Annotated in this window: 47 protein-coding genes, 2 tRNA genes, 2 pseudogenes and 1 riboswitch (2 of these 52 only partly in view); of the genes and pseudogenes, 33 read left to right on the forward strand and 18 right to left on the reverse strand. The window is 71.8% G+C overall.

Annotated features, from left to right (window positions below; translation table 11 throughout):
* The 4 genes from FB563_RS17900 to FB563_RS17915 form a co-directional block, all read right to left on the reverse strand.
* Positions 1–128: the start of a ribose-phosphate diphosphokinase gene (locus FB563_RS17900; RefSeq protein ID WP_055704852.1), read on the reverse strand. 853 nt of this gene lie to the left of the window's left edge; only the first 128 of its 981 coding nucleotides appear in the window; its start codon is at positions 126–128; the stop codon falls past the left edge of the window.
* A gap of 156 nt (positions 129–284) precedes the next feature.
* A complete protein-coding gene (glmU, locus tag FB563_RS17905; RefSeq protein WP_079048613.1) occupies positions 285–1,733 on the reverse strand; it encodes a bifunctional UDP-N-acetylglucosamine diphosphorylase/glucosamine-1-phosphate N-acetyltransferase GlmU in 1,449 nt (482 codons plus the stop codon).
* A gap of 133 nt (positions 1,734–1,866) precedes the next feature.
* Positions 1,867–1,942: transfer RNA gene (locus FB563_RS17910), tRNA-Gln, on the reverse strand.
* A gap of 15 nt (positions 1,943–1,957) precedes the next feature.
* Positions 1,958–2,818: a helix-turn-helix domain-containing protein gene (locus FB563_RS17915; RefSeq protein WP_055704850.1), complete on the reverse strand. Its 861-nt coding sequence runs from the start codon at positions 2,816–2,818 to the stop codon at positions 1,958–1,960.
* Between the two features lie 166 nt (positions 2,819–2,984).
* Here FB563_RS17915 and FB563_RS17920 point away from each other — a divergent pair, with 166 nt between their 5' ends.
* The gene (locus tag FB563_RS17920) at positions 2,985–4,298 is read left to right on the forward strand and encodes a sensor histidine kinase (protein WP_142218783.1); all 1,314 of its coding nucleotides are present in this window, start codon (positions 2,985–2,987) and stop codon (positions 4,296–4,298) included.
* Positions 4,299–4,485: 187 nt separating this feature from the next.
* Here FB563_RS17920 and FB563_RS17925 read toward each other — a convergent pair whose 3' ends face one another.
* Together FB563_RS17925 and FB563_RS17930 are read right to left on the reverse strand one after the other, a co-directional pair.
* On the reverse strand, positions 4,486–5,016 hold the full coding sequence (locus tag FB563_RS17925) for an SUKH-3 domain-containing protein (protein ID WP_142218784.1): 531 nt from the start codon (positions 5,014–5,016) through the stop codon (positions 4,486–4,488).
* A 52-nt stretch (positions 5,017–5,068) separates the two neighbouring features.
* Positions 5,069–5,581, reverse strand: coding sequence for a YwqJ-related putative deaminase (locus FB563_RS17930; protein WP_142218785.1), 513 nt, complete (start codon positions 5,579–5,581; stop codon positions 5,069–5,071).
* 320 nt (positions 5,582–5,901) lie between these two features.
* On the opposite strand from FB563_RS17930, the gene FB563_RS17935 reads away from it, so the two are divergent.
* From FB563_RS17935 to FB563_RS17955, 5 genes and pseudogenes are all read left to right on the forward strand, one after another.
* On the forward strand, positions 5,902–6,897 hold the full coding sequence (locus FB563_RS17935; protein ID WP_055708169.1) for an SMI1/KNR4 family protein: 996 nt from the start codon (positions 5,902–5,904) through the stop codon (positions 6,895–6,897).
* A gap of 10 nt (positions 6,898–6,907) precedes the next feature.
* Positions 6,908–9,865 (forward strand): SUKH-4 family immunity protein, encoded by a 2,958-nt coding sequence (locus tag FB563_RS17940; protein WP_055708168.1) that lies wholly within the window; start codon positions 6,908–6,910, stop codon positions 9,863–9,865.
* 63 nt (positions 9,866–9,928) lie between these two features.
* Positions 9,929–10,540, forward strand: a pseudogene (locus FB563_RS17945) (RNA polymerase subunit sigma-70); the annotation flags it as partial.
* A gap of 87 nt (positions 10,541–10,627) precedes the next feature.
* Positions 10,628–10,945, forward strand: coding sequence for an EthD family reductase (locus tag FB563_RS17950; protein ID WP_079048945.1), 318 nt, complete (start codon positions 10,628–10,630; stop codon positions 10,943–10,945).
* A gap of 150 nt (positions 10,946–11,095) precedes the next feature.
* Positions 11,096–11,983 (forward strand): hypothetical protein, encoded by an 888-nt coding sequence (locus FB563_RS17955; RefSeq protein WP_055708167.1) that lies wholly within the window; start codon positions 11,096–11,098, stop codon positions 11,981–11,983.
* A gap of 48 nt (positions 11,984–12,031) precedes the next feature.
* Here the strand turns inward: FB563_RS17955 and FB563_RS17960 are convergent, their stop codons facing one another.
* The 3 genes from FB563_RS17960 to FB563_RS17970 form a co-directional block, all read right to left on the reverse strand.
* Positions 12,032–13,675, reverse strand: a complete 1,644-nt coding sequence (locus tag FB563_RS17960; RefSeq protein ID WP_055708166.1) for a sodium/solute symporter — start codon at positions 13,673–13,675, stop codon at positions 12,032–12,034.
* A complete protein-coding gene (locus tag FB563_RS17965; RefSeq protein WP_055708165.1) occupies positions 13,672–14,205 on the reverse strand; it encodes a DUF485 domain-containing protein in 534 nt (177 codons plus the stop codon). The genes FB563_RS17960 and FB563_RS17965 overlap by 4 nt, the downstream gene beginning before the upstream one ends.
* 206 nt (positions 14,206–14,411) lie before the next feature.
* A complete protein-coding gene (locus tag FB563_RS17970; RefSeq protein WP_055708164.1) occupies positions 14,412–15,917 on the reverse strand; it encodes an MFS transporter in 1,506 nt (501 codons plus the stop codon).
* Positions 15,918–16,327: 410 nt separating this feature from the next.
* Between FB563_RS17970 and FB563_RS17975 the strand changes: the two genes are divergently transcribed.
* From FB563_RS17975 to FB563_RS17995, 5 genes are all read left to right on the forward strand, one after another.
* Positions 16,328–17,116 (forward strand): ABC transporter ATP-binding protein, encoded by a 789-nt coding sequence (locus FB563_RS17975; RefSeq protein WP_055708163.1) that lies wholly within the window; start codon positions 16,328–16,330, stop codon positions 17,114–17,116.
* Complete coding sequence (locus FB563_RS17980; protein WP_055708162.1) at positions 17,113–19,695, forward strand: ABC transporter permease; 2,583 nt, start codon at positions 17,113–17,115, stop codon at positions 19,693–19,695. The genes FB563_RS17975 and FB563_RS17980 overlap by 4 nt, the downstream gene beginning before the upstream one ends.
* A gap of 314 nt (positions 19,696–20,009) precedes the next feature.
* A complete protein-coding gene (gene mfd / locus FB563_RS17985) occupies positions 20,010–23,543 on the forward strand; it encodes a transcription-repair coupling factor (RefSeq protein WP_055708161.1) in 3,534 nt (1,177 codons plus the stop codon).
* Between the two features lie 483 nt (positions 23,544–24,026).
* Entirely contained in the window at positions 24,027–24,743 is a 717-nt protein-coding gene (locus tag FB563_RS17990; protein WP_055708160.1) for an HNH endonuclease family protein, read from the forward strand.
* A gap of 90 nt (positions 24,744–24,833) precedes the next feature.
* Positions 24,834–25,577: a hypothetical protein gene (locus FB563_RS17995; protein ID WP_055708159.1), complete on the forward strand. Its 744-nt coding sequence runs from the start codon at positions 24,834–24,836 to the stop codon at positions 25,575–25,577.
* 25 nt (positions 25,578–25,602) lie between these two features.
* Here the strand turns inward: FB563_RS17995 and FB563_RS18000 are convergent, their stop codons facing one another.
* Both FB563_RS18000 and FB563_RS18005 read right to left on the reverse strand, forming a co-directional pair.
* Complete coding sequence (locus tag FB563_RS18000; RefSeq protein WP_055708158.1) at positions 25,603–26,322, reverse strand: hypothetical protein; 720 nt, start codon at positions 26,320–26,322, stop codon at positions 25,603–25,605.
* A 167-nt stretch (positions 26,323–26,489) separates the two neighbouring features.
* Positions 26,490–27,191 (reverse strand): Rv1352/Rv1906c domain-containing protein, encoded by a 702-nt coding sequence (locus tag FB563_RS18005; RefSeq protein ID WP_055708157.1) that lies wholly within the window; start codon positions 27,189–27,191, stop codon positions 26,490–26,492.
* 187 nt (positions 27,192–27,378) lie between these two features.
* On the opposite strand from FB563_RS18005, the gene FB563_RS18010 reads away from it, so the two are divergent.
* The 7 genes from FB563_RS18010 to FB563_RS18040 all read left to right on the forward strand — a co-directional run bounded on the left by FB563_RS18010 (position 27,379) and on the right by FB563_RS18040 (position 36,167).
* Positions 27,379–29,661 (forward strand): N-6 DNA methylase, encoded by a 2,283-nt coding sequence (locus FB563_RS18010; RefSeq protein ID WP_142218786.1) that lies wholly within the window; start codon positions 27,379–27,381, stop codon positions 29,659–29,661.
* Positions 29,662–29,772: 111 nt separating this feature from the next.
* Positions 29,773–30,399 (forward strand): hypothetical protein, encoded by a 627-nt coding sequence (locus FB563_RS18015; RefSeq protein ID WP_142218787.1) that lies wholly within the window; start codon positions 29,773–29,775, stop codon positions 30,397–30,399.
* Positions 30,400–30,437: 38 nt separating this feature from the next.
* Positions 30,438–31,931 (forward strand): serine/threonine-protein kinase, encoded by a 1,494-nt coding sequence (locus tag FB563_RS18020; RefSeq protein ID WP_280116578.1) that lies wholly within the window; start codon positions 30,438–30,440, stop codon positions 31,929–31,931.
* Positions 31,932–31,992: 61 nt separating this feature from the next.
* Positions 31,993–32,820 carry a glycoside hydrolase domain-containing protein gene (locus FB563_RS18025; RefSeq protein ID WP_055709495.1) on the forward strand — a complete coding sequence of 276 codons (828 nt, stop codon included), beginning with the start codon at positions 31,993–31,995 and terminating at the stop codon, positions 32,818–32,820.
* Between the two features lie 149 nt (positions 32,821–32,969).
* Positions 32,970–33,623: a SurA N-terminal domain-containing protein gene (locus FB563_RS18030; protein ID WP_055709491.1), complete on the forward strand. Its 654-nt coding sequence runs from the start codon at positions 32,970–32,972 to the stop codon at positions 33,621–33,623.
* 73 nt (positions 33,624–33,696) lie between these two features.
* The gene (locus FB563_RS18035; RefSeq protein ID WP_411573222.1) at positions 33,697–34,851 is read left to right on the forward strand and encodes a nucleoside triphosphate pyrophosphohydrolase; all 1,155 of its coding nucleotides are present in this window, start codon (positions 33,697–33,699) and stop codon (positions 34,849–34,851) included.
* Complete coding sequence (locus tag FB563_RS18040) at positions 34,848–36,167, forward strand: cytochrome P450 family protein (RefSeq protein ID WP_055709492.1); 1,320 nt, start codon at positions 34,848–34,850, stop codon at positions 36,165–36,167. The genes FB563_RS18035 and FB563_RS18040 overlap by 4 nt, the downstream gene beginning before the upstream one ends.
* On the opposite strand, the gene FB563_RS18045 is transcribed toward FB563_RS18040, so the two are convergent.
* Positions 36,161–36,844, reverse strand: coding sequence for a DUF899 family protein (locus FB563_RS18045; RefSeq protein WP_055709493.1), 684 nt, complete (start codon positions 36,842–36,844; stop codon positions 36,161–36,163). The two genes, FB563_RS18040 and FB563_RS18045, sit on opposite strands and share 7 nt — an antisense overlap.
* A 295-nt stretch (positions 36,845–37,139) precedes the next feature.
* Here FB563_RS18045 and FB563_RS18050 point away from each other — a divergent pair, with 295 nt between their 5' ends.
* From FB563_RS18050 to FB563_RS45210, 6 genes and pseudogenes are all read left to right on the forward strand, one after another.
* Positions 37,140–38,231: a LysM peptidoglycan-binding domain-containing protein gene (locus tag FB563_RS18050; protein ID WP_055709494.1), complete on the forward strand. Its 1,092-nt coding sequence runs from the start codon at positions 37,140–37,142 to the stop codon at positions 38,229–38,231.
* A 176-nt stretch (positions 38,232–38,407) separates the two neighbouring features.
* Positions 38,408–38,580: riboswitch (cyclic di-AMP (ydaO/yuaA leader) on the forward strand.
* A 4-nt stretch (positions 38,581–38,584) separates the two neighbouring features.
* Positions 38,585–39,268 carry a LysM peptidoglycan-binding domain-containing protein gene (locus tag FB563_RS18055; RefSeq protein ID WP_142218789.1) on the forward strand — a complete coding sequence of 228 codons (684 nt, stop codon included), beginning with the start codon at positions 38,585–38,587 and terminating at the stop codon, positions 39,266–39,268.
* A 331-nt stretch (positions 39,269–39,599) separates the two neighbouring features.
* Complete coding sequence (gene eno, locus FB563_RS18060; RefSeq protein WP_142218790.1) at positions 39,600–40,886, forward strand: phosphopyruvate hydratase; 1,287 nt, start codon at positions 39,600–39,602, stop codon at positions 40,884–40,886.
* Between the two features lie 120 nt (positions 40,887–41,006).
* Entirely contained in the window at positions 41,007–41,483 is a 477-nt protein-coding gene (locus FB563_RS18065; RefSeq protein ID WP_055710526.1) for an FtsB family cell division protein, read from the forward strand.
* Between the two features lie 58 nt (positions 41,484–41,541).
* Positions 41,542–41,946 (forward strand): annotated as a pseudogene (locus FB563_RS45205) (DUF501 domain-containing protein); the annotation flags it as partial.
* Positions 41,947–42,147: 201 nt separating this feature from the next.
* The gene (locus tag FB563_RS45210) at positions 42,148–43,143 is read left to right on the forward strand and encodes a Ppx/GppA phosphatase family protein (protein WP_055710527.1); all 996 of its coding nucleotides are present in this window, start codon (positions 42,148–42,150) and stop codon (positions 43,141–43,143) included.
* A 68-nt stretch (positions 43,144–43,211) separates the two neighbouring features.
* On the opposite strand, the gene FB563_RS42985 is transcribed toward FB563_RS45210, so the two are convergent.
* On the reverse strand, positions 43,212–43,502 hold the full coding sequence (locus tag FB563_RS42985) for a hypothetical protein (protein ID WP_159045645.1): 291 nt from the start codon (positions 43,500–43,502) through the stop codon (positions 43,212–43,214).
* Between the two features lie 550 nt (positions 43,503–44,052).
* Between FB563_RS42985 and FB563_RS18075 the strand changes: the two genes are divergently transcribed.
* Positions 44,053–45,435, forward strand: a complete 1,383-nt coding sequence (locus FB563_RS18075; protein WP_079049145.1) for an NAD(P)/FAD-dependent oxidoreductase — start codon at positions 44,053–44,055, stop codon at positions 45,433–45,435.
* A gap of 81 nt (positions 45,436–45,516) precedes the next feature.
* On the opposite strand, the gene FB563_RS18080 is transcribed toward FB563_RS18075, so the two are convergent.
* Entirely contained in the window at positions 45,517–46,107 is a 591-nt protein-coding gene (locus FB563_RS18080; RefSeq protein WP_142218791.1) for a hypothetical protein, read from the reverse strand.
* Between the two features lie 256 nt (positions 46,108–46,363).
* Between FB563_RS18080 and FB563_RS18085 the strand changes: the two genes are divergently transcribed.
* Complete coding sequence (locus FB563_RS18085) at positions 46,364–47,656, forward strand: SAM-dependent methyltransferase (protein ID WP_142218792.1); 1,293 nt, start codon at positions 46,364–46,366, stop codon at positions 47,654–47,656.
* A 57-nt stretch (positions 47,657–47,713) separates the two neighbouring features.
* Here FB563_RS18085 and FB563_RS18090 read toward each other — a convergent pair whose 3' ends face one another.
* A complete protein-coding gene (locus FB563_RS18090) occupies positions 47,714–50,242 on the reverse strand; it encodes an ABC transporter permease (RefSeq protein WP_055705758.1) in 2,529 nt (842 codons plus the stop codon).
* Entirely contained in the window at positions 50,242–51,012 is a 771-nt protein-coding gene (locus tag FB563_RS18095) for an ABC transporter ATP-binding protein (protein WP_055705759.1), read from the reverse strand. Before FB563_RS18095 ends, FB563_RS18090 begins: the two co-directional genes overlap by 1 nt.
* A gap of 436 nt (positions 51,013–51,448) precedes the next feature.
* On the opposite strand from FB563_RS18095, the gene FB563_RS18105 reads away from it, so the two are divergent.
* The 3 genes from FB563_RS18105 to FB563_RS18115 all read left to right on the forward strand — a co-directional run bounded on the left by FB563_RS18105 (position 51,449) and on the right by FB563_RS18115 (position 52,949).
* Positions 51,449–51,532, forward strand: a tRNA-Leu gene (locus tag FB563_RS18105).
* 177 nt (positions 51,533–51,709) lie between these two features.
* Complete coding sequence (locus FB563_RS18110) at positions 51,710–52,399, forward strand: hypothetical protein (RefSeq protein WP_055705760.1); 690 nt, start codon at positions 51,710–51,712, stop codon at positions 52,397–52,399.
* 127 nt (positions 52,400–52,526) lie between these two features.
* Positions 52,527–52,949, forward strand: a complete 423-nt coding sequence (locus tag FB563_RS18115) for a hypothetical protein (protein WP_142218793.1) — start codon at positions 52,527–52,529, stop codon at positions 52,947–52,949.
* A 508-nt stretch (positions 52,950–53,457) separates the two neighbouring features.
* Here the strand turns inward: FB563_RS18115 and FB563_RS18120 are convergent.
* Together FB563_RS18120 and FB563_RS18125 are read right to left on the reverse strand one after the other, a co-directional pair.
* Positions 53,458–53,709, reverse strand: coding sequence for a hypothetical protein (locus tag FB563_RS18120; protein WP_234357708.1), 252 nt, complete (start codon positions 53,707–53,709; stop codon positions 53,458–53,460).
* Between the two features lie 154 nt (positions 53,710–53,863).
* Positions 53,864–54,280, reverse strand: coding sequence for a helix-turn-helix domain-containing protein (locus FB563_RS18125; RefSeq protein WP_055705762.1), 417 nt, complete (start codon positions 54,278–54,280; stop codon positions 53,864–53,866).
* 232 nt (positions 54,281–54,512) lie between these two features.
* Here FB563_RS18125 and FB563_RS18130 point away from each other — a divergent pair, with 232 nt between their 5' ends.
* The 4 genes from FB563_RS18130 to FB563_RS18145 form a co-directional block, all read left to right on the forward strand.
* Positions 54,513–54,728 carry a hypothetical protein gene (locus FB563_RS18130; protein ID WP_199832789.1) on the forward strand — a complete coding sequence of 72 codons (216 nt, stop codon included), beginning with the start codon at positions 54,513–54,515 and terminating at the stop codon, positions 54,726–54,728.
* 47 nt (positions 54,729–54,775) lie between these two features.
* The gene (locus FB563_RS18135; RefSeq protein WP_055705763.1) at positions 54,776–54,994 is read left to right on the forward strand and encodes a hypothetical protein; all 219 of its coding nucleotides are present in this window, start codon (positions 54,776–54,778) and stop codon (positions 54,992–54,994) included.
* A 133-nt stretch (positions 54,995–55,127) separates the two neighbouring features.
* Positions 55,128–57,053 carry a zinc metalloprotease gene (locus FB563_RS18140; RefSeq protein WP_142218794.1) on the forward strand — a complete coding sequence of 642 codons (1,926 nt, stop codon included), beginning with the start codon at positions 55,128–55,130 and terminating at the stop codon, positions 57,051–57,053.
* 111 nt (positions 57,054–57,164) lie between these two features.
* Positions 57,165–57,545 carry the 5' portion of a hypothetical protein gene (locus FB563_RS18145; protein WP_055705227.1) on the forward strand. It continues 297 nt past the right edge of the window, so only the first 381 of its 678 coding nucleotides appear in the window; the start codon lies at positions 57,165–57,167; its stop codon lies beyond the right edge, outside the window.

Below are 57,545 nucleotides of genomic sequence, written 5' to 3' on the forward strand. Positions count from 1 at the left end.
AAGTCGAAGGCCTTCGTCGGGACAACCCCGACACCCAACTGCTGGGCGACCTCCTCGGCAAGCTCGGGGTGGGCGCGGCCGGAGAAGAACATCAACTTCTTCTCGCCGGTCGTCTTGATCCCGGTCACAGCACAGTCTCCTCAGAGGTTGTCTCAGACCAGCCGGCAGCTCGGGCGACCTCCGCGCCTGGGCATGAGAGGCCGAACCAGCTGGTAGGGGTGCGGGTGCACGCGTGCGGATGTGCACTTATCACGGTACGCCGTGTTTGGCGCACCCGAATCCGGTCAGTCCTCGCTCTCGCCCCTCCGGGACGCCGCCTCGGCCGCCTTCGCCGCCGCGCTCCCCGGACGCTTCCGAGCCACCCAACCCTCGATATTCCGCTGCTGACCACGGGCCACGGCCAGCGAACCGGGCGGCACATCCTTCGTGATCACAGACCCGGCAGCGGTGTAAGCACCGTCCCCGACCGTGACAGGAGCCACAAACATGTTGTCCGAACCCGTCTTGCAGTGCGACCCGACCGTCGTGTGGTGCTTGTGCTCCCCGTCATAGTTCACGAACACACTCGCCGCCCCGATGTTCGTGTACTCACCGATCGTCGCGTCACCGACATACGACAGATGCGGCACCTTCGTGCCCTCACCGATCGAGGCGTTCTTCGTCTCGACATACGTGCCGATCTTGCCCTTGAGACCGAGCCGGGTACCGGGACGCAGGTACGCGTACGGCCCCACGGACGCCTCCGGGCCCACGACAGCCCCATCCGACACGGTGTTGTCCACCCGCGCCCCCGCACCGACCGTGGTGTCCTTCAGCCGGCTGTTCGGCCCCACCTCCGCACCCTCACCGAGGTGCGTGGAGCCGGTCAGCTGCGTGTTGGGGTGAACGAGCGCATCCCGCTCGAAGGTCACGGTCACATCGACCCAGGTGGAAGCCGGATCGACGATCGTGACCCCCTCCAGCATCGCAGCGGTCAGCAACCGGTCGTTCAGGATCCGGCGCGCCTCCGACAACTGCACCCGGTTGTTGATCCCGGCGATCTCCCGGTGATCACCGGCCACGGAAGCACCGACCCGGTGACCGGCCTCGCGGAGAATGCCCAGGACGTCGGTGAGGTACTCCTCACCCTGGCTGTTGTCCGTCCGCACCTTCTTCAGCGCGTCCGCCAGCAACTGCCCGTCGAACGCGAACACCCCGCTGTTGATCTCCCGGATCGCCCGCTGGGCGTCGGTGGCGTCCTTGTGCTCGATGATCGCGGTGACAGCACCCGTCGCGTCATCGCGGATGATCCGGCCGTACCCGGTGGCATCCGGCACCTCGGCCGTCAGCACGGTCACGGCATTGCCGTCGGCGGCGTGGGTCTCGGCGAGCTGCTTCAGCGTCCCGGCGGTGAGCAGGGGCGTGTCCCCGCACACGACCACGACGGTCCCGTCCACAGCGCCGCCCAGCTCCTCCAGGCCCATCCGTACGGCGTGCCCGGTGCCGTTCTGCTCCGCCTGTACGGCGGTCCTGGTGGCCGGGTCGATCTCGGCGAGGTGAGCGGTGACCTGCTCACGGGCGTGGCCCACGACGACGACCAGGTTCTCCGGGTCCAATTCACGGGCGGCGGCCAGCACATGGCCCACCAGGGAACGGCCACAGATCTCGTGCAGGACCTTCGGTGTGGCCGACTTCATACGGGTGCCCTCACCCGCTGCGAGAACGACGACGGCTGCCGGGCGGATGGCGCTCACGGGGTTGCCCTTCGGCTGTGGGTGAGTGGGGATGACAGCCGCAGGATACCGGGGTGTTACTTGGGGGAGGTGAGAGCGGGCCCTGACCGGGGGGTTTCGCCGGTCAGGGCCCGAACCTAGGTCTTGTGTGCTGTGGCTCCCCCGCAAGGATTCGAACCTTGTCCTGCTGGTACCAAAAACCAGTGTGCTGCCAGTTACACCACGGGGGAACAGCGCTTCAGACCTTACCCGAGACGTGCCTCAGCCTGGGCCACGATTCCGTTCCACCAGCCTTCGATGCGGTTGTACAAGTGGGCGCTTCGGGCTACGCCGATGACGAGGCAGCCGTGATAGTCGTCCCCGGTGTTCTTGCGGACCGTCTTGGGGTTGTGCTTCTTCAGCGTCGGCTTGGCGAAGACCGACGGATCGATGTCAGCCACGGCGGCCCAGAATCGGTGCGCGGCGTCCACGTCTGCCGACTCATGGATGAGTAACCGGAAGTTCAGTCGCTCCCTGTCCACCTCCAACAAGTCGAGCCAGGCGAGGTACGTCCGGATCACCCCCGCGTCGCTGTTGACGAAGATCGCGCGCTCACGGCGGTCGTACGGCTTGCTCTTCGATCCTTCCGCCCAGTAGAGCGCGGTGCCCACCATGAAGAGCTCGCGATCGCTGAGTTCACCGATCTCTCGCAGCGCAGCCACCTTGGTCTCCTCGCGCTTCTCCCTCTCTGTGGCGCGGCGCCTTGCGAGGCCCTCTCGCATGAGTGCCCGCTGCTCCTCCGGCGTGTACCGCGGCTCGGGCCTCGGAAGGTCCCGGACCCAGAGCGACACCGAACTCCGCGAGCACCCCAGCTCCGCTTCGATCTGGTCATAGGTCCAGCCCTGGAGTCGCAGCTCCCGCGCCTTTGCTCGGAGGTCGTCCTTGGCGTTCGGGCGCTTCGTCCACTCCGGCGGTGGCTCCCCCTTCACCAGCTGGTTGAGGATGTCGTTGTTGAAGATCTTCAGCTCGTCCCGGATCTGCCGGAGGCTGTAGCCGGCCCGCCGCAAGGCGACCGCCCGTTCCCGGAGGCCCTCGAAGTCGGCGTATTTGCTGTGTGAATGTGCCATGGGCATACCGTCCGGGCGGAATGCGGCGTTCCGGGGTCGAACAGGAAGGGTTCGCCAGTTCGAGTGATTGCGGTGGGTTTCGAGGTCGCCCGGTCACGGAGTGTGGTGTGTGGAGGTCGGTGAAAGTCACCGGAAAAGGCGCGGGGGTCGCCCGTAGGCTGGACGTATGACCGTGACGGGGGAAGAGCACGCCAGGGGTTTGACCGGCCCGTGGTGGTGGGCCAGGTGGCGTAGTGCGGTGCTCGACGGGAGTCTCGCGCTGGTGTCGGCCGTGGAGTGCGGCGCGGAGGGGATTCCGTTCGCCCGGGATGCGGGGATCCCGGTGGCGGTGGGGGTCGTTTTCGGGGTGATCGCCGGGTCCGTCCTGCTCGTGCGGCGGAAGTGGCCGATCGCCGTCGTACTCGTGGCGATCGCGATCACGCCGGCGCAGATGGGGTTCCTGCTGGGGATCGTCGGGCTGTACACGCTGGCCGCGTGTGAGGTGCCGAGGCGGGTCATCGGGGCGCTGGCGGGGATGTCGCTGATGGGCACGGCGGTGGTGACGTTCGTGCGGGTGCGGCAGGACATGGCGCGCGGCGATCTGACGCTGGGTGACTGGTTCGTGCCGTTCGCGGCGGTGACGACGGCGCTCGGGCTGACGGCTCCGCCGGTGCTGCTTGGTTTGTACGTGGGGGCGCGGCGGCGGTTGATGGAGAGCCTCAGGGAGCGGGCGGACAGTCTGGAGCGGGAGCTTCAGTTGCTCGCGGAGCGGGCGGAGGAGCGGGCCGAGTGGGCGCGTAACGAGGAGCGGACCCGGATCGCGCGTGAGATGCATGACGTGGTCGCGCATCGGGTGAGTCTGATGGTGGTGCATGCCGCTGCGCTGCAGGCTGTGGCGCGGAAGGATCCCGAGAAGGCTGTGCGGAATGCGGCTCTGGTGGGGGACATGGGGCGGCAGGCGTTGACGGAGTTGCGGGAGATGCTGGGGGTGCTGCGGGCGGGGGAGGATCCGGTCCGGCGTGCTTCGGGTGTGCTGTTGGCGGCGGTGGGGGAGGCGGCTGCGGCGGCGGCTTCGCGGGTGGCGGAGGTGGACGGTTCGGTGGACGGGCCGTGTCTGTCGGAGCTGGAGGAGCTGGTCGGGCAGTCGGCGGCGGCGGGGATGGTCGTGGATCTGTCGGTGGAGGGGGAGGTGCGGTCGTATGCGGCGGTGGTCGAGCAGACGGCGTACCGGGTGGTGCAGGAGGCGTTGACGAACGTCCACAAGCATGCGGCGGGTGCGAAGACGCATGTGCGGCTCGCGCATCGGGTGTCGGAGATCGCGATGCAGGTGGAGAACGAGCCGCCGCCGGAGCCGGGGTCGGCGTCGTCGGCGGGGTTGCCGTCGGGGGGGAACGGTCTGGTGGGGATGCGGGAGCGGGTCGCGGCGCTGGGTGGTGTGTTCGTGTCGGGGCCGACGGATGCGGGGGGTTTCCGGGTGTCGGCGGTGATTCCGGCGGCGTGAGCCGGTTCCTCATGGTCGGCCGGTTTTCCCGTGGGTCGGCCGGTTTCCTCGTGGGTCGGCCGGTTTCCTCGTGGGTCGGCCGGTTCTCCCGTGGGCCGGCCGGTTTCCTCGTGGGTCGGCCGGTTTCCTCGTGGGTCGGCCGGTTCTCCCGTGGGCCGGCCGGCGGCGTGTGGCTGCCGTGCGTGGGTCAGCCGGCGGTGAGTCGTACCGGCTGGATGCCTGTGATGAGGGTGGCGAGGGCGTGGTCGATGTCGGGGCCGACGTACCAGTCGCCGGTGTGGTCGAGGGTGTAGACGCGGCCTTCGGTGTCGATGGCGAGGACGGCGGTGGTGTCGGCCTCCTCGCCGAGGGGGCAGAGTTCGGTGGCGAGGGCGCGGCCGAGGTCGCCGAGGGTGCGGGCGTGGTGGAGGCCGTGGAGGGGGTCGAGGTGGAGGGTGGCGGGGGCGATCTGGCGGCCGGGGCCGCCGGGGGTGATGGTGAGGCCGCCGAATTCGGCCCAGGCTTCGACGGCGGCGGGGAAGACGGTGTGCCGGTGGCCGGCGGGTGAGGTGTGTTCGCGCAGGGTGTCGGCCCAGATTTCCGCCTGTTTTATGTCCCAGCGTCCGGGTTGCCAGCCGGCGGCGCGCAGGGCGGCGTCGACGAGTACGGGGAAGCGGGATGGGGGTCCCCCCGGTCGCGCGGAGCCGAGACTGGGGGAGGAGGTGCGGTCGGCGTGCATCGGCCCTTCGTTCGTCGAGCTTGCTGGGTGTTACTGGTGTTGACGGGGGCTGTCAGCCGTCGGTTGCCGTGGGGTCGACGATGCGGACGCCGAAGTGGGCGCTGAGGGCGGTGCAGGCGCGGCAGGGGGTGGCGAAGCTGCCGTGGAGGGGGTCGCCGTCCTCGCGTATGCGGCGGGTGGTGAGTTTGGCGTGTTTGAGGGCTTTGCGGGCTTCGCCGTTGGTCATGGGTTTGCGGGCGGCGCGTTTGCTGCGGGCTGCGTCGGCGGTGGTGAGGTGCCGGGAGATGAGGATGGTTTCGGCGCAGCGGCCGGTGAAGCGGTCGCGTTCACCGCTGGTGAGGGTGTCGAGGAAGTCCTGGACGAGGGGGTGCAGGGGCGGGGGCTGGTCGCTGCGGGCGGCGGTGCCGGTGAGGGTGGTGCCGCGGACGGAGAGGGCGGCGGCGATGGTGGGCAGGATGCCGTCGCGGCGGTGGCGGAGGGTGGGGGCGGGCGTGTCGGTGCCGCTCCAGCCGATGCGTGGGTCGCCGGCCCGCACGTCGGTACCTCCGGTTCGCAAGGTATTCATGATCGTTTTCCCCTCCCCGGGCGTTCCCCGGCTTCCCCCGAAGGACACAGGGTGCCAAATGCCGTGGCGGGTGGGGAAGCTGGGGCGGTGCGACACACCCTGTTCGGGGCTGGTCGTCACGGTGGGGTGACGGCTGGTCACGGAGGTGGCAGGTGGTTGCCCGCGGGAGGCGGAGGGTGGTTGGCCGCGGGATGCGGAGGGGTGGTTTCCGCGGGGTGCGGTGGGCCGGTGACCGGGGTGCGTGTACCGCATAGGCTGTCGGCATCCGCGATCGACACCGCCATTCGAGGCCAGAGAGAACGCCGCAGGGGGCTACCGCCATGACGACAGGTCGGCTCGGGCAGCAAGCCGCGCCGCCGAACGCGGCCTACGCCGGGCAGGTCGTGCACTTCCCGGATCCGGTCCGGGCGGCGCGTCACCCGAGAGGGGTACGGGTCGATGAGGGTGGTTACCCGGATTTCTCGCCGTACGCGCGCGTGGCGGTGGAGATCGCCGAGCCGCCGGAGGGTTTCGGTGTCGACGAGTTGCGGCTGACGGACTATGTGTCGGCGAACGCCGCGTTGGCGGCGGCTGGGCACGAGTTGTGGGACACGGTGCCGGATGTGGCGACGCCGCACGGCTGGACGTGGCATCACGTGGCGGGGACGCGGCGGCTGGAGTTGATTCCGGTCGAGGTGAAGGCGTTGCTGCGGCATCACGGTGGGGTGGCGACGGCGGCGGTGGACCACGGCAAGCGGGGGACGCGGCCGTTGCAGGAGACGCGGCCGGCGCATTTCGGTCTGCCGAAGTCGGGTGTGGCGGTGTCGGAGGGGCAGGTTCAGGGGGTCGAGGAGGATCTCGGCTACCGGCTGCCGGGCGCGTATCGCTCGTTCCTGAAGGCGGCGGGTGGGTGTGCGCCGGTGGGTACGGCGCTGGACGCCGAGTTGGGACTGCTGCTGGACCAGCCGTTCTTCACGGTGCGTGAGGAGGCGGCGGTCAATGACCTGGTGTATGTGAACAAGTGTCTGCGCGACCATCTGACGAAGGATTACCTCGGGGTGGCGTTCGTGCAGGGCGGGTTGCTCGCGGTGAAGGTGAAGGGCGAGCGTCCCGGTTCGGTGTGGTTCTGCGCGTACGACGACGTGCGTGATGTGGATCCGTCGTGGTCGCCGGCGGAGCGGGTGGAGCGTCTGCTGTTGCCGTGCGGTGAGGACTTCGATGTCTTTCTGTCGCGGCTGGCGGGTAGTCCGCCGGAGTTGGAGACGGTGGCGAATCTGATGGTCGACGGCGGTTTCGCCCGTGTCGTTCCGGTGTCTTCCGGCCCGGTGGGGGAGTGAGCTTCAGGCGATGGTGACCTACGCGCAGGCGCAGGAGCGCGCCGAGGAGTGGATCAACGGCGACGTGCCCGCGTACCAGCATCGTGAGGTGCGGGTGCGGGAGTTCGAGCTGGGTTTCGTGGTGTGGGGCGAGGACCGGGCGGAGGGTCCGCGTTCGGATGCGGGTGCGCAGCGGCTCGTGATCGCCCGGGACAGCGGGGAGGCGACGCTGTGGCCGGGGTTGCCGGTCGGTGAGGTGATCCGCCGGTACGAGGAGGAGTACGGCCGTGCGGAGGAGCCCCAGGACGCGGTTCCGGCGCCGGCTGCCGCGCGGGTGGATCTGAATCAGACGTCGTTCCTGCTGACTCCTCCGGAGTGGCTGCAGGAGGCGGCGGACAAGCTGGGCATCGGGGACCGGCGGCCGGGGGGCGAGGACGGTGCCGGTGCTGGTTCGGGTTCCGGTGCTGGTTCGGGTGCCGGTGGTGGGGCTTCGTCCGGTGGGGCGGGGCCGGCGGAGACGCAGGCCGGGGTGCTGGCGGGGGCGTCCGGTGGGGCCGGGGCGCCTGCTCCTGCGGGCCCGCCTTCCGTGGATGTGCCGGTGGGGGCCACGCCGTGGGCCGGTACGGACACGAACGCGGACTCCGGTGAGGACGACCGTTCGGTGCCGTTGCCCGCGACGGTGTTCGCGCCGCCGTTGAGCGATTCCGACGACGAGGCTCCGCGGCCGCCGGTGAGCGCGCCGGACGCGAAGACGGCGTTGATGTCGGGGGGCAGCCAGCTGCCGCCGACGGCGGTCGCGCCGGCGCTCGATCCTTCGAACGCGCCGGGCGCGCAGGGCTTCCCGCCGGGCGCGCCCGGTGTCCCGGGGGTGCCCACCGCTCCTGTTGCGCCGGGCGCTCCGCAGGGCAGTACGCCTCCTGCGCCGCCGGGTACGCCGCCGTACGGCTACCCGCAGCCGCCGGCGGCTCCCGGCACGCCGCCGCCGGGCGTGCCCGCGTACCCGTCGGCGCCCGGCGCGCCGGGAGCGGCGCAGGCCAGCCCGCCCCCGCCGCCCCCGGACGCGCCGAACTACGGCTCTCCGCAGGGGCCCGGCGCTCCGCAGGGTGCTCCGGGTTACGGCTATCCGCAGGCGCCGGTGCCGGGCGGTGCGCCGGGTGCGCCGCAGCCTCCGGCCGACCCGGGTGGCCCGGCGCGACGGCTCGCGCCGAACGCCGGGGAGATCGCGGACGCCGCGACGAGCAAGGCCGCGCCGCCGCCGAAGAAGGCGCGCGGTGGGGTGGGTGCGCCGCCTCCGCCGCCGGGTGCCCCTGGTACGCCGGGTGCGCGCCCGGGGGGTGCGGCGACGCCTCCCGCGCCGGGTGCGCCTGCCGGCGGCTATGTGCCGACGCAGCTGGTGTCGGCGCTCGGTCCGGAGGGGCCCGAGGGTCCGGGTGGCGGGCCGGCGGGTCCCGGTGGTGCCGGCGGGGCGCAGGCGCCGGGCGCCCCGCATCCGCCTGCCGCGCCGAATGCTCCGGGCGGCCCGAATCCGTCTGCCGCGCCTTTGGGCAATGTGCACCACGCGGCCACGGTGCTGGCCGACCCCAGTCTGCTGGGCCGGGGCGCGCCCCAGCCGCCGGGCGCCCCGGGCGTTCCGAGCGCCCCGGGCGTTCCGGGCACGCCGGGCGCGCAGGGTGGTCAGGGCGCCTCCGGCATGCCGAACCCGCCCGGTGCTCCTGCGGCTCCGGGCGCCCCGGTTATGCCTCCCGCGCCGGGTGCGCCGCAGCCTCCGAGTGCCCCCGCCGGTCCTGGCGCGCCTGGCGCGCCCGGTGGCGGGCGTGGGGCCGTGCACCACGCGGAGACCGTGCTGGCCGCGCCCCCGGTGACCGGTCCGGGCGCACCCCCGCCGCCGCCCGTGCCCGGCGCACTCGGTGCGCCGGGCGCCCCCGGCATGCCACCGGGAGCGCCGGGCGCCCCGCAGCCGATGCCGCCGGGCGCGCCCGGGCAGCCGCCGGCGTACGGGTATCCGCAGCAGGCGCAGCCGACCGTGGGTCCCGGCTACCAGGCCGTGCTGCGCTATCGCGCGCAGGACGGCTCGGAGCAGCAGCTGATCCGGCGTTCGGCGCCGGGCACGCCGCATCCGGAGTGGCAGATCTTCCATGAGCTGCGGGCGATGAACGTGCCCCCGGACCAGGTGCTGGAGTTGCACACGGAGCTGGAGTCGTGCGCGCTGCCGGGTGCCTACTGCGCGCGGATGATCCGGGAGCAGTGGCCGCAGGCGCGGATCACGAGCATCGCGCCGTACGGCACGGATCACGCGAGCCGGCAGCAGGGCATGCAGCAACTGCTGGCGCACCAGGGTGAGTTGCACCAGGTGGCGGACGGGCCGGCGCGGCCCGCGCCGGTGCGGGCGCCGTTGCCGCCGGTGCAGGCCGCGCCGCCCGTCCCGCCGGAGGGCATCGCGCAGGAGCTGGCGGCGGCGTTCGGGCCGGGGATCTTCCGGTTCGAGCAGCAGGCGGTGTCGCGGCAGGGGGTGCCGCCGATCGTGGCGCACACGCTGGTCGTGGCCGGTCTGCCGGTGGACATGGGCCCGTTCTTCTGGGCGCAGGCCCAGCCGGGCCGCCCCGTGCCGACGCTGGCGGAACTGGCGGCCGAGCGCGGGGTGCAGCCGGCCTCGGACGCGGGGTCCTACCTCGTCATGGGAACCGACTTCGGCAAGGCGATCTGCGTGCAGTACGGCACGGCGAACATCGTGGCCGTGCCGGTGGAGGCGGGCCCGGGCGGTGCTGCCGTGCCGCCGCAGTTCGTGAACACCGGGCTGCCGGAGTTCGCGCGCTGCCTGGCGCTGCTGGGCCGGATGTGGCGCCTGCGGTTCGGGCTGAACCAGGAGCAGGCGGGCCGCTGGACCGTGGACTTCCAGGCGCAGCTGGCCGCGCTGGACCCGGCGGCGCTCGGTTCGCCGGAGAGCTGGTGGTCGGTGCTGCTGGAGCAGATGTGGGACGGGCTGCTGTAGGCGGGGCCGGCCGGTGTGAGCGGATCATGCCCTCCCCGCGCGCGTGGAGGGCATGATGGGCCGGTGGACTTCCAGCCGTACCGGGGCGAGCTGGTGGCGTACTGCTACCGGATGCCGGGCTCGTTCCACGAGGCCGAGGACCTGACGCAGGAGACGATGCTGCGGGCCTGAAAGGCGCGGGACCGCTACGACCCCACGCGCGCGTCCGTGCGGACCTGGCTGTACCGCATCGCGACCAACGCCTGCCTGAACGCCCTTCAGAGCCGCGCACGCCGCCCCCTGCCGTCCGGGCTGGGGGCACCCTCGGACGATCCCGGGGCGCCGCTGACGCCCGCCCTGGACGTGCCGTGGCTGGAGCCGTTCCCCGAGGCGCGGTACGACGTGGAGGCGCGCGCGGACCTGCGGCTGGCGCTGGTGGCGGCGCTGCAGCTGCTGCCGGCGCGGCAGCGGGCCGTGCTGGTGCTGCGCGAGGTGCTGGAGTTCTCCGCCGCCGAGGTCGCCGAGCAGCTTCGGACGTCGGTGGCCGCGGTCAACAGCGCGTTGCAGCGGGCGCGCGCCGTCCTCGCGCGCGAGGACGCGACCGGCGCGATCGACGAGGTCGGCGAGCCGGAGGATCCCGAGGTGCGGGCGGTGGTGCGGCGTTGTCGTGCTGGGGCAGGGCCGGCGGCTGTTCCCGGCCGCGAGTCCGCCGGCCGGGCTGGAGTGCCTGTCGGCCGAACGGGTGGGCGCCGCGGTTCTCACGCGTCATGGGAGGGCGGCGCGATGACGGCCCGTTTCCTCGCCCTGTACGAGCCCCCTGCCGACCCCGAGGCGTTCGACCGGCACTACCGCGAGGTGCACATCCCGCTCGTCCGGCGGCTGCCCGGTCTGCGCCGCTGCACGGTCGGCCGGAATCCGGCGCCCGTGCGCGGGGGTGCGCCGTACTGCCTGGTCGTGACGCTGGAGTGGGACTCGCCGGAAGAGCTGCGCGCGGCGTTCGACTCGCCGGAGGGGCGCGCGACGGCGGCGGACGCGGCGCTTCTGGCGGAGCTCGCGCCCGTTCGCAGCATGATCATCACCATGGAGGAGGACGTGCTGTAGCCGGCCCCGTCCGCCACACCGGTCACCGAGTGCGCGGTTCGGGGCGTGACCTGAGCGCGGAGTGTCGCGTTATGCACACTTGTGCCCGATCCATCAAGATGTGCGCGAAATCGTCCTGTCGTGCATGTCCGGTGGAGAGGGGTTCCCAGGGTGAGCAGCGCATCGATGCCGCCGCACGGCTTCGTGACCGGCCGGGGGCGCGGCTACCGCCCCGCTCAGGTCGAGGCCTGCCTGGAGCAGTTGTCGTACGACCGCGACGCCGCGTGGGAACGGGCCGCGCGGCTGACCGTGCTCGCCAAGGAGATGGAGGCGGAGGCCGCGCGGATGCGCGAGGTCGTCGCCCAGCTCGCACCGCAGACCTACGAGTCGCTCGGGGAGGGCGCGCGGCGGCTGTACCAGGTCGTGCTGGAGGAGGCCGCGGACCTCCGCGAGCGCACACGGCGTGCCGCGCACGAGTGCGTCGCGCAGGCCGAGGCGCGCGCCGAGAGCGTACGCCGGGAGGCACAGGAAGCGGCGGATGCGCTCCGCGCGGAGGCCGACGAACACGCCCGCCAGGTACTTGACGCCGCGCGCGCGGAGGCCGACGGCATCCGTGTCGGCGTCCGGCGCGAGGTGAGGCAAGAGCGCGCGGAGGCGCTCACCGCGTTGCGCGAGGTACGGCAGCGCGCCACCGGCATGCTCGACCAGCAGTCCCGGCGGCACGCCGAGCGGTGGGCCGAGGCCGAACGCGAGGAGGCCGAGCGGATCGCCGCGCTGGACGCCCGGCACGCGGAGCAGGTGAGCCGGGCCGGGGCCGCGCTGTCCGACGCCGAGCGGGCCCTGGCGGAGAGCGAGGAGTACGCGCGCCGCAGCCAGGAAGAGGCACGCGCGCGTGCCGCCGAGATCATCGCCGACGCGCGCGTGCGGGAGGAACGCATCGCCCGGGAGACCGAAGAGGTGCTGCGCGAGCACGGCGAGACCTGGGACGACGTGCAGACGCACATGGACGACATGCGCAGCAGCCTGATCTCGCTGACCGGCGGAGCGGTCCTGGAATGACACCCGGGCCACCGGCATGACACCCGGGCCACCGGCTCCCGTCCCCGCTCAGCTTCCCTTGCGCACCGCCCCCGCCAGGATCCGCCCCTCCACCGCCTCGTACTGGTGCCGCTGCTGCTCCGCCTCGGTGCGGCCGGAGGCGATCGTGCCGAGCCAGCCGAAGAGGAAGCCGGCCGGGATGGAGACGATGCCCGTCGTGGTGAACGGGAACCAGTTGAAGTCGGCGTTCGGGAAGGCCGAGACGGGGGAGCCGGAGACCAGGTTGGTGCCCGGCATGAGCAGCAGCACGGTCAGGGTGCCCCCGATCAGCGTCGCCAGCAGCCCGGTGCGGGTGTAGCGGCGCCAGAACAGCCCGTACACCAGGGCGGGCGCGATGGCGGAGGCGCCCAGGCAGAAGGAGAGCGTCACCAGCGGCTGCAGGCTGTGGTGCTGCACCATCGTGGCGAGCAGGATCGTCGGCACCCCTATGGCGAGCGCCGAGACCCGGGCGAGGGCCATCTCGCGCCGGGCCGGCATCTCCTGCACGCGGGCCGCGAACACGTCGTGGGCCAGGGAGTTGGCGCAGGCGAGGATCATCCCGGCGACCGAGGCGAGCAGGGTCAGGAAGATCGCGGTCGTCACCATGGTGAACAGGAAGGTCTCCGCCGTGGACACGTCCGCGCCGAACGCCGCCCGCGAGCCCAGCAGATACGCGGTGTTGCCCTGCGGATCGGCCCCGGCGATCACCGCACGGCCGACCAGCGCCGTGGCGCCGAACCCGACCACCGTGATGACCAGCACGAACAGGGCGACGATCGACACCGCCCAGGACATCGAGCGGCGCACCTGGCGGGCGCTGGAGGCGGTGTACATGCGCATGGTGATGTGCGGCAGGACGCCGCCGCCGAGCACCACGGTCAGCTCCGAGGCGATCATGTCGAGGCGGGACGTGCCCGACGTGCCGAACTCCAGCCCGGAGTGCAGGAAGGCGGGCCCCGCGCCGCTCTGCCGGGAGGCCGCGGTGAACAGCGCGCCCGGATCCCAGTCGAAGCGGCGCAGCACCAGCACGGCGACCACCGCGCCCGACCCGACCAGCATCACGATCTTCAGGATCTGGATGAGGGCGGTGCCCTTCATGCCGCCGATCGCCGCGTAAGCGATCATCAGGGCGCCCAGCCCGACGACGCACGAGGTCTTCAGCGACTCGTCGGTGAAGCCGAGGATGAACGCCATCAGCTGCCCGGTTCCGGCGAGTTGGACCAGCATCAGCGGCAGCAGCGCGGCGATGGTCACCGCGCAGGCCGTGATGCGTACGCGGCGTCCCGGCAGCCGGCGGGCGAGCGCGTCGCCCATGGTGAACCGGCCCGCGTTGCGCAGCGGTTCGGCCAGCAGGAACATCAGCAGCATCAGCGACAGCGCGGTGCTCAGGGCGAGGACGACCCCGTCGTAGCCGCACAGGGCGATCACTCCGCCGGTGCCGAGGACGGTGGCCGCGGAGATGTAGTCCCCGGCGATGGCGAGGCCGTTGCGCAGCGGGGACAGGGAGCCGTAGCCGGTGTAGAACTCGTCGAGGTCGTCGCGGTCGGGGCCGGTCATCACGCACAGCAGCAGGGTCACCGTGGCGACGGTGGAGAAGGCGACCAGGGACATGGACTGGGCCGAGCCGCTGAAACCGGCGAAGCCCCCCACGGCCGGGGTACCGGCGGCGGTCATCGGAGTGCTCCTCGGCGGGCGTCCAGTTCGGCCTCCTTGCGGATGCGGTCCGCGAGCGGATCGACGTGCCGGCGCGCGGTGTGCTCGTACAGGGCGATCGCCAGCCAGGTGACCGGGAGTTGGATCAGTGCGAGCAGCAGGCCGGCGGGGATGCCGTCGGCGACCGTGCGCGTCATCACGCCGGGCGCGGACGCGGACAGCACGAGGAACAGCGTGAAGTAGCCCAGCGCGGTGAGCGTGGCCGTACGCCGCTGCCAGCGGTAGGCGCTGCGCAGCACCCGCAGGTCGCTGTGGTGGCCGAGGGGTTCACGGGGCGGCCGGCGGTCCGTGCGGGGCGGCTGCGGGGGAGCGGGCTGCCAGGGATAGGTGAGGTCGGGCGACGGACGGGGCGGGCCGTACGGCGGCCGAGGCGTGCCGTACGGCGGCCCCGGTGGACGGTACTGCGACGGGGGCGGCTCGTACTGCGGCCCCGGTGGGCGGTACTGCGGTTGGGGCGGGCGGTACGACGGGTGCGGCGGGTCGTAGGACATCCCGGGGCTCCTTGCGTGGCTCGGGTCCGTGGCGGCGGACCGCAGGGAGGTGGGGGGGTGTGGAGCCACGCACGCTACTCGTGAGCCCGGGACCGCGCTGCGTTTTCACCGAACTGGCCGGTCGGTATGCGCTTACTACACCGAGTTCGCGTTCTGCCTGGGGTGTTACCCGCGTTAACCGGGTGCGGCCGGTCCCGCGGGACCGCTCACTCCTCGCGCACCGGGAACCGCCGCGGCGCCACCAGCAGCAGCACCAGGAAGGCCAGCGCCGCGGCGGCCGCCGCGCCGAGGTACACCGCGTGCACCGCGTCGGCGATCGCGCGCCGGGTCGCCTCCGGGGCCGTGCCGGCGTCCAACGCGCGCGTGACGGAGTCCAGATCGCCCGCCCCGCCCAGCCGCGCGGCCAGCACCCCGTTGGCGACGGCGCCGAACAGCGAGGCGCCCACGGTCTGCCCGGTCTGCCGGCAGAACAGCACGGACGCGGTCGTGGTGCCCCGCTCCGACCAGCCCACCGTCGACTGCACCCCGACGATCAGCGGCAGCTGGAACAGCCCGAGCGCCGCGCCCAGCAGGAGCATCAGCAGCGTCGGCTGCCACCACGAGCCGGGGTAGGGCAGGAGGGGGAACGCGCACAGGATCAGCGCGGCCAGGCCGATGCCGAGCAGCGCGGTGTCCCGGAAGCCGATGCGGCGGTAGACGTGCTGGCTGAGCGCCGCCGACACCGGCCAGCTGAGCGTCCACACCGACAGCACGAAACCGGCGGCCACGGGCGCGAGTCCGAGCACCGACTGCGCGTACGTCGGCAGGAACACGCTCGGCGCCACCATCAGCAGCCCCAGCGCGCCGAGCGCCAGATTGACGGCCGCGATCGTCCGGCGCCGCCACACCCACCCCGGGATGATCGGCTGCGCCGCCCGCCGCTCCACCACGACCACCACGGCCACCAGTGCCAGGCCCGTGCCGAACAGCGCCAGCGACGGCGCCGACAGCCACGGCCAGGCGACCCCGCCCTGTACCAGCGCGGTCAGCAGCACCCCGCCGCACGCGAACACCGCGAGCGCCCCGGCCCAGTCCACGCGCGCGTGGCCGCCGTCTTCCGCCTTCTCCCGCCCGGGCTCGTGCAGGTGACGGACGATCAGCCACAGCGCGGCCGCGCCGATCGGCAGGTTGATCAGGAAGATCCAGCGCCAGTCGGCGTACGCGGCGAGCACCCCGCCGAGGCCCGGCCCCGCCACCGCCGACATCGCCCACACGGTGGACAGCTTGGACTGGATCTTCGGCCGCTCCGCCAGCGGATACAGATCGGCGGCCAGCGTCTGCACGGTGCCCTGCAACGCCCCGCCGCCCAGCCCCTGCACGACCCGGAACGCGATCAGCGCCGCCATGTTCCAGGCGCCCGCGCACAGCAGCGAGCCCAGCAGGAACACGGCCGCGCCCGTCACCAGCACCGGTTTGCGGCCGAAGGTGTCGGACAGCTTGCCGTAGACCGGCAGCGTGACGGTCACGGCCAGCAGATAGCCGGAGAAGAGCCAGGAGAAGACGGAGAACCCGCCGAGGTCGCCGACGATCTGCGGTACGGCCGTGGAGACGATGGTGGCGTCGAGCGCGGCCAGCGCCATCGCCAGCATCAGCGCGGCGACGACCGCGCCTCGGCGCCGGGTGCCCTGCTCGTCGGCGGCGGCGTTGCGTATCGCGGGTGTGGTACTCCCCACCGGACATCCCCTCCCCGTGCCCCTTGCACCTATCTCCGGTACGACAGCTTCCCATTGACCCTCACGCGACGGGAGGGTGGAGGCTTTGCGCACCGAAGGGTGGAGACGACCCCGAGGGGGTCTCCGCCCGGGGGTGGAGCACCCCTAGGGGTACCTCCGTACTACGGCTCGGGGAGGGTTCGTCCCCCCGGAGGACGAGAGGGGCGGGGCCCGGTCCTTAACCTGGCTTTACGCCGCTGGGGGGCGGCCGACCGCACCGGCGGGGTGGGGTTTTCCCCCGGGAAAGAGGGGGCTTCGCACCAGCGCGCGACGGCCCCGCCGGCCGCGAGACTCATCGACGTACCCAAGACCACGCCCTGGCACGCCGGGGCACCACTCACCGACTTGCCGACCGACATAGGAGACATACCGTGACATCGGCTGTGACCATTCCCAGGCACGGGGGCACTGGAGGGACTACGGCCGTTGCCGCGCGGGCGCGGCAGGTCGTGAAGGCGTACGGGTCCGGCGAGACCCGTGTCGTCGCCCTCGATCACGTCGACGTGGACATCGCGCGGGGCCAGTTCACCGCCATCATGGGCCCCTCGGGGTCCGGCAAGTCCACGCTCATGCACTGCCTCGCCGGCCTCGACACCGTCACCAGCGGCAAGATCTACCTGGACGAGACCGAGATCACCGGCCTGAAGGACAAGAAGCTCACCCAGCTGCGCCGGGACCGGATCGGCTTCATCTTCCAGGCGTTCAACCTGCTGCCGACGCTGAACGCCATCGAGAACATCACCCTCCCCATGGACATCGCGGGCCGCAAGCCGGACAAGGCCTGGCTGGACCGCGTGGTGGAGACCGTCGGGCTCGCCGGACGCCTCAAGCACCGCCCGACCCAGCTCTCCGGCGGCCAGCAGCAGCGCGTCGCCGTGGCCCGCGCCCTCGCCGCCCGCCCGGAGATCATCTTCGGGGACGAGCCGACCGGAAACCTCGACTCGCGCGCTGGCGCCGAGGTCCTCGGCTTCCTGCGCCGCTCGGTGGACGAACTCGGCCAGACCATCGTGATGGTCACCCACGACCCCGTCGCCGCCTCCTACGCCGACCGCGTGCTCTACCTCGCCGACGGCCGGATCGTCGACGAGATGTACCAGCCGACGGCCGATCAGGTCCTCGACCGCATGAAGGACTTCGACGCCCGGGGGCGTACGTCATGACCGTCCTGAAGACCTCGCTGCGCAACTTCCTCGCGCACAAGGGCCGCATGGCGCTCTCCGCGATCGCGGTCCTGCTGTCGGTGGCCTTCGTGAGCGGGACCCTCGTCTTCACCGACACCATGAACACCACCTTCGACAAGCTGTTCCAGGCCACGGCCTCGGACGTGACCGTCAGCGCACAGGGCTCCTCCGACACCGGTGAGACCACCTCCCGCACCGGCAAGCCGCCGGTCATGCCGGCCTCCGTGGTCGGCCGGGTCCGGGGGGCGCAGGGCGTCGCGAAGGCCGAGGGCACGGTGTTCTCCACCTCGGTGACCGTCATCGACGCCAAGAAGGACAAGCTGTCGCCGAACAGCGGCGCGCCGACCATCGTCGGCAGCTGGAACGGCAACGACGCCCGCACCATGAAGATCACCACCGGTACGGCGCCCAAGGGCCCGGACCAGGTCATGGTCGACGAGGACACCGCCGCCAAGCACCACCTGAAGCTCGGCGACGACATCGGCGTCATCTCGGTCGTGGGCACGCACCACGCGCGCGTGTCGGGCATCGCCGCCTTCAAGGTCACCAACCCCGGTGCGGCGATCTTCTACCTGGACACGAAGACCGCCCAGCAGACCCTGGTCGGCAAGACCGGCGTCTATACCGACGTCAACGTCACCGCCGCGCAGGGCGTGACGAACGACCAGCTGAAGAAGAACGTCACGGCCGCCCTCGGCCACGGCTACAAGGTGCAGACCGCCAAGGAGGTCGCCGACGCCAACCAGAAGAGCGTCGAGAGCTTCCTGAACGTCATGAAGTACGCGATGCTCGGCTTCGCCGGGATCGCCTTCCTCGTCGGCATCTTCCTGATCATCAACACCTTCTCCATGCTGGTCGCCCAGCGCACCCGCGAGATCGGTCTGATGCGCGCCATCGGCTCCTCCCGCAAGCAGATCAACCGGTCCGTGCTGATCGAGGCGCTGCTGCTCGGCGTGATCGGCTCGGTGCTCGGCGTCGGCGCGGGCGTCGGCATCGCGGTCGGCCTGATGAAGCTCATGGGCAAGATGGGCATGCACCTGTCCACCGACGACCTGACCATCGCCTGGACGACTCCCACCGTCGGGCTGCTCCTCGGCGTCGTGGTCACCGTCCTGGCCGCCTACCTGCCCGCCCGGCGCGCCGGCAAGGTCTCCCCGATGGCCGCCCTGCGCGACGCCGGCGCCCCCGCCGACGCCAAGGCCGGTGCCGTCCGGGCCGTGATCGGCCTGATCCTCACCGCCGCCGGCGGCTTCAGCCTGTACGTCGCCGCCACCGCCGACAAGGCCAAGGCCGGCTCGGGCTGGCTGGGCCTGGGCGTGGTGGCCACGCTGATCGGCTTCGTCGTCATCGGCCCGCTGCTGGCCGCCGGACTGGTCCGCGTCCTCGGCGCGGTCATGCTGCGGATCTTCGGTCCGGTGGGCCGGATGGCCGAGCGCAACGCGCTGCGCAACCCGCGCCGCACCGGCGCCACCGGCGCGGCCCTGATGATCGGCCTGGCCCTGGTGGCCTGCCTGTCGGTGGTGGGCTCCTCCATGGTGGCCTCGGCCACCGACCAGCTCGACAAGACCGTCGGCACCGACTTCATCATCCAGGCCGACAACGGCCAGCGTGTCGTGCCGCAGGCGGTCCGGCTCATCAAGGACACCCCGGGGCTCGCGCGGGTCACCGAGTACCGGCCGACCCTGGCCGACTTCACCACGCCCGACGGCCGGACCCTCAAGGACACGGACATCACCGCGGCCGACCCGACCTACGCGACCGACCTGCGCAAGAAGACCGTCGCCGGGAACCTCAAGGACGCCTACCTGCCCGACTCGATGTCCGTCCACGAGAAGTTCGCCAAGGCGCACGGCATCCACCTCGGCTCGAAGATCACCGTCGCGTTCAAGGAGGGCTCCACCGCCCACCTGACGGTCCGGGCGATCACCAGCAGCGACGACGTGATCGACCAGGGCGCCAAGTACACGTCGACCACCACGCTCGCCAAGTACGTGCCCGCCGCGAAGATGCCGCTCGACCAGCTGGTCTTCGCCAGCGCCGAGGACGGACAGCAGGCCGCCGCCTACAAGGCCCTGAAGTCGGCCCTGCACGACGACTACCCGCAGCTCACCGTGCGCGACCAGACCGACTACAAGAAGGCCCTGAAGGACCAGATTGGCCAGCTGCTCAACATGATCTACGGCCTGCTGGCCCTCGCGATCATCGTCGCGGTCCTGGGCGTGGTGAACACCCTGGCCCTGTCGGTGGTCGAGCGGACCCGGGAGATCGGCCTCATGCGGGCCATCGGCCTCTCCCGCCGCCAGCTGCGCCGCATGATCCGCCTGGAGTCCGTGGTGATCGCCGTCTTCGGCGCCCTGCTCGGCCTCGGCCTGGGCATGGGCTGGGGCGCGACCGCCCAGAAGCTCCTCGCCCTGCAGGGTCTGAAGATCCTGGAGATCCCCTGGCCGACGATCACCGCCGTCTTCATCGGCTCGGCCTTCGTGGGCCTGTTCGCCGCGCTGATCCCGGCGTTCCGGGCGGCCCGGATGAACGTGCTGAACGCCATCGCGACGGACTAGCGCCCACAGGGCCGACAGCCACCGCATACGGGGGTTGCGGGGGAAAACCCGGTGCCGGGGAGTCGCCAGGACTTCCCGGCACCGGGGTTTTGCCGTCCACTTTTCAGCCGGCCGAGTCGGGTGGCGGGTGGGAGAAGGCCCAGGGTCCAGGGGGCGGAGCCCCCTGGTCGGCCCACTGCGGCACCGGGCAGCGAACGCCGGAGTTGTCCACAGCCTCCGACGCCACCCTCGACGGAGTCGTACGCTGGACACCCCCGGCTGCCACCCGCACCGGGCTGCTTGCGTTGCCCCACCACCGGACGGAAAGCCCCTCCATGAGCCTGCACGGTCTGCTCGACGCCGTCGTCAAGGACCCCGCCCTCGCGGAAGCGATCACGGCGGCCGCGGACGGCAACCGTATGCACATCGACCTCGTCGGCCCCCCGGCGGCCCGCCCCTTCACGGTCGCCGCCCTCGCCCGCGAGGCAGGCCGCCCGGTGCTCGCGGTCACGGCGACGGGCCGCGAGGCCGAGGACCTGGCGGCCGCCCTGCGCTCCCTGCTGCCCGCCGAGGGCGTCGTGGAGTACCCCTCCTGGGAGACCCTCCCGCACGAGCGGCTCAGCCCGCGCAGCGACACCGTCGGCCGTCGCCTCGCCGTCCTGCGGCGCCTGGCCCACCCCAGCCCGGACGACCCCGAGACCGGCCCGGTCTCCGTCGTCGTCGCGCCCGTGCGCTCCGTGCTGCAGCCGCAGGTCAAGGGCCTCGGCGACCTGGAGCCGGTGGCCCTGAGGACCGGGCAGACCGCCGACCTGAACGACGTGGTGGAAGCCCTCGCGGCCGCCGCCTACGCGCGCGTGGAGCTCGTCGAGAAGCGCGGCGAGTTCGCCGTGCGCGGCGGCATCCTGGACGTGTTCCCGCCCACCGAGGAACACCCGCTGCGCGTGGAGTTCTGGGGCGACGACGTCGAGGAGATCCGCTACTTCAAGGTCGCCGACCAGCGCTCCCTCGAGGTCGCCGAGCACGGCCTGTGGGCGCCCCCGTGCCGCGAGCTGCTGCTGACCGACGACGTCCGCGCACGCGCGCGTGCCCTCGCCGAGGAACACCCGGAGCTCGGCGAACTCCTGAACAAGATCGCCGAGGGCATCGCGGTCGAGGGCATGGAGTCCCTCGCCCCCGTCCTGGTGGACGACATGGAGCTGCTCCTCGACGTCCTGCCCAAGGGCGCGATGGCCGTCGTCTGCGACCCGGAGCGGGTCCGCACGCGCGCCGCCGACCTCGTGGCCACCTCCCAGGAGTTCCTGCAGGCGTCCTGGGCGGCCACCGCCGGCGGCGGCGAGGCCCCGATCGACGTCGGCGCCGCCTCCCTGTGGTCCATCGCCGACGTCCGCGACCGCGCCCGCGAGCTGGACATGATGTGGTGGTCCGTCTCGCCCTTCGCCGCCGACGAAGAGCTCGACGCCGACACCCTCAAGCTCGGCATGCACGCGCCCGAGACCTACCGCGGCGACACCGCGCGGGCCCTCGCCGACACCAAGGGCTGGCTCGCCGACGGCTGGCGCACGGTCTTCGTCACCGAGGGCCACGGCCCGGCCGCCCGCACGGCGGAGGTGCTCGGCGGCGAGGGCATCGCCGCCCGACTCGACGCCGACCTCGGCGAACTGAGCCCGTCGGTGGTGCACGTCTCCTGCGGCTCCATCGAGTACGGCTTCGTGGACCCGGCCCTGAAGCTCGCCGTGCTCACCGAGACCGACCTGTCCGGCCAGCGTGCCACCGGCCGCGAGGGCGCCCGCATGCCGGCCCGGCGCCGCAAGACCATCGACCCGCTCACCCTGGAGTCGGGCGACTACATCGTCCACGAACAGCACGGCGTCGGCCGCTACATCGAGATGGTGCAGCGCACCGTGCAGGGCGCCACCCGCGAGTACCTGGTCGTCGAGTACGCGCCCGCCAAGCGCGGCCAGCCCGGCGACCGCCTCTACATCCCGACCGACCAGCTGGAGCAGATCACCAAGTACGTCGGCGGCGAGGCCCCCACCCTGCACCGCCTCGGCGGAGCCGACTGGACGAAGACCAAGGCCCGCGCGAAGAAGGCCGTCAAGGAGATCGCCGCCGACCTGATCAAGCTCTACAGCGCGCGCATGGCCGCCCCCGGCCACACCTTCGGGGCCGACACGCCCTGGCAGCGCGAGCTGGAGGACGCCTTCCCCTACGCCGAGACCCCCGACCAGCTCACCACCATCGCCGAGGTCAAGGAGGACATGGAGAAGTCCGTCCCCATGGACCGCCTGATCTGCGGCGACGTCGGCTATGGCAAGACCGAGATCGCGGTGCGGGCCGCCTTCAAGGCCGTACAGGACGGAAAGCAGGTCGCGGTCCTGGTGCCGACGACCCTGCTGGTGCAGCAGCACTTCGGGACGTTCTCCGAGCGGTACGCGCAGTTCCCGGTGAGCGTGAAGGCGCTGTCCCGGTTCCAGACCGACACCGAGGCCAAGGCCGTCCTGGAGGGACTGAAGGAAGGCTCGGTGGACGTCGTGATCGGCACCCACCGCCTGTTCTCCTCCGAGACGAAGTTCAAGGACCTGGGGCTGGTCATCGTCGACGAGGAACAGCGCTTCGGCGTCGAGCACAAGGAGCAGCTGAAGAAGCTCCGCGCCAACGTCGACGTGCTGACCATGTCCGCCACCCCGATCCCGCGCACCCTGGAGATGGCGGTCACCGGCATCCGTGAGATGTCCACGATCACCACACCCCCGGAGGAACGCCACCCGGTGCTCACCTTCGTCGGGCCGTACGAGGAGAGGCAGATCGGCGCCGCCATCCGCCGCGAACTGCTGCGCGAGGGCCAGGTCTTCTACATCCACAACCGTGTCGAGTCCATCGACCGCGCCGCGGCGAGGCTCCGCGAGATCGTCCCCGAGGCGCGCATCGCCACCGCCCACGGCCAGATGTCGGAGTCGGCGCTGGAGCAGGTCGTCGTCGACTTCTGGGAGAAGAAGTTCGACGTCCTCGTCTCGACCACGATCGTCGAGTCCGGCATCGACATCTCCAACGCCAACACCCTGATCGTGGAGCGCGGCGACACCTTCGGCCTGTCCCAGCTGCACCAGCTGCGCGGCCGCGTCGGCCGCGGCCGTGAGCGCGGTTACGCCTACTTCCTCTACCCGCCGGAGAAGCCGCTGACGGAGACCGCGCACGAGCGTCTGGCCACCATCGCCCAGCACACCGAGATGGGTGCGGGCATGTACGTGGCGATGAAGGACCTGGAGATCCGCGGCGCCGGAAACCTCCTCGGCGGCGAGCAGTCCGGCCACATCGCGGGCGTCGGCTTCGACCTGTACGTCCGCATGGTCGGCGAGGCCGTCGCCGACTACCGGCGTCAGCTGGAGACCGGCGAAATCGAGGAGGAGGCACCGCTCGAGGTCAAGATCGAGCTGCCCGTCGACGCGCACGTGCCGCACGACTACGCGCCCGGCGAGCGCCTCCGCCTCCAGGCCTACCGCGCCATCGCCTCCGCCAACTCGGAGGAGGACATCAAGGCCGTCCGCGAGGAACTCACCGACCGTTACGGCAAGGTGCCCGAGCCCGTGGAGAACCTGCTGCTGGTGGCCGGCCTCAGGATGCTCGCGCGCGCGTGCGGCGTCGGCGAGATCGTGCTCCAGGGCACCAACATCCGTTTCGCACCGGTGGAGTTGCGCGAGTCGCAGGAACTGCGGGTCAAGCGCCTCTATCCCGGTACGGTCATCAAGCCGTCCGTCCACCAGGTGCTGGTCCCGCGCCCGAAGACCGCGAAGGTCGGCGGCAAGCCGCTGGTCGGCCGCGAACTGCTGGGCTGGGTCGGCGAGTTCCTCGCCTCGATCCTGGGGTCGTAGGAGTCGTAGGCGCCGGAGGAAAAGGCGGGGCAGGCGGATCGGCGAGCCGGCGCCCCTACGAACAGGCGGACCTGATCACGTCCGCACGCGCCACACGCCACACGCCACGCGCGGATCGCGGCCCGCGCCAAGGCGACCACGGCCGCGTACAGACCGCACCGCTCCGCGTGGCCCGTATGACGACCTCGGGGCCGGGGGCCGGGCGCTCTCATGCATGCTCTCGTTCATGCCGGGGGCGTCGGACCCTGACGCCGGCGTCAGGGGCAAGCTGCCCACGGCCGGATGTGAGCGGGCGCACACCCCCACCGGCCGTGCTCCCCGCGAACGGCACCGCCATGCCCCAACTCGATCGCCGGCTACCCGAAAAGGATGCTTTGGTCCTCATCGGCAGGGGCCCCGGCGGCAGTTACGGTAAGGGACGGAACGATTCCGCCCGCCTGCGAGGGGCGGACCAGGGCGAGTGACGAGTGAGGGGGACGCACCGTGGCGCGTCTGAGGGGTGGGGCGGTCACCGCCGTGGTCGTGCTGGTCGCGGTGGCCGGCTGCACCACGGACAGGACCAAGGGGGCCTCCGGGCCCGAGCGGAGCGGCGGCGACGGCGTGGTCCTGGCCGCCGTCGACTCACTGACCGTCAAGGGCCGCGCCCCGAAGACCGGCTACTCGCGAGCCCGGTTCGGCACGGCCTGGGCGGACACCGACTCCAACTCCTGCGACACCCGGGACGACATACTCAAACGCGACCTGAAGGGCGTCAGGTTCACCGGCGGCACCTGCAAGGTGACGTACGGCCTGCTCGAGCCCGACCCCTACTCCGGCAAGGACATCACCTACCGGCGCGGCAGCAGCCAGGTCGACATCGACCACGTCGTCCCCCTCTCCGACGCCTGGCAGAAGGGCGCCAAGTACTGGGACGCGAGCAAGCGCATAGCGCTGGCCAACGACCCCCTCAACCTCATCGCGGTCGACGCGAGCACCAACCGCGGCAAGGGCGACGGCGACGCGGCCACCTGGCTCCCGCCCAACACCCGGTACCGCTGCACCTATGTGGCCGCCCAGGTCGCGGTGAAGAAGAAGTACGGCCTGTGGGTCACCGCCGCCGAGAAGGCCGCCATGAAGAAGGTGCTCAGCGGCTGCCCCGGCCAGAAACTCCCCACGGGCGGCAACCCGACCCAGGCCCCGGAGCGCTTCCGCGCCCGCTGAGCCCCAGGCCCCTCGGGTCGAACCAGCCGGAGACGCCGACCGGCGAAAACCGTTGTCCGGGCCGGGTGCGTGCCGCCTACCGTGAACGCCATGGACGTCAAGGTGAGCAGCATCGCCGAGCGGCCCGACCGGCTGCCGGCGTTGTTCGAGATGGCCGACACATGGCCCGAGTTCGTGACCAACGACCCTGTGGGCACCGCCCATTACGGCCGTATCCCCACCGAACTGCCGCAGTACGCGCTGTTCGCCGAGGACGAGCGCGGCCGGATCGTCGCCCACGCCTTCAGCGTGCCCTTCGCCCTCGGCGTCGACGGCCGGCGCACCCTGCCCGCGCGCGGCTGGGACCAGATCCTGCTGTGGGCCTTCGCCGACCTGCGCCGGGGCACCCGCCCCGACACGGTGAGCGCCGTCTCGGTCACCGTCGCCCCGCACGCCCAGGGCCACGGCCTGTCCGCCGTCATGCTCTCGGCGATGCGGGCGGGCGCCCGCGCGCTCGGCTTCCGCGAGGTCGTCGCCCCTGTCCGCCCCAGCGCCAAGCACCGGGAGCCGCGCACCCCGATCGCCGAGTACGCGCACCGGGTGCGCCCCGACGGGCTGCCCGAGGACCCGTGGCTGCGTGTCCACGCGCGTGCCGGGGCCACCATCGACTCCATCGCGCCGGCGTCCATGACCGTGGGCGCCTCGCTGGAGGAGTGGCGCCGCTGGACCGGGCTGCCGTTCGACACCGCGGCCGACGTCGAGGTGCCCGGCGCACTGGTCCCCGTCCGCTGTGAACCCGAGCGCGGCTACGCCGTCTACGTCGAGCCCAACGTGTGGATGCGGCACCCGCTGTGAGCGGGTGCCGCGTGTCCCCGGCCGGTCAGGCGGTCTTCAGGCCCTTCAGGGCGGCCAGGATCTCGGTCGTCACCTTCTTCGCGGACGCCGCGCCGTTGTCGCTGCCCGCCGTGGACAGCACGGTGACGACGGAGTTTCCGGAACGGGCCGCGATCAAAGTCTGACCGTTCTGCCAGTGACCGCTCGTCAGCGTCATCGTGTAGGCCTCGTCCCCGAGCCCGGCCGCGGACTTGCCGGTGACCTTCACCTTGGCGTGGTCGTCGGTGTTCGTGTACGTGGCGCACTCGGCCGCCACGGTGCGCAGGTCCTTCATCACGGTGGCCGCCGTGGTGCCCTGGAACGCGTCGATCTCCTGGGCCACGAGCTCGGTCTGGTCCTTGTTCGCGTAATCGTTCTGCGCGAACGACACGCCTCCCTTGTAGCCGCTCACCTGGATCCAGGACGTGGTCTCCAGCCTCGTGCAGTCCGGCTTCCCGGCCTTCCGGTTCGACGGGGAGAGGAACTGGCCGCCGCTGTCCGCGGAACCGTCGGCCTCCAGGGTGAGCCCGGACGGGACGGCCGACGCGGGCGCCAGTGCCTTCTTCAACTGCGTACCGGTGGCGAGACCGGCGTTCAGGTCCTTGGCCTTGGCCGGCTTGGCACTCGCGGCCCCGCTGTCCGAGGAGGAACCGGACGAGCAGGCGGTGAGGGCCAGGGGGAGCGCCGCGACGGCGAGCAGCGTGGCGACACGGGGGGTGAGGCGCATGACGATCCTTCAACGGGTGGGTGTAACGGGGATGTGTGTACGGCTTGCCGTACGGCGTCCGGAACCGGTCCGGCTGCGCGGGGTCGGGCCCGGGCAGCCGGAGCCGGGAGGACGGGTTCGGTGAGCGGTGGGTGTGAGGTGAGCGGTGGCGGGAAGGGCCGGCCGGCTCAGGCCGCCTTCTTCCAGGCGCCGCAGCCGGTGGTCTTGAAGTAGGCGTCGCCCGGGCTGATGGTGACGACGGCCGTGCCGGTCACGTTGTCGTTGGCGATGATCGAGTTCAGCCCGTGCTCGGCGTCCTTGGTGCGCTCCCAGTAACAGGAGTCGTCGGTGTTGCCGGTCGACTTGTAGGTGCCCGGCGCGATGTCCGTGCCGACCTTGTACATGCCGCCGTCGCCGTCCATCGAGGAGGCGGGCGTGCCCTTCGCCTTGGGGTCGACGGCCTCCCAGTCCTTGCAGCCGCTGGACTTGAAGATCTTGTCGGTGGGCTTGACGGTCACGTAACTCGTGCCGGTGACGTTGTCGTTGGCCAGCAGGGAGTCCGTCTCGCCCTTGGCGTCCTTGGCGCGCTCCCAGTAGCACATGTCGTCGGTGTTGCCGGTCGTGCGGTACGTGCCCGGCTTCACGTCCGAGCCGACCTGGTACTCGCCGTCGCCCGCGATGGCGGCCTTCTTCTTCCCGGCCGCCTGCCCGAGCCCCGAGCCCTTCTTGTCCTTGGCGCCGCCGGGCGTGCGTTCGGCGGAGGCGGACGAGCCCTTGCCGATGCCGCCGGAACCGCCGTCCTTGCCGTTGCTGCCGGCGTTCGCCGACACGGCAGCGATGACAACGACCCCCACGACGGCACCCAGCGAGACCTTGGCCTTCATGCCCATGGCGAATCCCTCCCCAAAGCGGCGGCCTCCCCCTCCGGTGGCCGCTCGTTCGCTGGGTCAATAAGAGCAGAGCCTGTGAACCGAGTCAACACGGTTCACAAATGCAGGGCAGTACACGTCGTGAATGCACGGATCTTGTGTACGCCGGTATGCTCGGCGCACACACGGGACGAGGGGAGCGGGGCCGGTGCAGGACAACGCGACAGAGGTGACCGCGGGCGGGATCGCGCGGCTCGCCGGAGTGGGCCGGGCCGCCGTCAGCAACTGGCGCCGTCGGCACGCCGATTTCCCCAAGCCGGTCGGCGGCACCGAGACCAGCCCGTCCTTCGCGCTCGCCGAGGTCGAGGCCTGGCTGCGCAAGCAGGGCAAGCTCGCCGTGGTCCCGCTGCGGGAACGCGTCTGGCAGCAGCTCGTCGGGCATCCCGAGGGCCCGCTGACCGCCCTGGTGCACGCGGGCTGCGTGCTGCTGCTCATCCACGAGCGCCCCACCGTCTGGCTCGACGCGAGCGCCGGCTCCGACGCGCGCCTGGCCGCGATGCTGCCGGGCGCGCTGGAGCAGGTGCTGACAGCGCGTTTCGGCGGCGTGCGGGGGCCCGGTGTGAAGGCACGCCCTGGGACATCCGGTGTGAACGTGGATTCGGCGGCGCCCGCCGTGAACGCCGACACGGAGGCAGCCGCTGTGAACGCGGCACGCACGTCCCCCGCTGTGAACTCCTCAGAGACCGAGCAGCCTGTGAACACCCCGCCAACCGTTCACACGCCCGCTGCAGTTCACGGCACCGCCACCCCGGGCACCGCCACCCCGCGGACCCCGCGCATCCCGCGCACCCCCGCCCCCCACACCCCCGCCCTCCGCACCCCCACCGGCCCCCAACTCCTCCCCTCTGTTCCGCTCCTGCGCGGCGCGGCCGAGCTGGCCGCCGAGACCGGGGCGCGGCAGGCCTTCGAGTTCCTGCTGGGCCGGCACCTGGACGCCAACCCCCGCCAGTACACGCTCACCCCGGCCGAACTCGCCGGCCTCATGGCCGACCTCGCCGGCCCCGCCCGTACCGTCCTGGACCCCGCCTGCGGCACCGGCGCCCTGCTGCGCGCGGTCGACCCCCGCCCCGAGCAGGAGCTGTACGCCCAGGACAGCGCGCCCGACCTGGCCGCGCTGACCGCGCTGCGGCTCGCGCTGCACTCCCGGGCCGGCGTGCGTGGCGCCGTCGGCGACTCCCTGCGCGCCGACGCCCACCCGGAGCTGCGCGCGGAGGCCGTGCTGTGCCATCCGCCGTTCAACGAGCGCAACTGGGGCCACGACGAACTCGCCTACGACCCCCGCTGGGAGTACGGCTTCCCGGCCCGAACCGAGTCCGAACTGGCCTGGGTGCAGCACGCGTTGGCCCGGCTGGCCGACGGCGGCCGTGCCGTGCTGCTCATGCCGCCGGCCGCGGCCTCCCGCCGTTCCGGGCGCCGGATCCGTGCCGACCTGCTGCGCCGGGGCGCGCTCCGGGCGGTGATCGCGTTGCCGGTCGGGGCGGCGCCGCCGTACAACATCCCGCTGCACGTGTGGGTGCTGCGCCGGCCCGACCGGACGCCGGTGTCGCCCGAGGTGCTGCTCGTGGACACCGGGAGGTTCGCCGGGGAGGGCCGCGGCGGTCCGGACTGGCCGGCGGTCCGTGAGGCCGTCGTGGACGCCTGGCGTGCCGTCGAGCGCGCGGGGCGGCCGGCGGAGCGGCCGGGGCTCGCCCGCTGCGTGCCGGTCATCGAGCTGCTCGACGACGACGTCGACCTCGCCCCCGCCCGCCATCTGCCGCCGGCGGCCGTGGCCGACGGCGCGGAGCAGCTCACCGCGGTGCGCGAGCGCCTCGGTGCCACCCTGCGCCTGACCGCCGAGCTCACTCCGCCGCCCGCGGCGCCCGCGCCGGGCGCGCGTTGGCCGCTCACCACGATCGGTGAACTCGCGCGCGGGGGCGCGCTGATGATGCGCACCGGCGGAAACGGCGGCCACGCACGCGTGCCCGTGCTCACCGACCACGACGTCCTCGCCGGCACGGCACCCTCCGGATCGCTGCCGGAGAGCGAGGAGGAGGCCGTGCTGACCGAGCCGGGCGACGTGGTCGTACCGGTACTCGGCGGCGGCTCGGTGGCGCGCGTGATCGATGACACGACGGGCGGCGCCGCCCTGGGGCGCAACCTCGTGCTGCTGCGCCCCGATCGCACGGCGCTCGACCCGTGGTTCCTCGCCGGGTTCCTGCGCGGCACCGCGAACAACCGGCAGGCCAGCAGCTACGCCTCCACCGCGACCCGGCTGGACGTGCGCCGGCTGCAGTTGCCCCGGCTCCCGCTGGACGAACAGCGGCGCTACGGTGAGCGTTTCCGCGCACTCGACGAGTTCGAGCGGGCACTGCGGCTTGCGGGCCGGCTCGGCGAGCAACTCGTGCGCGGCATGTACGACGGGCTGACGGACGGGACGGTGGCACCGGACTGAGCGCCCGGAGAGCGGCAACGGTTCGGTACACCCGGGACCAGCTGTCCTCGGCGGCCTATACGCTCGGACTCAGCACACACGTCCGCACGCATCAGGCCTCCAGGAGCAGCCATGCAAGGCCACGGCTACGCGCCGCCTCAGCCGCAGCCACCCTCGACCGGGGTGCTGGTCCTGTTGCGCGTGATCTTCGTGGCGGTGGCGTTCTTCAGCATCGGATTTCTGGCGTGGGTGGCGCCGCTGCGCGCGGCCATCGTGACCCGCAGGCCCGCCGAGTGGTGGTTCTTCGGCGCGTCCGTGACCGTCCTCGGCATCTGCTTCGCACTCTTCAGTACCGACCACACCGACGACTTCAGCTCGCCCAACGGCACTCTGGGCATGAGCATGCTGCTGCTGAACCTCGTCGCCTGCATCGCCTACTACCTCTACGCGGACATACGCCACTTCCAACGGCTCCGCCAGGCTTACGCCGGGCACGTGCCGTTGGGGCCGGGCTACGGATACGCCCAGCGCGTCTCGCCGTTCACCGCGACGACCGCGCCGAGCACGCCGAGCACACCGCAACCCCCGTACGCCCCGGCCCCGATGCCCCACATCCCCGCGCCCCAGCCGCACGTCCCCGCACCGCCCCAGCGCCCGGCGCCCAGCCACATCGACCAGGTGCGCGCCGAACTGGACGAGCTGAGCGACTACCTGCGCAAGCACGACGGCCGGCCCGACGGTCACGAGAGCGGAAGGTGAGCGTGGCGACAGGACGTGTCGTCGCCGGCCGGTACGAACTGTCCACGCTCATCGGGCAGGGCGGCATGGGCCAGGTGTGGACGGCGTACGACCGGCGGCTCGACCGGCGCGTGGCGGTGAAGCTGCTGCGCCCCGACAAGGTGGCGGGCCAGGAGGCGGACGAGTTGCGCCGCCGGTTCCTGCGCGAGTGCAGGGTGACCGCGCAGGTGGACCACCCCGGTCTGGTGACGGTGCACGACGCGGGCAGCGAGGGCGAGGAGCTGTTCCTCGTCATGCAGTACGTCGACGGCGCCGACCTGTCGGACCATCTCGCCGAGCACGACCCGTACCCGTGGCAGTGGGCGGTCGCGGTGGCCGCGCAACTGTGCGCCGTGCTGAGCGCCGTGCACGCCGTGCCGATCGTGCACCGCGACCTCAAGCCGCGCAACGTGATGGTGAAGCAGGACGGCACGGTCACCGTCCTCGACCTCGGTGTGGCGTCCGTCATGGACAGCGACACCACGCGGCTCACCCACACCGGCTCCCCGATCGGCTCGCCCGCCTACATGGCGCCGGAGCAGGCGATGGGCGGCGTGGTCGGCCCGTACACCGACCTGTACGCGCTCGGGGTGCTGATGCACGAACTGCTCAGCGGTGACGTGCCGTTCGCGGGCTCGACGGCGCTCGGGGTGCTGCACCGGCACCTGTACGAGCCCCCGCTGCCCGTGCGCCGGATCCGCCCCGAGGTGCCCGAGGCGCTGGAGACGCTCGTGCTGCGGCTGCTCACCAAGGACCCGCAGCACCGGCCGGGCTCCGCACAGGAGGTGTACGAGGACCTGGCGGCGCTCCTGCCCGCGCGCGGGACCCCCACCGGGGCTCCCTTGGACCCCACGCGCCCCTTCCTGCGCCCGCACGCCCCCTGGCCGGACCGTGCGCGGACCCCCGCGCCCCAGCCCGCCCCCGTCGCGCCGGCGCCGCCGGTGACCGAGAAGCCCGACGTCGCCGCCGCCGTGGACGAGGTCAAGCGGCTGCTGGGGGAGGGGCGCATCACCCAGGCCGTGGACATCCTGGGCGCGATCCTGCCCGCCGCCGCCGAGCAGCACGGCGAGCACTCCCCGGTCGTGCGCACCCTGCGCAAGCAGTACGCGGCCACGCTCATGGACGACGGCCAGTACCGGCGCGCGCTGCCCGAACTGCGCCGCCTCGCCGACGAACGCGCCGCCGAGGCCGGCCAGGCCGACCCGCAGTCCCTGCGCTACCGCTACGAGGCCGCGCAGTGCCTGGAGCAGCTGGGCCAGCCGGCCGCCGCACTCGCCGAGTACCGGGCGCTGCTGCCGTACTACGAGAACCAGTACGTCTCCGGCGACCCACAGCTCGCCCACGACGTCCGGCGGCGCGTCGGACACCTGCTGCTCGCCCTCGGCGACCGGCCGTCGGCGCACGACACCCTCGCCCGGCTGCTGATGGACGTGGAGCGGCTGCACGGCCCCGGCTACCCGATGGCCCTGGAGATCCGGCGCACCCTGCAATGGCTGGGGCAGGTGCGGGGCTAGCCGCGGCGGTTGGTACCTTGCGTTTCGCTTTTCCGGGCGACGTACGCAAGGGGTGGGGTTCATGGCCGGCCATCGGCAGTCGAAGAAGCGCAGACACATCACGTGGGCGGTGGCAGGGGCTGCCGTCGTCGCCGGCGCCGGGATCGCCGCGCAGACCTCCATGGCCGCCACCGTCTGGCCTGCGCAGAAGACGTTCACGGGGCGCGCGTTCGACACCTGCGCCGCGCCCTCCAAGCCGGCCATGAAGGCCTGGCACACCGGCTTCTACGGCGCCGCCGCCGTCTACGTGGGCGGCAGGAACCGCGGCTGCGCCCAGCCCAACCTCACCGCGGACTGGGTCAGGTACGTCTCCGGCATGGGCTGGAAGCTCGTCCCGATCTACGTCGGCGCCCAGCCGCCCTGCCAGTCCGGTTCCAACCCGGAGAAGATCACCGCGTCCACGGCCGCCTCCCTCGGCGCCACGGACGCCGCCGACGCCGTGGCCAAGGCCTCCGCGCTCGGGATGAAGGCGGGCAGCCCCGTCTACCTCGACATGGAGCCGTACGACATCACGAACACGGCGTGCAACGACGCCGTGCTGACGTATGTCCGCGCCTTCGACAAGGGACTGCGCGCGAAGACCTACCGCAGCGGTTACTACGGCTTCACCAGCTCCAGCGCCAAGGCCGTCGCCACGGCCAAGGACAAGACGGACCTGCCGGGCAACCTCTGGTACGCGCTGTGGGACAAGCAGAACACGACCACCGCGGACTGGCCGTGGGGATCCACCCAGTTCACCGACCACAGCCGCGGCCATCAGTACCTGGTCAACAGCAAGGAGACCTACGGCGGGGTCACGCTCACCGTGGACCGGGACGCCTGGGACGCGCCGGTGGCCATCACCGGCTGAGCCGGGAGCAGGCCCGGCAGGGTGCGCGACGGTGCCCGAAGCGCGTGCGAATCGTTGGTCGAATGGGTTGGCCCCGGCCTCCCCACTGCCTACCATCGATCACCGCAAGACTTTGTGCACCGTCGCACAATCTCCCCCTGGAGGTTTCCTTGCACCGCCGCCGTCGCACCGCGCTCGTCCTCACCGCCGCGATCGCCGCCGCGGCACCCCTGCTGACCGCCTGCGGAAACGACGCACACGCCGGCGCCGCGGCCGTCGTCGGCGGGCAGCGGATCACCGTCGCCCAGCTGGAGAGCAGGGTCGACGAGGTCCGCAGGGCACAGCGGGCCGCGGTGCCGGACGAGACCCAGTACCAGCAGGTCCTCGCCTCCACCAGCAGCCTGACCCGGGACACCCTGCACAACATGGTCCTCGACCGGGTGCTGCACCGCGCCGCGCAGGACGCTGGCATCACGGTCAGCCGCAAGGAGGTCGAGCAGATGCGGGCCGGGCTGGAGCAGCAGGCCGGCGGCGCCAAGGGCCTGCAGACCGCCTGGCTGCAGAAGTACGGCATCGCCCCCGCCCGCCTCGACGACAACCTCCGGCTCCAGCTGGAGGCGCAGAAGCTGGCCGACCGGCTCGGCACCGACACCAGCCGGCCCGCCTTCTGGAAGGCGCTGTCCAAGGCGTCCCAGGAACTCCACATCGACCTCAACCCGCGCTACGGCACCTGGGACGTGCAGAAGAGCAGCCGCGTGGACGCCAGGACCCCCTGGGTACGGGAGGTCACGACGGCGTCGGGCGGGCAGCCCGTGACGGCGTAGCGGCACGGGTGCCGGTCATACGATCACACGACCATCCCCGCCCTGTGGACAACCGAATCCGCTCGTCGCCGCGGTGGGTTACGTTCGGATCGTGAACGCATCCAGCTCCGACCTCGCCCCCGCCGCCGACCCCGGTCGCATCGTCCTGCTCACCACCAGCCACCGCGTCGCGCCCGGCCTGCTGTCCTGGCCCGCCTGGCAGGCCCTGCGCGCCGCCGACGCCGTGCTGTGCGCGGACGGAGCGCATCCGCAGCTGCCGTATCTGCGCGAGGCCGGCATAGCGGTGCGGGAGGCGTCGCCCACCGCGCAGGAGCTCGTCGCGGCCTGCGCCGGCGGGCGGACCGTGGTGGTCGTGGCCACCGGTGAGGGAGAGCCCGCGCTCACCGACGGCCTGGCCCGGCTGGCCGGCTCCGGCCGCGTCGCCATGCCCGAGCTGGAGCTGCTCCCGGCCTCGTACGACCTGCCCGGCGCCCGCCTGCTGGACCTCGTCCAGGTCATGGACCGCATCCGCGCCGAGTGCCCCTGGTCGTCCCGGCAGACCCACCAGGGCCTCGCCAAGTACGGCATCGAGGAGGCGTACGAACTGGTCGAGGCGATCGAGGCCGGCGACCGCGAGGAGCTGCGCGAAGAGCTGGGCGACGTCCTGCTCCAGGTCGTCTTCCACTCCCGGATCGCCGAGGAGCACCCGGACGCGCCGTTCTCCGTCGACGACGTGGCCGGCGGCATCGTCGCCAAGCTCGTCCACCGGCACCCGCATGTCTTCGGCGACGAGAAGGCCGAGACACCGGAGGACGTCAAGGAGCACTGGCTGCGCACCAAGGCCGAGGAGAAGCGGCGCACCTCGGTCACGGAGGGCGTCCCGCTCGGCCAGCCCGGCCTGGCCCTCGCCGCCAAGCTCGCCTCCCGTGCGCGCACGGCGGGCCTCGAGGTGCCGCTCCCGCAGGGCGGGGGCGTCGGCTACCAGCTGCTGGCCCTGGCGGCCCGCGCCGAGGCGGAGGGCGTGGACCCGGAGGCGGCCCTGCGCGCGGCGGCGCGAGCGTACCGGGACGCCATCCGGGAGGCGGAGGGAGCCGTCCCCGGGGCGGTACGCGCGATCCCCGGCGACCACCGGGACGCGGAGGCCCACCGGGACCCCGGCGAACCGGACGCGCCCGAGGCGATACCCACGGCTCCGGGCGGCCACCGGAACGCGGAGACCCACCCGGATCCGGATACCGTCGGGGAGTGACCGACCAGCCCCATCCCCGGACCGGCCCCGACCCGGCGCCCGCTCCCGCCGCCTTGGCACCCGCCCTGTTCACCTGGGAGTTCGCCACCGACCCCTACCCCGCCTACGCCTGGCTGCGCGAGCACGCGCCGGTGCACCGGACGCGGCTGCCCAGCGGCGTCGAGGCCTGGCTGGTCACCCGGTACGCCGATGCCAAGCAGGCCCTGGCCGACCAGCGGCTGAGCAAGAACCCGGCGCATCACGACGAGCCCGCGCACGCCAAGGGCAAGACCGGTATCCCGGGCGAGCGCAAGGCCGAGCTGATGACCCATCTGCTGAACATCGACCCGCCGGACCACACCCGGCTGCGGCGGCTGGTCAGCAAGGCGTTCACCCCGCGCCGCGTCGCCGAGTTCGCGCCCCGGGTGCAGGAGCTGACCGACCACCTCATCGACCGGTTCGCGGCGGAGGGCTCCGCCGACCTCATCCACGAGTTCGCCTTCCCGCTGCCCATCTACGCCATCTGCGACCTGCTCGGCGTCCCGCGTGAGGACCAGGACGACTTCCGGGACTGGGCGGGCATGATGATCCGGCACGGCGGAGGGCCGCGCGGCGGGGTCGCCCGGTCGGTGAAGAAGATGCGCGGCTACCTCGCCGAGCTGATCCACAAGAAGCGCGAGGCGCTGCCCGCCGAGCCCGCTCCCGGCGAGGACCTCATCTCCGGCCTCATCCGGGCCTCCGACCACGGCGAGCACCTCACCGAGAACGAGGCCGCCGCGATGGCCTTCATCCTGCTGTTCGCCGGTTTCGAGACCACCGTGAACCTGATCGGCAACGGCACCTACGCCCTGCTCACCCATCCCGGGCAGCGCGAGCGGCTCCAGCGCTCCCTGGCCGCGGGGGAACGGGACCTGCTGGAGACCGGAGTGCAGGAACTCCTGCGCTACGACGGCCCGGTGGAGCTGGCCACGTGGCGGTTCGCCACCGAGCCGCTCACCATCGGCGGGCAGCAGATCGCGCCCGGGGATCCGGTGCTGGTGGTGCTCGCGGCGGCGGACCGGGACCCGCAGCGGTTCGCCGACCCGGACGTGCTGGACCTCGCCCGCCGGGACAACCAGCACCTCGGATACGGCCATGGCATCCACTACTGCCTGGGCGCGCCGCTCGCCCGGCTGGAGGGCCAGACCGCGCTCGCCACCCTGCTCACCCGCCTGCCCGATCTGCGGCTCGCCGCCGATCCGGCCGACCTGAGGTGGCGGGGCGGGCTCATCATGCGGGGCCTGCGCACCCTGCCGGTGGAGTTCACACCGGTCCCGGCGGGCACCGGCGCTCAGTAGTCCAGGCCCGCGAACCAGTCGCCACGGCCGCCCGGTGTCAGGTCGAGCAGGTGCCAGACAGGACTGAGCAGGTCGATGCCGCGCTGGTCGATGTCCTCGGACATGCGGGGGTGGGCGGAGTAGAAGTGGCGGACCGTGCCGTCCGCGTCCCGGGTGAAGACGGAGACGGTGGAGTCCTGCACACCGCCCTCGTCCTCGCTTCCCAGGTCGTACTTGAAGGTGCTGTCCCCGGCGCTCAGCAGGCGCAGCCGGGACCAGCCGCGGGCCCGGGCGTGCCGGCGCAGGGTGGGCGGGTCGGCGGCCGCGACGACGACGAGGTCGGCGTTCCGGGCGACGTGGTGGGCGACGCCGTTGAAACCGTCGATCCACAGGGTGCACATCGGACACGGGTCGGTCTGCCGTTTGCCGTACATGAAGTGGTAGACGATCAAGGGCCGGCCGGGGCCGGTGAACAGCTCGGTCAGCCGGACCTCGCGCACCGGCGTGTCGCCCGCGTCGAGGTCCGCGGGGCCTTCGAGGAAGACGTAGTCGCCGACCCCGGCGCCCTGCGGCAGCGCCCTGCGCATGGCCGCCACCCGCTCGCGGTGGCGCATGAGTTCGATCTCGGCGTCGCGGAGTTCCTCGCGTGCGGCGAGGTACTCCGCGGACTCGCCGGGCAGCCGGGTGTGCCGCGCCATCGTGTCCTCCTGGACGTCCAGCCCCCCGGGGTCATGTCGAGTCCCATGGTCGCGGCCGTCCCGTGCGCCGGGAGTGAGGCGGCGCCGTTCCCGCCGGGTGACAAAGCGGGCAGGAGGGGAGGATCGGGCGGCGCACAGGGGGAGATGACAAACCTTCAACTCTGTGATCTTCACGTGATCTGCGCGGCATTAACTTGTGACAAGTGATCGTCTGCCTATACGTTCACCCATCAGCGCGGCGGGGGACTCCACTTCACCGCCGCGCCGGTCCTGCTGTCGCACGAAAGGCTTCCGCATGCTCTCCGGGAACGGTCGTCACCGTCGCCCCCGTCAGGCTCCGGCCCTCCTCGTCGCGGCCGGCGTGACCGGCTCCGCCATCGCCATCCCGCTGCTCGGCGCCGCGAGTGCCAGCGCGGCCGACGGCACCACGTGGGACAAGGTCGCCGAGTGCGAGAGCGGCGGTTCCTGGAGCGCGGACACCGGAAACGGCTACTACGGCGGTCTGCAGATCTCGCTGGACGACTGGGACAAGTACGGCGGCACGCAGTACGCCGAGAGCGCCGACCAGGCCAGCCGTTCCCAGCAGATAGCCGTCGCCGAGAAGATCCTGGCCGACCAGGGCACCACGCCGTGGGCCATGTGCGCGCTGACCGCCGGGCTGACCTCCCACTCCGGCTCGGTCGACGTCGACACCGGGGTCGGCTCCGGCGGCGGCAGCGGGTCGGGCGGTGCGTCCGGCTCCGCGGACGGCTCGGACTCGTCCGGTCTGCCGGATTCGTCCTCGTCCGATGCCACGTCGGGCTCGGACTCCGGCTCCCACTCCACCTCCGGCTCCGACTCCGCGGGTTCGGACTCCTCCGGCCCCACCTCGGACCCGGGCGCCACGACGACCCCGAGCCCGGGCAAGGACGTCACCGGGACCCCCGGGACGGCCGACGGCTCCACCGGAACCCCCGCCCCGAAGTCCGACAAGACCGACAAGTCCGGCTCGGACGACAGCGGAAGCTCACAGGGAACCGACAGTTCCCCCACAGCGGCACCCGGCGCCGACAACCCGGACAATTACCAGCAGGGCCCCGGTTCTTGGAGCCTGATCGACACCGGTGCGCTCAACAATGGCGGGCGCCACCGCGGCGAGAGCGCGGACGAAAGCGTGGCAAACGGTCAGAACGCCACATCTTCCGGCCGTCACGCCGGCCGGGGGCCGGACACCTACACCGTCCGCGAGGGCGACTCCCTCGCCTCCATCGCCGACTCCCTTGGCGTCGACGGCGGGTGGCATGCCCTCTATGACGCCAACAAGAAGGCCATCGGGGCCGACCCGGACCACATCACCGCCGGTCAGACCCTGAACGTGGGCGCCGAAAACGGCGATGCACAGCGGTAGTTGACGCCCCACTTCGCGGCTGATGTCCGGTTTGGTGAAAGTGTGGGATGAGTCTCAGAAGCCCTGATCGTCTTTGAAAATCCGTCGATCGCATGTCTACGGTCAGGACCGCTCGTCACCACGAGCCCCGGCAGTCGCAACGCCGAATCCTGCCAGCGGTTGCCCGGGAACAGTCGTCGCGTCAAGCGCCGTAGGCAGGAGCGGGGGACCCAAGGTAGGCGCCGGGCCCAGCGGTTGACGCTGGACCGGCTAGGGGTGGAGCCGCACCTCGCGAAAGCGGGCGTGCGGCCGGGCAACTCAACCGGCCCGAACCCGACAGCTCACCTCGCAGGCGTCGGTGAGGGGATCGATCCATGCTGTTTTCCGGCAAGGGCAAGCACCGTCGTCCGTCCAAGGCCGTCCGCGCCATCACGCTCGCCGGTGTCACCGGCGCCGCCGTCGCCGCCCCGCTGATGGCGGCCGGCAGCGCCTCCGCCGCCACCGCCTCCCAGTGGGACGCGGTCGCCCAGTGCGAGTCGGGCGGCAACTGGTCCATCAACACCGGCAACGGCTTCTACGGCGGCCTGCAGTTCACCAACTCCACCTGGGCCGCGTACGGCGGCACCGCCTACGCCGCGCGTGCCGACCTCGCCACCAAGGCCCAGCAGATAGCCATCGCCGAGAAGGTCCTCGCGGGCCAGGGCAAGGGCGCCTGGCCGGTGTGCGGCACGGGCCTGTCGGGCACCCCGTACAACGGTTCCGCCCCGGCCGCCTCGACGAAGAGCAGCACGCCGAGCACCACCACCCGCAGCACCGGCCAGCAGGCCGCCACCCGCTCCACCACGCGCACGGCGCCGAGCAAGACCGTCACCACGCCGGCCGGCAAGAAGGTCGAGAAGGGTGACGGGGAGTACAAGGTCGTCAAGGGTGACACCCTCAGCTCCATCGCCGAGAAGCACGGTGTCAAGGGCGGCTGGCAGAAGCTGTTCCAGCTGAACAAGGACATCGTCGAGGACGCGAACCTCATCTACCCGGGCCAGCAGCTGCACCTGAAGTGACACCTGGCTCCGAACGGACCCACAGCGCCCTCACATCCCCGGCCCGCACACTGAAGGCCCCGTGAGGGCCACCCCCGTCCCCACGGGCTCCCCGCCCCGGCGCGTGTTCCCCCGTACGCGCCGGGGCGGGGTCTTTTTCTGCCCCCTTTATGCGTGCCCCGTGCACCCACCCTTTGTTCCGCTCGTGAACAATGGGTACCGTCTGCGTGTCCCTCCCGTCCACGGGACGGTCGGTCGGTGGCCGACGCCCCCGGGACGGTTAGGCTCTAGGCGCAAGGCACAGCCGTAAGGCACACCGCCCCGCACTTCCAGCGTCACATCCAAGAAGGAGATGCTCGTGCCGTCCATCGACGTCGTCGTAGCCCGGGAAATCCTGGACTCCCGAGGCAACCCCACGGTCGAGGTCGAGGTCGGCCTCGACGACGGCAGCACCGGTCGTGCCGCCGTCCCGTCCGGCGCCTCCACCGGCGCCTTCGAGGCCATCGAGCTCCGCGACGGCGACCCCAACCGCTACCAGGGCAAGGGCGTCGAGAAGGCCGTCCTCGCCGTCATCGAGCAGATCGGCCCGGAGCTGGTCGGCTACGACGCCACCGAGCAGCGCCTGATCGACCAGGCCATGTTCGACCTGGACGCCACCGACAACAAGGGCTCCCTCGGCGCCAACGCCATCCTCGGCGTCTCCCTCGCCGTCGCCCACGCCGCGTCCGAGGCGTCCGACCTCCCGCTCTTCCGCTACCTGGGCGGCCCCAACGCGCACCTGCTGCCGGTGCCGATGATGAACATCCTCAACGGCGGCTCGCACGCGGACTCCAACGTGGACATCCAGGAGTTCATGATCGCGCCGATCGGCGCGGAGTCCTTCTCCGAGGCCCTGCGCTGGGGCACCGAGGTCTACCACACGCTGAAGAAGGTCCTGAAGAGCAAGGGCCTGGCCACCGGCCTCGGCGACGAGGGCGGCTTCGCCCCGAACCTCGGCTCCAACCGCGAGGCCCTCGACCTCATCCTCGAGGCCATCAAGGAGGCCGGCTACGCCCCCGGCCAGCAGATCGCCCTCGCGCTCGACGTGGCCGCCTCCGAGTTCTACAAGGACGGCAAGTACCTCTTCGAGGGCAAGGAGCGCTCCGCCGCCGAGATGACGGAGTACTACGAGGAGCTCGTGGCGGCCTACCCGCTCGTCTCCATCGAGGACCCGCTGTTCGAGGACGACTGGGCCGGCTGGAAGGTCATCACCGACAAGCTCGGCGACAAGGTCCAGCTGGTCGGCGACGACCTGTTCGTCACCAACCCCGAGCGCCTCGCCCGCGGCATCGAGGAGGGCACCGCCAACGCCCTGCTGGTCAAGGTCAACCAGATCGGCTCGCTGACCGAGACCCTGGACGCCGTCGAGCTGGCCCAGCGCAACGGCTTCAAGTGCATGATGTCGCACCGCTCCGGCGAGACCGAGGACGTCACCATCGCCGACCTGGCCGTCGCCACCAACTGCGGCCAGATCAAGACCGGCGCCCCGGCCCGCTCCGAGCGCGTCGCCAAGTACAACCAGCTGCTGCGCATCGAGGAGATCCTCGACGACGCCGCGGTCTACGCCGGCCGCAGCGCCTTCCCGCGCTTCAAGGGCTGACCCAACCTGGGGTAAGGCTTAGCCAGTCGTACGTACGTCCCCGTACTCGGTCCCGTACCGTGTCCGGGGACGTACGCACGTGTGGAAACCACACCGGCAAGGGGAGGCGGGAGAAGCCAGATGGCCGTGAAGGACCGGGACCGTTTCTCCACCGCGACCAGGCTGCGGCTGCTCGGCGAGCAGACGGCGGCCCGGGTCTACCGCTCCCAGACCAGGCGGCAGGCCCGCCGCTCCCGGCTCACCGGCCGCGCGGCGCTGCTCGCCCTGGTGCTGTGCACGATGATCGTCGCGCTCGCCTATCCGATGCGGCAGTACGTCTCCCAGCGCGCGCAGATCTCCGACCTCCAGCGGCAGCGGGAGCAGGCCCGCGAGCGGGTCGAGCAGCTGCGCGACCTCAAGGCGCGCTGGCAGGACGACTCCTACGCCGAGCAGCAGATCCGGCGCCGGCTGCACTACGTGATGCCCGGGGAGACCGGGTACGTGGTCGTCGACCCCGGCACGGCCAAGCAGTCCCGCGCCGACCGCAGAGCAGCCCAGCGGCCCTGGTACGCCAATGTCTGGGACGGCGTCGACAAGTCCGACGCCTCCGACCAGTAACCGGCCTCGGCCCGTGACCGACGGCCCGTAACCGATAGAAAGCCGACCTGAAGCAGTCATGGAAACGCCCCCGCCCTCCACCCCGCGCACCGAGCCCACCGACGCGGACGTCGAGGCCTTCAAGCAGCAGCTGGGCCGCCCGCCGCGGGGCCTGCGGGCCATCGCGCACCGCTGCCCGTGCGGTCAGCCGGACGTCGTGGAGACGGCACCCCGGCTGCCCGACGGCACGCCCTTCCCGACGACGTACTACCTGACGTGCCCGCGTGCCGCCTCGGCGATCGGGACGCTGGAGGCGAACGGCGTCATGAAGGAGATGACGGAACGCCTGCAGAGCGACCCGGAGCTGGCCGCGGCCTACCGTGCCGCCCACGAGGACTACATCGCGCGCCGGGACGCCATCGAGGTGCTGGCGGGCTTCCCCAGCGCCGGCGGCATGCCGGACCGCGTGAAGTGCCTGCACGTGCTGGTCGCGCACTCCCTGGCCGCCGGCCCGGGGGTGAACCCGCTCGGCGACGAGGCGCTCGCGATGCTGCCGGAGTGGTGGCGCAAGGGGCCGTGCGTGCAGCCGCTCGAGGCGCCCGATCCGGCGGACGAGCACCCCGGTGAGGAGGGAGCGGTGTTCGACCCCGCCGAGGTCCGCAGCGGCTTCTTCGCCGAAAGGCCCATGGTCCCGGAGGGCTTCTCCCGGGTCGCCGCCGTCGACTGCGGCACGAACTCCATCCGGCTGCTCGTCGCCGACGTCAGCCCCGCCACCGGTGAGCTGCTGGAGCTGGACCGGCGCATGACGATCGTGCGGCTCGGCCAGGACGTGGACCGCACCGGCCGGCTGGCGCCCGAGGCGCTGGAGCGGACCTTCGCCGCATGCCGGGAGTACGCCGGGGTGATCCGTGAACTCGGCGCCACCGAGGTGCGGTTCGTCGCCACCTCCGCCTCGCGCGACGCGGAGAACCGGGACGACTTCGTGCGTGGGGTGCTGGACATCCTCGGGGTCGAGCCGGAGGTGATCAGCGGTGATCAGGAGGCCGAGTTCTCCTTCACCGGCGCCACCATGGAGCTCAAGGGGCGCGCGGACCTCCCCAGGCCGTACCTGGTGGTGGACATCGGCGGCGGCTCCACCGAGTTCGTCGTCGGCGACGAGCACGTGCGGGCGGCGCGGTCCGTCGACGTCGGCTGTGTGCGGATGACGGAACGTCACCTGATGCAGGACGGCAAGGTCTCCGACCCGCCCGCCGAGGAGCAGATCGCCGCCATGCGGGCCGACATCGAGGCGGCCCTGGACCTTGCCGAGGAGACGGTGCCGCTGCGCGAGGCGCGCACCCTGGTGGGCCTCGCCGGGTCCGTCACCACCGTCTCGGCCATCGCGCAGGAGCTGCCCGAGTACGACTCCGCGCGCATCCACCACTCCCGGATCTCCCGCGACCGGGTCCGCGAGATCACCGAGTGGCTGCTGCGCTCCACCCACGCCGAGCGCGCCGCGGTCCCGTCCATGCACCCGGGCCGGGTCGACGTCATCGGTGCCGGCGCCCTCGTGCTGCTCGCGATCATGGAGCGGACCGGCGCCGAGGAGGTCGTGGTGAGCGAGCACGACATCCTCGACGGCATCGCCTTCAGCGCGGCGGAGGCGGCGGCAGCGGGCAAGGACGCGGCCGACCCGCGATGACGTGGAGCGGCCCCGGTTCCGCAGACGCCGGCACGGGGCCGCCTCCTCAAGCCGGGGCGGGCCGGGCGTCAGACGCAGAGCAGAACGATGAGACCGTTGCACTCCTCGTCCTCGTCATGGCCGCCGCCCTCCTCATGGCCGCGGCCTTCGTCGTGGCCGCGGCCTTCGTCACGGCCGCCGCCCTCGTCATGGCCACCGCCGGCGGGGGCGGCCGTGGCGGCGGTGAGATGAGAGGCGGGCGTTGCGGCCACGGCGCATGCGGCCGTCGCCGTCCCCGTGGCGAGAACTATGCCCAGGACCGCGCTGATCGCGGCTATTCGCGAGACGGCCTTCTTGGAGGCCTTCTGTGTAGTGGTCATGCCGTCACGCTATGTGCGCATATGCCCGGATAACGCGCGGTGCATGGCTGATCGGGTGAACGGCGGGCCGCCCAGCGCTCCGGCCGGGTGGGGTCCTGTTGTCCGGCTCTCTTTTGTTACCGCCGGGTAGCCAACTGCTGAGCAGGTCGGATAACGTTTGAGCGGCTTCCGGGGGCCTTCCGGGGCCCCTCGGTGACGCGACGTCGGAAAACTTCGTGAAGTTCTTCACAAGGATTCGCGTCCGGTCGACGTGCGGAAAGCCCCTCGTTGGCCCCTTCAGGGGGCGAAGAGGCCTTTGAACATGTTCAGATGGGGGTCGTACGGCGCCTTCGGATCGCGTGCCCAGGGCGGTGTCTCCAGCCCCTCACACCCTCGCGCCTCGCCGAGAGAGGCAGCTCACGCGGCATTGACAACGGCTGCGGGGGTACTGCGGTTCCCCTCGCCCGTCATGATCTGCGTCACGCGGGCCGCGGAGTGTAGCACAGGGCCTGTCGGTCCTTGTGAAGGGGCGCACGAGCGACCCCCTGGGAGCGGGTGGATACTCGATGGCATGAGCACCACGGAGCGTCCCAGGATCCTCGTAGTAGGCGGTGGGTACGTAGGCCTGTACGCAGCTCGGCGCATTCTCAAGAAGATGCGCTACGGAGAGGCGACCGTCACGGTCGTCGACCCCCGGTCGTACATGACCTACCAGCCCTTCCTCCCCGAAGCCGCCGCCGGCAACATCTCCCCTCGCCACGTCGTCGTCCCGCTGCGGCGCGTGCTGCCGAAGGCGGAGGTCCTCACCGGTCGGGTCACCACCATCGACCAGGACCGCAAGGTCGCCACGATCGCCCCGCTGGTGGGCGAGGCGTACGAGCTGCCCTTCGACTACCTCGTGATCGCGCTCGGCGCGGTCTCCCGCACCTTCCCGATCCCCGGCCTCGCCGAGCAGGGCATCGGCATGAAGGGCATCGAGGAGTCCATCGGTCTGCGCAACCACGTCCTCGAGCAGCTGGACAAGGCCGACTCGACCAACGACGAGGAGATCCGCCGCAAGGCGCTCACCTTCGTCTTCATCGGCGGCGGCTTCGCGGGCGCGGAGACCATCGGCGAGGTCGAGGACATGGCCCGGGACGCGGCCAAGTACTACAAGAACGTGTCCCGTGAGGACATGCGCTTCATCCTGGTCGACGCCGCCGACAAGATCCTCCCCGAGGTCGGCCCGAAGCTCGGCCAGTACGGCAAGGAGCACCTGGAGAGCCGGGGCGTGGAGATCTACCTCTCCACCTCCATGGAGTCCTGCGTCGACGGCCACGTGGTGCTGAAGAACGGCCTCGAGGTCGACGCCAACACGATCGTGTGGACGGCCGGCGTCAAGCCGAACCCGGCGCTGGCCCGCTTCGGTCTCCCGCTCGGCCCGCGCGGCCACGTGGACTGCGAGCCGACGCTCCAGGTCAAGGGCACGGACTACATCTGGGCCGCCGGTGACAACGCCCAGGTCCCGGACCTCGTCGGCCGCAAGGCGGGCAACGAGAACGCCTGGTGCCCGCCGAACGCCCAGCACGCGCTGCGCCAGGCCAAGGTCCTCGGCGACAACGTGGTCTCCGGCATGCGGGGCTTCCCGCAGAAGGAGTACGAGCACGCCAACAAGGGTGCGGTGGCCGGTCTCGGCCTGCACAAGGGCGTGGCGATGATCGTCATGGGCAAGATGAAGATCAAGCTCAAGGGCCGCCTCGCCTGGTACATGCACCGTGGCTACCACGGCATGGCGATGCCGACCTTCAACCGCAAGATCCGCGTCTTCGCCGACTGGACGCTCGGCATGTTCCTCAAGCGCGAGGTCGTCTCCCTCGGCGCCATGGAGAACCCGCGCGAGGAGTTCTACGAGGCCGCGAAGCCGGCGCCGGTCGCCGCCGCGCCGAAGACCGAGGAGAAGGCCAAGGCCTCCTGACCTCCGGTCACCGCGTACGACCCGAAGGGGCCGCCTGCCATCCGTGGTGCGGGCGGCCCCTTCGGCGTGTGCGGGCACCGGTCAGGCCGACACGGGTGCTTCCTCGGCGTGCCGGGTGCCGTGGCCCGGGGCCCTGATGCTGTCGAGCACCTGACGGTAGTCCCGGTCGACAGCCTGGCGCTGATCGCCGTGGCCGACCGTCATGATCGTGAGCGCCTGCTTCCCGTGGTCGACGAGGCGGATGTGCCCCACCCTGTCGGCGCCGGCGAGCTTCGCCTCCAGATAGTGGTCGCCGTCCGTCGTGCCCTGATGGACCTCGGTGCTGCGCAGATGGGCGCCGGTGTCAGAGCTGTTGTAGCCGTCCACCGCGGCCTTGAGGTCCGTCCTGAGGTCCCACGGTCTGTCCGGAGCCTTGCCGGGGCCGTCGAGGACGATGAAGCCCAGGGCTCCGTATCCGGTCTTCACCACGTAGTCACGGCTGTGGACTCCGCCCTCGCTGTACTTCACCACCCGGGGCTTCCCGGGCAGCCGGACGGTGATGCCGCTGCTGTCGGTGATCTTCTGCCACTGCGGGGCGGCGAAAGCGGAGCCGTGCGACAGCACACCTCCGGTGATCACCGTGGTGGAGGCGGCGAGCAGGGCGAGACGCTGGAAGCTGGAGAGACGAGTCATGGTGAGGCACATCCGATGAGGAGGAGGGAATCTCGGGTACGTCATCCATTACGGCCCGGCTCCCGAAGCCCGTCATGCCCCAGCAAGTCGTGACTTGACCGACGGCCGCGCTTCGCGCACACTCCGCCGCTCCTGCATCTGCATGGCCACTGCATCTATTTTGCCCAGTTGTAACTCCTTTGCGGGACTGCGCCGGACGCCCGACGGTGTTTACGTGGTTACCGGCATCCGGGATCTCGTCTTGGAGGTGTGCGCCATGGCCGACGCCGCGTCGCGGCTGAGGAGTCTTGCCGAGCAGGTGCTGGGGGCCCCGCTCCCGGTGCGGGTACGGGCCTGGGACGGATCGCAGGCAGGGCCGCCGGAGGCACCCGCGCTGGTCATCCGCAATCGCCGCGCCCTGCGCCGCATGCTGTTCAAACCGGGCGAGTTGGGCCTCGCCCGCGCCTGGGTCGCGGGCGATCTGGACATCGAGGGCGATCTGTACGCCGCGCTCGACGCGATGGCGGGCCTGGTCTGGGAGCGCGGCGAGGACGCCCCCGGCCTCCTGCAGGCCGTGCGCGACCCCGCCGTACGGGCCGCCGTCCGCGAACTGCTGAAGCTGGCCGGGCCCCCGGTCCCGCCCGCCCCGCCCCGCGAGGAGATCCGCAGACCCCGCCGGCATCTGCACACCCGGCGTACCGACAAGCGGGCCATCAGCCACCACTACGACGTCGGCAACGACTTCTACGAGCTCGTCCTCGGCCCGTCGATGGTCTACTCGTGCGCCTACTGGGAGGACGGCGGAACCCTGGAGACCGCCCAGCGGGACAAGCTCGAACTGGTCTGCGCCAAGCTGGGCCTGACGGCCGGTCAGCGGCTGCTGGACGTCGGCTGCGGCTGGGGCTCGATGGCCATCCACGCGGCCCGCGAGCACGGCGTGAGCGTCGTCGGGGTCACCCTGTCGCAGGAGCAGGCGGCGTACGCCCGTAAGCGCGTCGCCGACGAGGGGCTGACCGACCGGGTGGAGATCAGGGTCCAGGACTACCGGGACGTGACGGACGGGCCCTTCGACGCCATCTCCTCCATCGGCATGGCGGAGCACGTCGGCGCCGAACGCTATCTGGAGTACGCCCGTCAGCTGTACGGCCTGCTGAAGCCCGGTGGACGGCTGCTCAACCACCAGATCGCCCGCCGCCCGCAGCGCGACGAGTCGGCCTACGCCGTGGACGAGTTCATCGACTCCTACGTCTTCCCGGACGGCGAACTCGCCCCCATCGGCAGCACCGTCACCCAGCTGGAGCGCGCCGGGTTCGAGGTGCGGGACGTGGAGTCCCTCCGCGAGCACTACGCCCGCACCCTGCGCCGGTGGGTCGCCAACCTGGAGGGGGAGTGGGACCGCGCGGTCCGCCTCACCAGCCCCGGCCGGGCCCGCGTCTGGCGGCTGTACATGGCCGCCTCCGCGCTCGCCTTCGAACACAACCGGATCGGCGTCAACCAGGTCCTGGCGGTCCGCACCCCGGAGTCGGGCGCGTCCGGGCTGAGGCTGCGCGCCCGCACCTGGAGCACCTGAGCCGGGTACGGCGGAGGGGGCCCCGTTCCCGGGGCCCCCTCCACCCTCGTACGACCGCTACTCGGCCTTGATCGCCGCCAGCATGTTCAGCCGGGCCGCGCGCCGGGCCGGCCACAGCGCGGCGAGGACGCCGACCGTGCCCGCCAGCAGCAGGAAGACCGCCATCCGGCCCCAGGGCAGGACCAGTTCGTACGTCGGCATCTTGGTGCCCAGCAGCTGACCGGCCGCCCAGCCGAAGAACACGCCGAGCCCGATGCCGAGCACCCCGCCGAACAGGGAGATCACCAGGGACTCCAGGCGGACCATCCGCTTGACCGCCTTGCGGTCCAGGCCGATCGCGCGGAGCATGCCGATCTCCTGGGCGCGTTCGAAGACCGACATGGCCAGGGTGTTGATGACGCCGAGGACCGCGACGATCACCGCCATGCCGAGCAGGCCGTAGAGCATGTTGAGCATCGTCGTGAAGATCTTCGCGATGGCGTTGGAGATGTCCTGCTTGTCCTGGACCCTGATGGCAGGGTTGGAGTCGAGAGCCTTGACGAGCTTGTCCTTGGTGGCGCTGGAGGCGCCGCCTGCGGTCTTGACCATGACGTCGCTGTCGGTCGGGCGGGGCAGGTGCGGAGTGAGGGCCTTGTTGTCGACCAGGATCTCCTTGAACATCTCGTTGCCCTTGTAGACACCGGCGACCGTCAGCTTCTGCCGCTTGCCGTCCTCGTAGCGCACGGTGAAGACCGACCCGGCCTTCCAGCCGTGCGACTTGGCGGTGTCCTCGTCCACGGTGACCCGGGAGCCGCTCACCTCGAAGGTGCCCTGTTCCATCTCCAGATGGGTCAGTACGCCGATCGCGGAGCCGTTGACGCCGGTCAGCACCTCGTTGGAGTCGTCGATCCGGGAGACGGTACGGCGCAGGGGGCTGCTGTCGGTCACGCCGTCGGTCGCGGCGATCTTCTTCGCCACGTCAGGGGAGAGCGGGTCGCCGTTGGTCATCGAGACGACGTAGTCCGCACGGAGCGACGAACTGGCCATCTTGTCGATCGCGGTCTGCAGGCTGCCCGCCATCACCGTCATGCCGGTGATCAGGGTCAGGCCGATCATCAGCGCGGAGGCGGTGGCCGCCGTACGGCGCGGGTTGCGCACCGAGTTCTGGCGGGCCAGCTTGCCCGAGACACCGAAGGCACGCAGCACCGGCGCGGCGGCCGCGATCAGCGGGCGGGACAGCAGCGGGGTCAGGACGAACACGCCGATGATCAGCAGCACCGCGCCGATGCCCATCGGGCCCTGGGCGGAGTCGGCGTCCATCGACGTGGCCGCGAGGACCACCGCGACACCGGCCGCCGCGAACAGCGCGCCGAGCGTGTTGCGCAGCACCAGCGACTTGGTGGTCGCCTTGGCGTGCACGCTGCTCATCGCCGCCACCGGCGGGATCTTCGCGGCCCGGCGGCCGGGCAGCCAGGCGGCCAGCATGGTGACGAGGACGCCGACCGCGAGGGCGGCCACCACCGTGCCCGGGGTGATCACCAGCGGCCCGTCGGGCACGCTCGCGCCGAAGGAGCCCAGCAGCGAGCGCAGGCCCGCCCCGATGCCGACACCGGCGGCGAGACCGGCCACCCCGGCGACCGCGCCGACCGCGAACGCCTCGATCAGCACCGAGCGGGTCACCTGGCGGCGGGAGGCGCCGACCGCGCGCAGCAGGGCCAGTTCGCGGGTGCGCTGGGCGACCAGCATGGTGAAGGTGTTGGCGATGATGAACGTGCCGACGAACAGCGCGATACCGGCGAACACCAGCAGCGCCTGCTTCAGGCCGCTCATCGAGTCGGCGATCTGCTTGGCCTGGTCGTCGGCGAGCTGCTTGCCGGTGGTGGTGTCCACCAGGTGGGAGGGCAGCGCCTTGTCCAGCTCGGCCTTCAACGCGGTCTGGCTGGTGCCGGGCGCGGCTCTGACGTCGATCTCGTCGTACGTGCCCTTCTTGCCGAACAGCTTCTGCGCGGTCGGCGTGTCGAACAGGGCGAGGCTGCCGCCGGCGGAGACGTTGCCGTCGTCGGTGGTGAAGATGCCGGCGAGGGTCGGGGTGAGGACCGGGCCGTTCACGGACAGGCGCACGGTGTCGCCGACCCGGTAGCCGGCCCGCTTCGCGGTCTTGGAGTCGAGCAGGACCTCGCCCGCGCCGTGCGGGGCGTGGCCGCCGACCAGCGGGTACCGGGCGTCCTTGGTGCCCCAGTAGTTGCCGCCGTTGGACTGCCAGTCACCGCCGACGAGTTTGCCGTCCTTGCCGGCGACGGCGGTGAAGCCGCTGACGACACCGGTCGCGGAGGCGGCACGGGGAACCTTTGCGGCCTTGTCCAGCGTGGCCTGGCTCAGGCCGGACAGCTCGCCGACCTTGTCGCCCCGGGAGTCCTGGTACTTGGGCTGTACGGCGACGTCGACCTGGTCGAAGCCCTTGGCGGAGCTCTTCTGGTAGGCGTCGGAGATGGTGTTGGTGAAGACGAGCGTGCCGGAGACGAAGGCCACGCCGAGCATCACGGCGAGCACGGTCATCAGCAGCCGGGCCTTGTGCGCGAGGACGTTGCGCAGGGCGGTGCGGAACATCAGGAGGTACGCCCCTTCGCGTCGAACTGCTTCATCAGGTCGAGGACGGAGTCGGCCGTGGGGCCGTACATCTCGTCGACGATCCGGCCGTCGGCCAGGAAGACCACGCGGTCCGCGTAGGCGGCGGCCACCGGGTCGTGCGTCACCATGACCACGGTCTGGCCGAGCTCGCGTACGGAGTTGCGCAGGAAGCCCAGCACCTCGGCGCCGGAGCGGGAGTCGAGGTTTCCGGTCGGCTCGTCACCGAAGATGATCTCGGGCCTGGAGGCCAGGGCGCGGGCGACGGCGACGCGCTGCTGCTGGCCGCCGGAGAGCTGGGCGGGCCGGTGGCTGAGCCGCCCGGACAGGCCGACCATCGCGATCACCTGGTCCAGCCAGGCCTTGTCCGGCTTCCGCCCGGCGATGTCCATCGGCAGGGTGATGTTCTCCAGGGCGGTCAGCGTCGGCAGCAGGTTGAAGGCCTGGAAGATGAAGCCGATCTTGTCCCGGCGGAGCTTGGTGAGCTGCTTGTCCTTCAGGGAGCCCAGCTCGGTCTCGCCGATCCGCACGGAGCCGGAGGAGAAGGTGTCGAGCCCGGCCACGCAGTGCATCAGCGTGGACTTGCCGGAGCCCGACGGGCCCATGATCGCGGTGAACTCGGCCTGCCGGAAGTCGACGGAGACCTGGTCCAGGGCGACCACCCGGGTCTCGCCCTGCCCATAGATCTTCGACAGCTCCGTGGCGCGTGCGGCCACTGCGGTGGTCCGGCCGGCGGTGGGTGTGGTGGTCACGGGACGGTGCTCCTGTCGGGACGACGTGTGTTCCAGGGGACCGCTCCATCGTCCCGGCGCCCGGGGCGCGTGGAGTCAGTCGCTGTTCCGGTTCCGGAGGGCGACTCGGGTCGGACGGGAGAGCGCCGTGTCATACCTGGGGAGGACGGCGGACCCTGAGAGCGGCACCGCCGGGCCGCCGCCGGAAATCCGCGTCGAACCGGTCTCGAACGGTGGTCGAGAACGGGTGGAACACCCTCGTTCGGACGGTGAAATTCCGTCATTCCACGTACGTGCGCAGCCACGTCACGTCACGCTGTTGGCAAGTGCGGACGGCCCGTACCGCGGGCTGATGCACCCTCAGACGTCAATAAAATAAGACAACATCGGTCCGCCCTTCCGCTGTTCGGGGGATGCGTCCCGATAGGCTCGAACCTCGAAGCGGAGCCCATGGCCTGCCCGGATGGTGGAATGCAGACACGGCGAGCTTAAACCTCGCTGCCCCTTCGCGGGCGTGCCGGTTCAAGTCCGGCTCCGGGCACTCACTCCTGCACCGTGCGTGACCAGGCCGCACCCGGTTGAGTGACAAGTAGCGGCAAGTATTACCGTGCCCGACGACGTTCACGATGTGGCGGGCCGATGTCTCTTAGCTTCTTCACAGCATCGGATGTCGGCCGGAAGGTGGTCGCCTGCGTCCGCCACCCGTGGAGGTCATCGGATGTGTCTTCGGCCCTGGGTCGCAGCACCGCTGGCGGGTGCGGCCATCGCCCTTGTGTCCTCGCCGGTCGCCGTCGCCGCGCAGGCGCCCGTGGCGTACGAAGGGGACGGGCGCCACGGTCACCACAACCCCTGGCGCGACTGCCACAGCCGCCGCGGTGTCGTGCTCATCGACAAGGGGCTCAGAGCGATTCTGACCAACGGCCCGCGTGGGCCGGAGGCGCTCGTCATCCAGGGCAGCTCGGCATCGTCCTCGTCCCCGACGGCACCGTGGGACACCTTCACTGTCTCGACCTATCTGGCCGTGGACTATCCCACCCAGACCTCCGGCCAGTACGCGTTCGCGATTCGTGAGTTCTTCCGGGTGCATCCGCTCTTCGAGGTGAAGGCCTTCGGCGTCCACAAGAGACTGTTTCCCTTCCCGGCCACCCACTGCCGCCACGGCCGGGACGACGGTGACGGCGGGGACGGTGTTCGCCCGCAGGGCGGTGCGGTTGTCGACGGGAACGGTTCGCCGTCGCTCCAGAAGGGCGCCCCCGGGCGCACCGCTCCCTCGCACGACAGCGAGGCTGCCGGCTGGAGCGGCAGCCTGCTGAGCGTGAAGCGCATCGTGATCGCGGCCGGCGGTCTGCTGGTGGTTGTGGGACTGCTCGCCGCGGCCTGGCTCCGCCGCCGTCGTTCCGCCGAGTGACAGCCGGCCCGACCAGGCCCCCGAGGACCTCCGGTCTCCTGACGTCGGGTTGCGTCAGGGGACCGGAGGCGCTGCCGCGTCGGCTGTGCCCGCCGGGCGAGGGTCCGGCCCGCGGGAAGGCGGCGACGTGGGGGAAGACGTAGCCCTCGCGGCGGTGCGCACGGCTTGCGGAAGGCCCGCCGTGCCGGGGCCGTCTTCTCCTGGCACCACCTGCGGCTCCACGCCCGACGGCGCGTGCACACCGCCGGTGCTGCTGGGCGCCGTACGCATCCCGCCGGGACCGGTCGGGAAGGACTGCGGCCGTGGGCGGTGGCCGGCGGGGGCGGGTGTGGCCGTGGCCCCGGGCGCAGGCGTGGGACTCGGGGAAGCCGAGCGGTGGGGCTCGGCCGGGCTCTTGTGCTTCGGGCCGGCTAAGCGGCCGAGCCCGGCCGTGGTGCCGCCGCTGCCGCCTCCGGTGGTGCCGCCGCTGCCGGAGGACGCCGTCGACTCCGAGGGGCTGGGTGCGGCGGAGGAACTGGCTGCGGCCGACGGGCTCGGGCGGGGGTCGTGAGGGCAGGGCACGTCGGGGTCCTTGATTCCGTAGCTCAGACCCCACACCCAGTCACAGCCGCCCCGGTACGCCCTCACCCAGCCGCAGTAGGGGCCGCCGTAACTGCGACAGGGGGGTGCCGATGCCTGCGGGACCGGATCGGTGACGGACGGCTCGGGCGGCTCGGTTCTGTCCCGCGAGGCGCCCATGGCGCTGACCGTGCGGACCTGCGTGACATCGGAACCCCACGACGACCAGTGCGGGGGGAAGAAGAGCAGGGCGACGGCTGAGGCGGACGCCGCCGCTGTCGCAGCAGCGAGAGCGCAGCGCGTCAGACGCATGACTCTTCCTCCCGGCTTCGCGGTTTGTCGGACGGTGCGAAGGGATTCTGCGCACGAGAGCGCCGCCGCTGTGGGCGCTGGAGCTGAACGTATGGTTTGCAGACAGCCCCGACCACCAGCGAACCGCCGGTCAGCGGCCTTGCGCCGGTTTTTTCACCCGGAGGGTCTCGCCTCGATCGTGCGGCGCCTCACCCCTCGTACACCGTCAGTACGGCGCCGTCCACCTCGATGCGCCGGCCCGCCCGGAGGCCGTCCGTGCGCAGGGTGCGCAGGCAGGTGCGGAACAGCTCCAGTTCCTCCGCGTCCAGGATCGCGGCGGCCAGGTCCAGCAGTTCGGTCACCGCGTCCTCGGTGAGCACCTCGGGCAGCTCGCCGGAGAGCAGGACGACCGATTCACCGGCGGGGCCCCGGACCACCGCGGTGGCCGGCCCGCCATGCACGAACAACACGTTCCCCCCAAAGAGCCCGGGATCGTGCGGCTCTCGTTCCTCGGGCAGGACGAGAGACTAGCGGGGGATGTCCGCCCATTCGGGCGCAGTTGCATGATTTTTCCGGCATCACATTTTTCCGGCATGCCCCGCGCGGGACGGCCGGTCACTTCTCCGGTGGCGAGGGCGCCGACGGCGCGGAGCGCCCCAGCAGGGACTCGACCAGGGCGGCGACATGCCGGCGGTCCTCCGCCGACAGCTGTTGCACGCTGGCGATGAGCAGGTCCACCTCGGGGTCGGTGGCCGGGGCGGCCGTACCGTCGGTGTCCGGTCCGGCCGGGGTGCCGTAGACGTGGATGCCGCAGGCCTCGGCGGCGGCCCGGCGCACGGTGTCGAGCGGCAGCTCAAGGCCCTTGGCCAGGCCTTCCAGGGTGGTGGCCTGGGGCATGCGGACGACCCGGTCGGTGGTGGCCAGGTGGTGGACGGTGGAGCGGGGCACACCTCCGCGCCGCGCCACGTCGCCGTAGGACCAGCCCTTTCGGTCGAGACGCTCACGGATCAACTGCTGCAGTGCGTTGGCCACCGAAGTCCACTTCCTGCTCGCCGCTCGACCGAACCGTCCCTGTCGGCGCCGATTCTACGGTCGGGTAGTCGGGCCGCCGAAAGGGTGATTCGCCGAACGGGTTGCGGAGGGGTGTCGCGAGGCCCTAGTGTCCAATCTCGTTGGACAGCCCGTCCGACCAAGTTGGACAGAGTCCGGGGGGAACCTGACTCTCTCCGACCGGAACCGCCTGTTTCCCGAGGGGGAATCGATCATGTTGAACGCCCATGAGCTCGACGCCGAGTCCGCGGAGCTGCTGCCGGGCCGTGAGGCCCTGGGCCGGCTGAAGTTCAGCTTCGGCAAGACGGTCAACGTCACCAAGCACGTCGCGCACATCAACGCCCACAACGAGTCGGCCGCCGTCAACGACCACTCCTCGTGGTCCGTGGCCGACTCCGGCGCCGGCCAGAGCATCACCGTCGTCCAGTAACGCTCGCGCCCCGTCCCCGAACGACACACCACGAGAGGAACACCACCATGAGCATGGACATGCGCGAGCTGGACGGCGAGTCCGCGGAGCTGCTGCCGGGCCGTGAGGCCCTGGGCCGGCTGAAGTTCAGCTTCGGCAGGACCGTCAACGTCACCAAGCACGTGGCGCACATCAACGCCCACAACGAGTCGGCCGCCGTCAACGACCACTCCTCGTGGTCCGACGCCGAGTCGTCGGCCCAGCAGACGATCACCGTCCAGCAGTAACGGCACCACCGCTACGACGGCAGCGGGGGCGGACCGCACCGCCGAAGGGGCGCGCCGGAGGTGACAGGCCACCGGCGGGCGGGGCGGTCCGCCCCCGCTGCCATGGGGGGAACGGCGTGGGGGGAGACCACGGATGACGGTGCTCGACGACGGCACCAGCGCGCTGTACGACACCGGTCCGGTGCCCGGGCCCGGGGGCTGGCCGGTGACGTACGAACAGGTGACGACCGGCAGCCTGCCGGCCGTCGGAACGCCGGTCCGCCCGGCCCCGCGGCTCAGCGCGGGGCTGCGGCTGCACGGCGAGTACCAGGGCTCGGGCTTCACCGAACCGAAGTACATCGCCCGTCGGGGGGACGGGCAGGTCGTCCAGCTGTCGCGGCTGCTGTACCTGGTGGCGTCGTCCGTCGACGGGATCCGTGACGTCGACACGATCGCCCACCGGGTCAGCGCCCGCTACGGCCGTGAGGTCAGCGGCGAGAACATCCGCTACCTGCTGGAGAACAAGCTCCAGCCGCTCGGTGTGACCGTGCCGGAGGGTCAGGAGGACGACGAGGTCGACGCCCCGCGCTCCGACCTGCTGCTCGCCCTCAAGGGCCACCGGGTGGTCTTCGACGAACGTCGTACGGCACGGATCGCGCGCGCCCTGGCCTGGCTGCACCGCCCGGCCGTGGTCGCCGCCGTGCTGCTCACGGCGCTCGCGATGGACGTCTGGCTGTTCGGCTACTTCGGGGCGATCGAACCGGTGCTGGAGGTCCTGGACCAGCCGGTGCTGATCCTCATCGTCTTCGTCCTCACCGTGGCCTCCCTCGTCTTCCACGAGTTCGGCCACGCCTCGGCCTGCCGCTACGGCGGCGCCCGGCCCGGCTGCATCGGCTGCGGGCTCTTTCTCATCTGGCCGTCGATGTACACCGACGTCACCGACGTCTACCGGATCTCCCGGGCGGGCCGGCTCCGCACGGACCTCGGCGGGGTGTACTTCAACGTCGTCTTCATGCTGGCCATGGCCGGGGCCTACTTCGCCACCGGGGCGCAGTTCTTCCTGGCCGCCGTCTACCTCGGGCACTTCGAGATCCTGGAACAGCTGATGCCGGCCGTCCGCCTGGACGGCTACTACATCCTCGGCGACCTCGCCGGGGTGCCGGATCTCTACGGCAAGATCAAGCCGATCCTGCTCTCGCTCGTGCCGGGCGTGAAGGGCCGGGCGGCGCGCACGGAGGTCGCCGGGCTGAAGAGCTCCGCGCGCACCATCGTGGCCGGCTGGGTGCTGACCATGGTGCCGCTGATCGTCGGCGAGCTGGGCTACGCGCTGTGGAACCTGCCCCGGATCCTCACCACGACGGTCCGCTCGCTGACCGAGCAACTCCTCGGTACCGGCGCCGCGTTCGCGCACGGGCAGATCGTCGCCGGGCTCGTCGGGGTGATCGGCAGCGTGATGCTGCTGTGCCCGATGGCCGGTGTCGGCTACCTCTCCGTGAAGATCGGCGGCCGGCTCCTGCGGGCCGCGAACCGCTCCACCGCCGGCCGGCCCCGGCTGCGGCTGGCGCTGTGCGTGCTCGCCCTCGCCGGACTCACCGGGCTCTCCTACGCCTGGGTCTCGGGGATGACCCCGAAGCCGTTGCCGAAGCAGCCCCCGATCGCACCGATTCTGCAACCCGGGGTGTCGACCGAGGAGCCCTCGCCCCGGGACGCCTCCACTCCGGTCCACGGCGGGCACGGCCGGTACGGCACCGGCGGCGCCTCCGTGTCGCCTTCGGCGGTGCCGGGGGCTTCCGCTTCGGCGCCGGGCGGCGGGCCGTCGCCGGGCCCCTCGGGGAGCGCGTCCGCCTCGGCCGCCAGGCAGTCGGCGTCGGGCCCGGCCGCGCCGGCCGCACCGACCGGCTCGAAGTCCCACCAGCCGGAGTCCTCCAGCGGCGGGGCCACCGCGACCACGACCCCGCCCGCCAGCCCGGACCCCGGCCCCCCGACCTCCCCGACCCCCTCGGAGAGCGTCCCCGCGTCACCGACCGGGAGTCCGACGTCCGCGCCGCCCGGCGGCTCGCCCGCGCCGGCGTCGTCCTGACACCTCGTCAGCGGCATCCGGCCCGCCCGGCCGATCGACACCTTCCGGCCTTCCTGGGCCGGCCGACACCTTCCGGCCCTCCGGGGCCGACCGACACCTTACGGAGACCCCATGAGCAGCCACCGCAAGGCACGCTCCAGCAACCATCCCCTCGCCCGGCGCGCCCTGGGCATGGGCCTGTTCGCGGCCGGATTCGCCGGTGTGGCCACCGCCGTACCGGCCCAGGCCGCCACCGGCGCGTCGCACGCGGCCTTCGCCGCCGACCACGTCTTCAGCCACGTCGACCGGGCCCACCACACCCAGGCCCGGGACTCCTTCACGATCCGCCAGTTCGGCGCCGTCAACGCGGCGGGGGTGCGCAACCAGGCCAACGCCGTCTCCGCGGGCTGCTCGGCCGACGACCACTGCCGGTCGGTCGCTCTGTCCTTCCAGATCGTGACCGTCGCGGGCGAGCACACCCACCTGAACGCCGTGAACCTCAGCGACGCGGCC

Source organism: Streptomyces puniciscabiei (assembly GCF_006715785.1).
Taxonomy (GTDB): domain Bacteria; phylum Actinomycetota; class Actinomycetes; order Streptomycetales; family Streptomycetaceae; genus Streptomyces; species Streptomyces puniciscabiei.

Bases quoted from the DNA above. Each gene is read 5' to 3' on its own strand.
- FB563_RS17915 (WP_055704850.1), bottom strand. From the start codon at position 2,818: ATGGCACATTCACACAGCAAATACGCCGACTTCGAGGGCCTCCGGGAA.
- FB563_RS17920 (WP_142218783.1), top strand. From the start codon at position 2,985: ATGACCGTGACGGGGGAAGAGCACGCCAGGGGTTTGACCGGCCCGTGG.
- FB563_RS17925 (WP_142218784.1), bottom strand. From the start codon at position 5,016: ATGCACGCCGACCGCACCTCCTCCCCCAGTCTCGGCTCCGCGCGACCG.
- FB563_RS17930 (WP_142218785.1), bottom strand. From the start codon at position 5,581: ATGAATACCTTGCGAACCGGAGGTACCGACGTGCGGGCCGGCGACCCA.
- FB563_RS17935 (WP_055708169.1), top strand. From the start codon at position 5,902: ATGACGACAGGTCGGCTCGGGCAGCAAGCCGCGCCGCCGAACGCGGCC.
- FB563_RS17940 (WP_055708168.1), top strand. From the start codon at position 6,908: ATGGTGACCTACGCGCAGGCGCAGGAGCGCGCCGAGGAGTGGATCAAC.
- FB563_RS17950 (WP_079048945.1), top strand. From the start codon at position 10,628: ATGACGGCCCGTTTCCTCGCCCTGTACGAGCCCCCTGCCGACCCCGAG.
- FB563_RS17960 (WP_055708166.1), bottom strand. From the start codon at position 13,675: ATGACCGCCGCCGGTACCCCGGCCGTGGGGGGCTTCGCCGGTTTCAGC.
- FB563_RS17965 (WP_055708165.1), bottom strand. From the start codon at position 14,205: ATGTCCTACGACCCGCCGCACCCGTCGTACCGCCCGCCCCAACCGCAG.
- FB563_RS17980 (WP_055708162.1), top strand. From the start codon at position 17,113: ATGACCGTCCTGAAGACCTCGCTGCGCAACTTCCTCGCGCACAAGGGC.
- mfd (WP_055708161.1), top strand. From the start codon at position 20,010: ATGAGCCTGCACGGTCTGCTCGACGCCGTCGTCAAGGACCCCGCCCTC.
- FB563_RS17995 (WP_055708159.1), top strand. From the start codon at position 24,834: ATGGACGTCAAGGTGAGCAGCATCGCCGAGCGGCCCGACCGGCTGCCG.
- FB563_RS18000 (WP_055708158.1), bottom strand. From the start codon at position 26,322: ATGCGCCTCACCCCCCGTGTCGCCACGCTGCTCGCCGTCGCGGCGCTC.
- FB563_RS18005 (WP_055708157.1), bottom strand. From the start codon at position 27,191: ATGGGCATGAAGGCCAAGGTCTCGCTGGGTGCCGTCGTGGGGGTCGTT.
- FB563_RS18015 (WP_142218787.1), top strand. From the start codon at position 29,773: ATGCAAGGCCACGGCTACGCGCCGCCTCAGCCGCAGCCACCCTCGACC.
- FB563_RS18025 (WP_055709495.1), top strand. From the start codon at position 31,993: ATGGCCGGCCATCGGCAGTCGAAGAAGCGCAGACACATCACGTGGGCG.
- FB563_RS18045 (WP_055709493.1), bottom strand. From the start codon at position 36,844: ATGGCGCGGCACACCCGGCTGCCCGGCGAGTCCGCGGAGTACCTCGCC.
- FB563_RS18050 (WP_055709494.1), top strand. From the start codon at position 37,140: ATGCTCTCCGGGAACGGTCGTCACCGTCGCCCCCGTCAGGCTCCGGCC.
- FB563_RS18055 (WP_142218789.1), top strand. From the start codon at position 38,585: ATGCTGTTTTCCGGCAAGGGCAAGCACCGTCGTCCGTCCAAGGCCGTC.
- eno (WP_142218790.1), top strand. From the start codon at position 39,600: ATGCTCGTGCCGTCCATCGACGTCGTCGTAGCCCGGGAAATCCTGGAC.
- FB563_RS18065 (WP_055710526.1), top strand. From the start codon at position 41,007: ATGGCCGTGAAGGACCGGGACCGTTTCTCCACCGCGACCAGGCTGCGG.
- FB563_RS45210 (WP_055710527.1), top strand. From the start codon at position 42,148: ATGGTCCCGGAGGGCTTCTCCCGGGTCGCCGCCGTCGACTGCGGCACG.
- FB563_RS42985 (WP_159045645.1), bottom strand. From the start codon at position 43,502: ATGACCACTACACAGAAGGCCTCCAAGAAGGCCGTCTCGCGAATAGCC.
- FB563_RS18075 (WP_079049145.1), top strand. From the start codon at position 44,053: ATGAGCACCACGGAGCGTCCCAGGATCCTCGTAGTAGGCGGTGGGTAC.
- FB563_RS18080 (WP_142218791.1), bottom strand. From the start codon at position 46,107: ATGACTCGTCTCTCCAGCTTCCAGCGTCTCGCCCTGCTCGCCGCCTCC.
- FB563_RS18085 (WP_142218792.1), top strand. From the start codon at position 46,364: ATGGCCGACGCCGCGTCGCGGCTGAGGAGTCTTGCCGAGCAGGTGCTG.
- FB563_RS18090 (WP_055705758.1), bottom strand. From the start codon at position 50,242: ATGTTCCGCACCGCCCTGCGCAACGTCCTCGCGCACAAGGCCCGGCTG.
- FB563_RS18110 (WP_055705760.1), top strand. From the start codon at position 51,710: ATGTGTCTTCGGCCCTGGGTCGCAGCACCGCTGGCGGGTGCGGCCATC.
- FB563_RS18130 (WP_199832789.1), top strand. From the start codon at position 54,513: ATGTTGAACGCCCATGAGCTCGACGCCGAGTCCGCGGAGCTGCTGCCG.
- FB563_RS18135 (WP_055705763.1), top strand. From the start codon at position 54,776: ATGAGCATGGACATGCGCGAGCTGGACGGCGAGTCCGCGGAGCTGCTG.
- FB563_RS18140 (WP_142218794.1), top strand. From the start codon at position 55,128: ATGACGGTGCTCGACGACGGCACCAGCGCGCTGTACGACACCGGTCCG.